Genomic DNA, 42,715 nt, shown 5'->3' with positions numbered 1-42,715 from the left:
TCTGCACACCGGTCTTCGAACAGCCGCCGCCCAGTTTGCAGTCCGCCGCACTGGTACGGCCGTCCGAGCCCATGACCAGGATGTTGATCGGGGTACGGCCGAACGCGTCAGCCTTCTCGGTGCCCCCCTTGCCGTCCAGCGAGAGGCTCTGGATGTTGCCGTTCAGGTGCTCGTAGAACCACCAGCCCGCACCGGCCGTGATCACGATGATGACCGACAGGGTGATCCCGATGGCCTTGAACACCTTCCGGGCCCGGCCCGCCTGACGGGCCCGCCGCCCCGACCGGCTGCCGCCGCGGGCGCGGGACGCCGCCCGGCTCGCGGCCCTGCCGCCCGCAGGACGTGTTCCGTCGAGCCCGGCCTTACGCTGTCCTGACACCTGGCGCGTGCGGCTGCGCGTGGCCTGCCCGCCCGGGCCGTCCCACGGGTCGCCCATTTCCACTCCCATGAACGGTCGGGCCTGCCGGGCGGGCCGTCGTGCTACGGCCGGCGTCAGCGGCGGTGTACGGGCAGGCGAAGCAGCAGGTACCACGCCTCGATTGCGTAGTTGCGCAATCTAGCAAACCCAGAGCCCGGGCAGCACCGCCCATGCCGCAATTCACAGGTGGGGGGATTTCATGGAGCCGGTCACGCGAGGGTGAAGTAGGCCAGGCTGCCCAGTCCCGCGACGGAGCAGTAGATGGCGAACGGGATCAGGGTCCGGTTCTCGAAGTACTTCACGAGGAAACGTGTGGCCAGGTAGGCCGCCACGAACGCGGCCACGCTGCCGGCCAGCAGCGGACCGCGCAGGCCGTCGCCCTGGGAGCCGAGCAGCGGCGGCAGCTTGAGCAGGGCGGCGCCGCCGATCACCGGCGTGGCGAGCAGGAAGGCGAAGCGGGCGGAGTCCTCGTGGTTGAGGCCCTTGAAGATGCCCGCGCTGATGGTCGAGCCGGAGCGGCTGATGCCGGGGAAGAGCGCGAGGATCTGGGCCGCGCCGATCGTCAGCGCGTCCCGCATGGTCATCCGGGTGATCCGCTGGTCCGACAGTTCGTCCGGGCTCAGCTGCTCCTCCTGCGCCGTGAGGGAGGCGCCGGCGCGCCTGCGGCCCGAGCCGCCGCGCTTGAGCTGCTCGGTGACGAACAGCACGATGCCGTTGAGGGCCAGGAAGATCGCCGTCGGGACGGGTTTGCCGAGGGTGGTGCGGAACACCTTGTCGAGCGCCACGCCGGCCACGGCGACCGGGATGCTGGCGGTGACGATCAGCCAGGCGAGCCGCTGGTCCACGGTCTCGATCCGCCGCTGGGTGATCGATGTGAACAGTCCGCGGATGATCCGCACCCAGTCCCGCCAGAAGAAGACGACGAGCGCCACCGCGGTGGCCAGATGGAGACCCACCAGCTCGTTGAGGTAGAGAGACCCGTCGGCGGAGACATCGAGGTCGTGTTTCCAGTGCCCGCCCAGGAGGGCGGGTATCAGGATGCTGTGCCCGAGGCTGGAGACCGGGAACAGCTCGGTCACGCCTTGCAGCAGGCCGACGCCCACGGCTTCGGGGTAGGTCAGGACGGACATGGTTGGCCTTTGGCTCGAACTGCACGCGGGGCCGGGCTCCGGACAACACTTGCAGTGGCTCCGGCCAACCAAAACCTATTACACGCGTGTAAAAGTCAGGTCAAGCGGCGCGATGTGTTCACTTTGCCAACGCCCACTGTTCATGTCACGGCCCCGGGGAGCCGGAGTCCGGAATGCCTTCGGTGCTCACCGGGTGGCGGGGTGGGCCGTGAGCAACGGCTGGAGTGCGCCTCCGGTGCGCAGGCGGGCGACCAGGGGGCGGAGCAGACCGCGCAGGATCAGGCCGGCGGCCAGGGCGACGGGTGCGGCGATGAGGATGGCGCCGAGGACGTCGTGCGGGTAGTGATCGCCGACGTAGACACGGGTGAAGCCCTCCAGGAGCGTACAGACCGCGGCGATCGCGGCGAGCCGGCGGTCGAGGAGGAAGAGGGCCGCGGCGGTGGCGGCCGCGGTGGTGGTGTGGCCGCTGGGGAACGCGTAATCGGTGGGCGCCGGACAGCTGTTGACGTAGAAGTCGTGCGGCAGGGCGCGACACGGACGGGGCTCCGCGACGAGCTTCTTGACGACCTCGGTGACGGCGAAGGCCGTCACGACCGCCACCGGGGCGGCCAGGGCCGTGGCCATGGCCGAGTCGTCGCGGCGGCGGGCCCGCCACCAGCCGATCAGCATCAGGACGGCGAAGACGCCGAGGCCGAGGTTGGTCGTCAGCGCGATCGGGGCGTTGAGCCAGGGGGTGTCCCGGGCGAAGTCGGTGACCGATGTGAAGAGCGAGCCGTCGATGCGGGAGCCGTCGAGGGCGAGGTACGCCGTGGCGTGAGGGGTCATCAGGCGGGGGCTTTCGGGCAGGCGGATACCGCGATAACACCGAGATGCGGAATGGTGAACAACACCTTAACATCTACACGCGCGTAAAATCTCGGGGTGTACGCAGGATCTCGATGCAGCCCCTGAGCAGGGCATATGCCAGTCAGCCGGCGTGCGCCCTCGGGCGGCGGCGCTCACCGTCGGACGGCGGTGCTCACCGGACGCCGATCGTCTCCAGCAGCTGGTGGAGGTCGTGGGCGGCCTCGGCGCTGGACCAGACGGCGGTGACGAGGACCGCGAGGGTGGCCGCGATCAGCAGGGGACGGCGTCCGAGGGGCGGGGCGAGCAGGGCCGCCACCCGGCGGGGCACGGGACCTGCGGTGGCGAGCGGATTGCGGCGGCGGCCCAGGATGCCCAGGGCCGCGCCGGGAAGGCGGGAGCGGACCGGGGTGGCGTGGGCGGCGACGGCGGCCTTGCCGACCGTCCGCGCGACGCGCACGCGATCGCCGGTGACGGTGGCCGCGTACTCGTCGGCCCAGCGCTCGGTCGTGTAGCCGACGGCGGCGGCCAGCGGGCGCAGCAGCGGGTTGGCGGCGGCGCCGAGCTGAGCGAGGGCGACGAACGCGTAGTGGTGCGCGGTCAGATGGGCACGCTCATGGGCGAGCAGGATGCCGTGCTCGCCCTCGTCCAGGGTGTGCAGCATCCCGGTGGAGACCACGACCCGGCCCGGCACCCCCGGCAGTGCGAACGCGTCCGGCGCCGGATCCTCGACCACCACCACCCCGTCCCGCGTCGGCATACAGGCCGCGTCCAGCGCGGCGGCGGCAAGAGCCCGGGCCCGGCGCCAGAGCATCCGCGCGGCCATGACCAGGGCGCCGCCGAGCAGCAGCCCCGCGAGGACGGCGACGGAGAGTTCGGTGGGGTCCTCGCGCCGCGCGGTGCCGACCGACCAGTGTCCGAGCCCGGCGAGCTGCGGTACGCGGGTCACGCCGGTGGTGGCCAGCACACCCAGCGAGATGACGCCGGCCACCGCCAGGACCAGTGAGGAGAGGGTGAGCAGCCAGGTCGCCAGGCGCGGTTCGCAACGCTCCGACAACTGCCGGGCGCCCAGCGGAGCCAGCAGCGGCAGCAGCAGCGGGAGGTAGACGAGGATGCGCATCCGGGCCTCTTCGAAGGTGCTAGGGCCTGTCCGGCGGATCAGGTCGGCTCCAGGCAACGGTGTTCTGTCAGTACAGGTGAGCGGAGCATGGTGTGTCCAGCTGCGAGGCGGCGGAGGGCGGCGACGACGGGGAGCCGGCAACCGACGGCGACGCCGCCTGGGGTGCGCCCGTGCCCTTGAGAATGTGGCGTGCTCCGCGATTCCGCTCTGGCGGACGACGGCTCAGCGGGCGGCGTCGGAGTCGGGGCCGAGGAGCTGCCGCAGCAGCTCGGCGTCGGAGTCGGAGAGGCCGTCGGCGAAGCGGGCGAGCACGGCCTGCCGGTCGGACCGCTCCTCCAGGACGGTGCGCATCCGGCGGGCGGCGAACCCGGCCTCGTCGGTGGCGGGGGCGTAGGCGTAGGCCCGCCCTCGCCGGGTGCGGGTGAGCAGCTGCTTGCTGTGCATGCGGGTGAGGATCGTCACCACGCTGCTGTAGGTCAGCTCGCCGTCGAACCGATCCGTGACCTCACCCGGGGTCAGCGCGCCCTCGGCCTGCTGCAGCAGGGCGAGGATCTCGGCCTCCCGCGCGCCGTTCGGCAACTTGGAGCCCCGCTCGTGTGTGTCGCCGTCCATGGAGTTCGTCGCTTCCTCGTCCGTCTCTTGCCGCCACGCAACTTTTACGGCGGTGTAAAGGCTGCTGAGGTCGAGTCTGCCATGCGGGACGGATTCCCAGGAGGTACGTGCCGAGCCCTGACGGTGCGGAGCCCGCGGCTGGGTTCAGTGCGTGTTCGGTCCGAACCGCGCCGTGATCCACGCGGCGCCGCGCTCGGCCAGTGCCCGCCTGCGTCCCCACCGTGAGCGCCGTACGCCGACGGACGAGGACCGCGGCTCGGGCGGCACGGCCGCCACATCGGCGAGCCGGCCGGCGGCACGCGCCAGTTCCGTCTGCAGCCGTCTGCGCCGCTCGGGTGAACGGGCCCTCAATAACGCCGAATAAAGCCCTTCGACCTCGGCCACGGCAGCGCCCAGCCGCAGGTTCGCAGCACGCGTACGCCGAAAGTCCCCGCCCGGCATGAACGCCCTTCCTTCCCCCGATACCGGGGGCCGGTCCCCACGGAACTTCGATTATTGCGCAAGGCGGCAAGTCAGATACTCAGCCTGCGCCGACGGCCTTCCCCGCCTTGGCCCAGTTCGCGTGCAGCTGGTCCAGGTACGACCGGGCCTGGGCGCCCGGGGCCGCGCCGCGGGCGAAGGCGAGCATGTTGCCCGGCCCGGCGTTGTACCCCAGAGCCAGCAGGTCGTTCCTCGGGTAGGGAGCGGGCCACTGGGACGGCAGCCGGGCCGCCAGGTCGTGCAGGTACCAGGCTTCGGCTTCGACGGCGAGGTCACGGTCGTCGGGCAACTCCTCCCAACGGCGGCCGGCGAAGTCCCGGCCCTGCTTGACCTCGTCGAAGGTGGCGCGGTGCATGTTCGCGATGCCGAAGGCCGCGTCCGGCTTGTACTTCTGCCACGCCCGCTCGAAGGACGGGTCATGTGGTTTGTACGCCTCGTTGTAGAGGACCGCCATCAGCAGCTGGGCGCTGACGCTGGCCTGGCGGGCCCGGGCGCGGACCTGGGTGGCGTAGTCGGCGGGGTCGTACGACGAGGAAGCGGCCGTCGGCGACGGGGACGACGGGGCGGAGGAGCCGGCCGACGGGCTCGGCGGGGAGGCCGACGCCTTCCCATGGGGTGGCGGATCGTCCTGCGGGGTGTCGGCCGCGCGCACGATGACGTACACGACCAGGGCGAAGACCAGCACGGCCAGCCACCGCCGGCGTTTCGGTGCCCGGGTCTGCGCCATGTCGCTCCTCTCGCCCGTCGGCCGACAACCTTGTACCGCGTGGGGATTAAGACGGGCGTGAGGCGGTCCGGTTGCGGGCCGCCACGAGTGCCGCCGCGTAGAAGACCAGGACGGCGGTGAGCAGCAGGTAGTACACGGCAGGCAGGGCGGTCAGGCCGAGCACCGGGCCCAGGGGCGAGAGGGGAAGCGCCAGGCCGATGACGGCCAGCGCCAGCGCGGCCCAGGCGACCGGGCCCGGCCTGCGGAACTCGGCCGCACCGCGGCCGACGCGCAGCAGCACCATCACCAGGGCCTGGGTGATCAGGTTCTCCGTGAACCACCCGGAGTGGAAGACCGCCTGGTTCACCCCTCTGCCCGGCCCGTGCATCGCGAGCGCGAGGACGCCGAAGGTGGCGAGGTCGGCGACGGCGTTGAGCACTCCGAAGCCGGTGATGAAGCGCAGCAGGTCGCGTGGGTCCAGCACGGTCGGCCGGCGCAGCGTGCCGGGGCCGGGGCGGTCGTGGGCGAAGGTGAGCTGGGCCGCGTCGAAGCACAGGTTCTGCAGCAGGACCTGGGCCGGAAGCATCGGCAGGAAGGGCAGCAGCAGACCGGCGGAGAGCATCGCCAGGACGTTGCCCAGGTTGGACGACAGCGTGATGCGCAGATAGGTGACGATGTTGCCGCCCGCGTGCCGGCCCGCGGCGACGGCGTGCGCGATCGCGGTGAGGTCCTTCTCCGCCAGCACCACGTCGGCGCCTTCCCGGGCCACGTCGGCGGCGTCCCGGGGGGCGATGCCGACGTCGGCGGCGCGCAGCGCGGGCAGGTCGTTGACCCCGTCGCCGAGGAAGCCCACGGTGTGCCCGCCGGTGCGCAGGGCCTCGGTGATCCGGGCCTTGTGCTCCGGGGCGCAGCGCGCGAAGACGGTCGTACGGCCGGCGGCCTCGGTGAGTTCGGCGTCCGTGAGGAGGTCGATGTCGTCGCCGGTGAGAAGGGCGTCCGCGGCGACCGGAATGCCCAGGTCGAGGCAGGCGCGGACCGCGGTGCCCGGATGGTCGCCGGTGAGGACCTTGACGGTGACACCCCGGTCGGTGAGGACCGTCAGGGCGTCGGCGGCGGTGGGCGCGAGCGCGTCCCGCAGGGTGATCAGGCCCCGGAAGGCCAGGTCCCGGGCGTCGGCCGGCTGATAGTCGCGCCCGCGTGAGTGACGCTCCGCGGTGGCGACCGCCAGGACCCGCACGCCGCCGTCGGCCTGCCGGCCGGCGAGGGCGCGCAGCCGTTCCCGTTCGTCGTCCGCGAGTGCGCAGCGCTCCAGGACGGCCTGGACGTCTCCCTTGACGACCAGGGTGTGGGTGCCGAGCCGGCCGGGGGTGCGCACGACCGCCACGGCGAGCCGGCGGTCCGGGGCGAAGGGCACGGCCGCGACCCCGTCGTACGCCGTGAGCGTGTCCTCGTCGACCGCGTCCAGGATCGCCTCGTCGAGGGCGTCGGGTTCCGGCAGGTCGGCGAGCTGGAGGGTCCACCAGGCGTTGACGGCGGCCCAGTGCAGGACCTCGGGGTCGTCCGCGCCGTCCGGGCCGAGGGCGCGGTCGGCGACGGGGCGGTCCTGGGTGAGGGTGCCGGTCTTGTCCAGGCACAGTATGTCGACGGCACCGACGTCGTGCAGGGCCGGCAGGCGCTTGACGATCACGCCGTGCGTGCGGGCCAGCAGTGAGGCGCCGCGGGCCAGACAGAGCGTGACGAGGACCGGCAGCATCTCCGGGGTCAGCCCGACGGCCACCGCCACGGCGAACGGCAGCGTTTCCAGGCCGCGGTCGCGCAGCGTCGCGTTCGCCATCAGGACCAGCGGCGGAGTCAGCAGCATGAACCGGATCAGGATCCAGGAGACGCCGTGCACGGAACGGTCGAAGGCACTCGCCTCCGGCCGGCCGGCCCGGCCCTCGTGGGCCGCGGCGAACCGGGTGTGCGCACCGGTCGCGGTGACGACCGCGGTGGCGCTGCCGGAGGCCACACTGCTGCCCTGGAAGCAGAGCTGCGGCTGATCGAACAGCCCGCCGCCGGACGCGCGAGGCAGGTCGTCGGCCGACTTGGCGACGGGTGCGGATTCCCCGGTCAGCGCGGCCTGGTGCACGGTCAGGCCGCTCACCCGCAGCAGCCGTACGTCCGCCGGGACCAGGTCGCCCGGCCCCAGCCGGATCACATCGCCGGGGACCAGCTCGGCCACGGGGAGCTCGCGGGACGCCGGTGCGGCCTCCTCGTCGGCCCGCCGGAGCACGGTGGCGGTGGTGGCGACCAGCGCGCGCAGCGCGGCCGTGGACCGGTCGGCCCGGTGCTCCCCGGAGGCCCGCAGGACGCAGCTCACCACGACGAGCAGCAGGATCACCGAGGCGGTGCTCCACGCGAGGACGGCTGCCGAGACCAGCCCGAGACACGCCAGCACCGCCGTGAACGGGTCCCGCAGGCTGCGCAGGAGCAGCCGTGGCCAGGAGGCCGCGCGCCAGGCGGGGCCGATGTTCTCCCCCAGCCGGGCCAGCCGCTCCTCGGCCTGCGCCTCGGTCAGCCCGCGCGGCCCGCTGTCCAGCCGGCGCAACGTCTCCAGCACGGTCGGGGCGGACCGTCCTCGGGGTGCGTGTACGGCCGGCGGGCCAGGCGTCCCGGCGTCCTGTCCCGAGGCCGCGGTGGACTCAGCCACCGGTCCCGCGCAGCTCGCGCACCGGCGCGAGGACGTGCTGCGACCGTGCCGTCAACTGTCCGACCATCACCCGCACCACGGTGACGACGTCCGGGTCGTCCACGTAGTAGACCTGCCGTCGGCCCTCGCGGCGGCAGTTCACGAGCCCGGCCAGCTTCAGCTTCGCCAGATGCTGGCTGACCGCGGGCAGCGCTCCGCCGACGCGGGCGGCGAGATGCGTGACGTCGCTCTCGCCCTGTGACAGCGCCCACATCAGGTGCAGCCGGGCGGCGGAGGCGAGCAGACCGAACGCGGCGGCCGCCTCGGCGAGAACCTCGGCGGACGGATCCTCGAAACCACCGACGCTCCCCGTCACTGTCCTCTCCCGTCCAGCCCTCTACACAGCCGACACCGATGTGCCGACCCAGTGTAGGCGGCCCGATGCCGGGCGTCCCGGTCACAGCGGCCCGGCCCGGGACGATCCGTGGCGCTGTGCCCCGGCTCCCGCTGTGGCCGCTGGTCCCGGCCCGGCCGGCGCGTGAGCCATGAAATATCGATGAAATCCGGTTGACGGGGCCCTACTTGGCGCTGTGACCGCCTTGCGGCGCGTGGCTGTGGAGCACCAGCCTGAGGGGCGGGGTGGTGCACCAGCGGGGTGACGGGGGTGGGGCGGGGTGTCGTCCGGATTGCGGGTCTTCGCTCGGCTGGTCATGGTGTGCGCGGTCGTCACGGGCTACGTCGCGCTGCAGCTTGCGGTCGGCGTGGGCCTGGATCTGCGGGCCCGGGACCGCTTCCGTGACGCCCCCGCGCGGGCCGCCGCCTTCGTCACCGCGCTGGACCGCTACGCCGCCGGGGACGCGTCCGCGCGCGCCGGGATCCGGGAGGGGGAGGCGTGGTTCGAGGACAACGCCCCGTCGGGACAGAGCCGGTCCGCGGTCGTCGCCGCCGCCCGTGAAGCCCGCGAGGGCGGAAGCTCCCTGGCCCGGGAGCGTGTCGCCGGGCTCGCGGCGCGGGTGGAGAAGGACCAGGCGGTTCTTGAGCGGGACCTCGGCTCGTCCGGCATGGTCGCGCTGTGGTGGGCGGTGGCCGCCGGGGTGCTCGCCGTACCGGCGCTGTGGCTACGGTGCCGCCGCCGTGCGGGAGCTGCCGGCGTCGTCGGCCTGGTCAGCCGGTTCGCCCCGCGTCAGCCGTGGTGGCGCAGGCCGTTGTTCCTGGCGGCCAGCGGCCTCGGATACGGGCTGTTCGCGATCGGTTTCCTCGCCGTCAGCACGGCGGAGCGGCAAGGCTACAAGCAGCCGGTGGTGGCGCAGATCCTCCTCCTGCCGTGCGGGCTGGCCGCGCTGGGGGCAGGCCTGCTGATCCTGCGCCGCTCCCGGCCGCGGTCGGTACGCAGCGCGGCCCAGGCGCTGCTGGCCGACGGCCGTACCCCCGTGCTCTACCTGCGCAGTTTCGCCGACGACGCCACCACCGCGCAGATCGACGACGGGATGCCGGTCAACGTCCATTCGCGGGAGGAGCAACTCGCGGCGGCGCTGGGCGCCGTCGGCCCGGTGATCGCGGTGGGCATGCCCGAGGAGCCGCTGCCGCGGCTGGGGGCGGCGCGGTTCTATCTGCCGCGTGACGACTGGCAGCCCGTGGTCCTGAGGCTGATGGAGCTGTCCCGGCTCATCGTGCTGCGCCTGGGCCTGGGCGACGGGCTGTGGTGGGAGGTCGAGCAGGCCCGCGCCACCCAGCCCGCGCGGAAGCTCGTCCTGATGGTGCCGGGTGGGCTGCCGGGCGTGGCCGAACGGCTGGACGAGCATCTGCCGACCCCCGCTCGGCTGGACAAGGCGGTCGCGGGCGACTCCTCGGTCTCTGCGATCTCCGCCGTGATCACCTTCGACCCCGAGTGGACGCCTCACGTACACGCGGTGGGCGCCACGACACGGCGGCGCCTGTTCGCGCGCCTCGCGGCCTTCGCCGAACGGACGGGTGTGGCGGGAACGGCCATGTACACGCCCGCGTACCGAGAGATCCGTGCCATGAAAGCCGCTCTGGCGGCGGTGGGGCTCCGCAAACGGACGATGACCCCGCGCGCCAACTTCGCGCTGGGGGCGTCGCTGTGGAAGGGCATGCTGCTGGTCACAGTCCTGGGCCTGCTGGGCTGGCTCGTGTTCCGCACCCTGCGCCTGCTCGAACTCTGGTAGCGCCAAGGAGGAATCATGGAAGGTTCACAGCAGGGCACGTCGACGGGTGCGAGCCCGGTCGGCACGGAGCCGTACCGGCCGGTGACCGGTGCGGCCACGGCCGCGACCGCGCTGATCTCACTGGTGGTGGTCCGTGAGGTACTGGTCTCGGTGGGCAACTGGCGCGACTACGTCGTCGTCCACGACTTTCTGGCCGGGAAGGCGACACTCGCGGACGTCCAGGCCGCCGACTCGGATGCCCTGACGAAGGTGCTGGGGACCTGGCTGGGGCTCCTGGTGTGGATCGTGGCAGGCGTGGCGTTCCTCGTCTGGCTGTGGCGGGCGCGGATCAACGCCGAGCTGATCGGCGGTGCCGCCGCGCATCGCCGGTCCCGGGGCTGGGTGGTCGGCGCCTGGCTGTCCCCCGTGGCCAACCTGTGGTTTCCGTACCAGGTCATGTCGGACATCTGGCAGGCCAGCGCTCCCCGTCGGCCCGCCCCCGGCGCCCTGGTCAAGACCTGGTGGGTGCTGTTGGTGGCCGGGACGTACCTCGTGAGGCCGATCCAGTGGCGTATGGCCTCGCAGGAGGCCTCCGAGCAGGACGTGCTGGCCAACGCGAACATGTCCACCCTGCTCGCGGTGCTCTACCTGGTGGCCGGTGTCCTGATCATCCTCATCATGAGGCGCGTCACCGAATGGCAGACCGGCAGGCCTGTCCGGAACGCGGGGTGAGGGCTGCTATTTCCTCAGCGCCGAGGAACAGCGCTCCAGGAACGCGCGGAACGTGGCGCGCTCCTCGGCCTGGAACGCGGCCGCCAGCGATTCCTCCACGACCGACACCGCGTCGTCCGCCTTGTTGAGCAGATTGCGGCCCGTGCGGGTGAGCCGGGCCTCCAGGATGTGCTGGTGGACGGGGTGGGGCTTGCGTTCCACGAGGCCCCGGCCCTCAAGGGTGCCGAGCACCGAGGAGATGGTCTGCGGGGTGACCAGACATCGGCGCGCAAGGGCGGCGCCGGAGAGTCCGGGGGCCTCATGGATGGCGAGCATGACCGTGTGCTGGGCTGTGCTGAGGTTGAAGGGCCTGAGGGCTGTGTGCTTGGCGGCGTTCACTTCCTGCTCGGCACGCTTCAGGATGTGGCCCAGCCTCTCGTCGCTCGGCAGCTTCATGCTGGGCACACCCCTCAGGCCTCTTATGGTCATCAGCATACATCAGGCCAACACAGGTCATATGCTGCTCACCTTGCGGATGTTATCAGACGTCCTGATTCGGGACGGAGAAAGCTCCAGGCGTACCGAAGCCGTTGTCGGCCGCGTTGGTGTTCGTGATGAAGAAGCCCGGGCCCTTGATGTGGTCCTTGGCGACCAGCGCGAGGAAGTCCTGCGCCGGGCCGTCGTCCTTGTGAGCGTTGAACGCGTCCAGGTCCTTGAAGGTCTCCAGGAACACGAAGCGGGTCGGGTCGGCCGGGTCGGGCATGCAGTGGAACCCGAGCGTGCCCGGCTCGCGGGTCAGTGACCCGTACCCGTCGGCCTGGCTGATCCTGAGGAACTCGTCGCGGTACTGCGGCTGCACGTTGTCGAACTCCGCGACGACGGTGAGCACGGAACCGCTGTCGCCGTGCGACGGGGCCGTCCTGCCGTCCGCGCTCAGCGGCTTCACGGAGGTGTTCCTGATGGTGTAGTCGGGGCCCGTGACGCCGTTGCCGGCCGCCGTCCGCAGGAAGCGGCGGTGGAAGACGCCGTGCTCGTGCGCCTCGTAGGCGCCCTTGTTGACGAACGTGCCGGCTATCACGATCCGCGCGTCGTTCTTCGGGTCCGGGACGATGTGGACCGCGAGCGTGCCCGGCTCCTTGTCCAGGGAGTCGTACGCCTCCTTCTGCGCGGCCGCGATGACCTGGGTGCGGGCGGCTGCCGGGATGTTCTCGTACGAGGCGATCGCGGTGTACGAGACGCCGCTGTCACCGCGGTTGTCGGCCGTCGCCGCGGCGGTGTCCGCCATCGCGGCGGGCGCCGACATCAGCAGGGCCGCCCCGAGGGCGAGCGGGAACAGCGTCGTGCGGAGCTTCATCTTCGTTTCTCCTGTGGTGAGTTGCGGGTGCTGGTTGTGTGGGGGGAGGTCATGGGCAGGGCGTCAGACCTGTTCCGTCGGCATGATCACGATCTGGGGCAGGTTGACGTGCCGCGGCTGGGCCACCGTGAAGCCGATGACCTCGGCGACGTCCCGGTCGGACAGCACGTCGATCGACTTGATGAGGCCGGTCAGCCATTCCTGGGCCGAGGGGTCGTCGAGGTGGTCCATCAGCTCGGTGTCCACGACGCCCGGTTCGAGGGAGGTGACGCGGACGCGCCGCGGACCGAACTCGGTGCGCAGATTGCGCGACAGATGGCTGACCGCCGCCTTCGTGGCGCAGTACAGCGCGAAATTGGGCGCCGTGATCTGCGCCGCGATCGAGGAGATGTTCACGATGTCGGCGGTGCGCCCGGCGGCCGCGGCCTCGGTGAGCTGCGGCCCGAAGACATGGAGGGTGCGCACCAGGCCGGTGAGATTGGTGTCGATCATGCGCTCCCACTCGTGGGTGCGCCCCTGCTCGAACGGCGCCGTGAGCATCGCCCCGGCCCCGGTGACGACCAGGTCCACGGTGCCGAGCGCCTCGCGCACCGTCGCCGCCGCGGTGCTCAGCGCGTCGGCGTCCGTGACGTCGGCGGCGACGGCGAGCGCGACCCCGCCGGCCGCGGTGATCCCGGCGGCCAGCGCGTCGAGGCGCTCGCGGCGGCGGGCGAGCAGGGCGACCTTCGCACCGCGCGCGGCGAGCAGCCGGGCGGTGGCGGCGCCGATGCCGCTGGCCGCCCCGGTCACCACGGCGACGCGTCCGATGAGGTTCTGGGGCTCTTCGGACATGGGGGTGTCCCTTCTTCCGGTTCAGATGGGGTGAAATGGCGGGAATGGGGTGAACAGTGCGAAGTGAAGGAGGGCCGTCAGGCGCTCGCGCCCGTGAGTTCCGCGCCGCTCGTGCGCGCCCGCGCCGCTGTGGCGGCCCACCGCAGCACCGTGGTGCCGACGCTCATACCGCCGCCGAACGCCGTCAGTACGACGGTCTCGCCCTCGCGCAGCTTGCCCGCGCGGTTCGCGTGGTCGAGGGTGATCGGCACCGAGGCTGCACCGGTGTTGCCGTGCCGCTGGAGCGCCAGGTGCAGCTCGGCGTTGACCAGCCCGAGGTCGGGCCACAGGTCGGCGAGCATGACGCCGTTCGCCTGATGGGGGACCAGATGCCGGACGGAGGCCAGCGGCGTGCCGGAACGGTAGAGCAACGTGGCGATGATGCCCGGGAGTTCGTCGTGCACGAACTGGCGCACTCCGCGCCCGTTCATGGTGAAGAAGTGGCCTCCGGCGCGCAGCGTCTCGTACGAGGCCGGGTGCCGGCTGCCGCCCGCCGGGACCTTGATGAGGTCGTGGGCGTCGCCGCGCGTGGTGAGCTGGGTGTCGATGAGGCCCAGGGCGGGGGCCACCGGGCCGAGGACGACGGCCCCCGCGCCGTCGCCGAACAGGATGCAGGTCCTGCGGTCCGTGTAGTCGAGGATCCGTGAGTAGATGTCCGCGCCGATGATCAGGGCGTACGGGGCTATCTCGTTCGTGCCCCGGCGCAGCAGGCCCTCGCCGACGCTCAGCGCGAACGTGAAGCCCGCGCAGACGGCGTTGACGTCGAAGGCCGCCGCGTTCCGGGCGCCGAGCAGGTCCTGGACGATGCTCGCGGTGGCCGGCTGCGGATGGTCGGGTGTCGACGTGGCGACCACGACGTACGCCACCTGCTCGGGCTGGATGCCCGCCTGGGCGAGCGCTTGCGCCCCGGCCCGCGCCGCCAGGTCGGACGTGGCCTCCGAGCCGGCCGCCCGGCGGCGCTCACGCACCCCGGTCTTGTCGGTGATCCACTGGGCGGTCACCCCGGCCGGGCCCGCGATCTCCTCGTTGGTGACGACGGCCTCGGGCAGATAGGAGCCGGTGCCGACGATGCCGATACTCATCGTTCTGATTCCCCCTTGGTGTTCATGTCGGTGCTCAGGCGTCCACCGGGTCCGGCACCGGCAGGTGCCGCCAGCCCCGGCTGCGCGCGTGCGCGGTCAGTACCGGGTCGTCGCCCACGACGACCGGGTGCCCGACGGCGCTCAGCAGCGCGAGGTCGCTCGCGTGGTCCCCGTACGCGCTCGACGCCGCCAGGTCGACGCCGCACAGGGCCGCCGTATGGCGGGCGACCCGGCCCTTGACCCCGCCGATGACGGGGACGGTGACCTCACCGGTGAGGACGCCGTCGACGGCCACCGGCCGGGTGCACACCGTCCAGTGGGGGTGCAACTGCGCGGCGAGGGGCGCCAGTGGCGCGAAGAACGAGCCCGATACGAGGACCACGAAGTCCCCGGCCGCGCGCCGCTCGGCGAGTTCCGTCAGGGTCGGCTCGATGAACAGGCCCCGCTCGACCTCGTGCGCGAACCACGCCTCGCCCGCCGCCGTCAGCGCCTCGACGGGCTCGCCCGCGAGCAGCCGGTAGAAGCGCCGGTTGATCTCCTGGCGCGGCACGCCGGAGGCCGCGGCCGCCCGCAGCTCGTCCGTGAGGCGTTCGTACGTGCCGTCCGGGCGCCCGCGCCTGCGCAGATGGAACTCCAGGAAGCTGAACATCGACTTCCGGCGGATCAGCGTCTCGTCGACGTCGAAGAACGCCGCGCGCACCGCGCCAGAGGCGGCGCCTAGTCGGTGCGGGTGGCCAGCGTGATGGAGCACGTCGCCAACTCCTTCTCCTCCTGCCACGCGGTGACCGTCACCGGCAGCTCCGTGTGCGGGCGCCCGCTCTCCTCCGGCAGCTCCAGCGGGCCCCCTTGGGTGTAGAAGGTCTCCGCGTGCTGGCGCACCCCGGCGTCGGGAGCGCCCACCTTGGCGGCGAGCGACGTGGGCGGCTCCAGCTCGCCGAAGCGGGTGAAGACGACGTAGATGTCGCTGGGGAACGCCTTCGCCGGGGACAGGCCCCGCGCCTCCAGGGCGGCGAACAGGGCGAGCTGGCGCGCTGCCTCGGTGAGGACCATGCCGGGCAGGTGGTCCTGCGCGTGGTCGAACAGGCTGGGGTGCGCGGGCGGGACGTGCAGCGCGGCGTACGCGTCGCCGTTGTCGCCGGTGGCGTCGGTGAGGATCACGTTGCCGGGCAGGGCGCGGCCCACGAGGTGCGGGGCGACGAGGTTGCGGGTGGGTTCGGCGGGCAGCTCGGCGCTGGACGGCAGGGGCTTGCCGTCGCGGTTTGCGGCGCGCAGCTCGGCGTACGACCGGGCGTTGCGGAACCGCAGGCCGACGCCGGTCCAGCCGACGACCGTGCCGTCCACCGACAGTTCGAGCGCGCTGTCGAGGCCGCTGACGCGGCCGTCGCGCACCCGCCGGTCGGTCACGGTGACCTTCATGGTCAGGCGCAGCGGCTGGCTGCCGACGGTGAGCAGCTCGGGCCGGATCAGGCTGATCCGCAGGAAGGTGAGGACGAACTTGTCGCCCAGCGGTACGTCGAAGAAGGCGTGTGCCCCCGCCAGACAGGCCTGCCGGCTGGTCTCCAGGAGCAGCAGCGGGTCGTACATCGCGGGCCGCAGCAGGTGGTCGCCGTAATAGGAGTGCGAGCGGGGCAGCATGGCGGCGACGGCGTAGCCGTCGTCACCGTCGGTGTGCAGGTCGGTGAGGAAGACCTCGCCGAGCGAGTCGCGGTGCACGAGCGTGCGGTTCACCGTGCAGCAGAAGGTCAGTTGTCTGGGCTCGGTAGCGGTCATGGATGAACTCCTTGGGTTGCCGCCGGGTCACCGGGCGGGGGGAAGAGACCGGGGGCCCGACGGCGGTCGGTGGGGTTCGGTTGCGAGACGCGGGGCGTGGCGCCCCGAAAGGGGCGCGGGGAACTGCGCGACCAGCCACAACGGGCCCGCGGTCGAAGCACCGCCCCCCCTCAGCGGAGCGCTACGCCGGGTAGACGTCCCCCGGCAGCTTCCGGTCGGCGCCGACCGTGGCGATGTGCCAGTAGGGGTACGGCGCCCGCACGGCGCTCACCTTGTCGAGGGTCTCGACCTCGGCCTCCGTGAGTGTCCAGGTCATCGCCGCGAGGTTGTCCTCAAGCTGGTACGGCTTGGTGGCGCCGATCACCGCGGAGGTGATGCCCGGCTTGGCGAGCACCCAGTTCAGGGCGACCTGCGCGACGGAGGCGCCGCGCGCGTCGGCGATCTGCCGCATCGCGTCGACGATGTCGTACGCCTGCTCCTCGTCGGTGAGCGGCGCGGACTCGGCGGGCGTCGCCTCGGACAGGCGGCTGCCGGCCGGGCGGCCCTCGCCGCGCTTGTACTTGCCCGTCAGGAAGCCGCCCGCGAGGGGGCTCCACGCGGTGATGCCGACCTTCTGGTCGACCGCCAACGGCACGATCTCATGCTCCAGTTCGCGCGCGGCCAGGTTGTAGTAGCCCTGGTAGCAGACGAACTTCGCGAGATTGCGGCGGTCGGAGACCGACAGGGCCTTCATCAGCTGCCAGGCGGCGAAGTTGGAGACCCCGATGTAGCGGATCTTGCCGGCGCGGATCAGGTCGTCGAGCACCCGCAGTGTCTCGTCGAGCGAGGTGCGCGGGTCGAAACCGTGGATGTGGTACAGGTCGATGTAGTCGGTGCGCAGCCGGCGCAGGCTGGCGTCGACGGCCTCGTACAGGTGGTGGCGGGTGGCGCCGAGGTCGTTCGGGCCGTCGCCGTCGACGCGCCAGCGGCCCTTGGTGCCGATGACGACCCTGTCGCGGACCTTGTTCAGGGTCTGCCCGAAGAACTCCTCGCCGGTGCCGTTCTTGTACACGTCGGCGGTGTCGAAGAAGTTGACGCCCGCGTCCAGGGCCATGTCCATGAGGCGGAGGACGTTCTGGTCGTCGACGGTGCCGAACTCCGACCAGTTGCGGTCGGGAGCGCCGAGGAAGGAGGCGCCGCCGCCGAAGGTCATGGCGCCGAAGCAGATCTCGGAGACGGCGAGCCCGGTGTCGCCGAGGTAGCGGTACCGCATGGTGGATCGATCTCCTTGCCGGATGGGTGAGTTGGGGTTACGGGAAACGGGGCTGCGAGGGAGCGGTGCCGCTCACAGGCCGGCTACGGCCGCGACGCTGAAGGGCAGCTCGGGGGTGCCCGGCGCGTAGGGGCCGCCCTTGTCGAACTGCGAGCGTGTGACGAGGATCCGGCCCTCGTAGGCGATGACCGAGGTGGGGATCTGGAGGTCGGCCGACTCGATGTTCTTCTCGACGTGCGCGGTCAGGTCTCCGCGGCCGAGGGAGAGCCTGGTGACGGCGTTCGCCTTGTTGCGGGCCGCGTACAGCGTGCGGCCGCGGCGGAACAGTCCGTCGCCGCTGACGAGCCGGGGACCGTCGTAGGCGATCTCGCGGACCTCGCCGTCGGTGGTGTCCACGCGGAACAGCCGGCCCGAGGTGAAGTTGACGGCGACGAGGTAACGGCCGTCGCTGACGATGCCGTTGAGGTTCGGGGAGTCGTGCTGGGTGTACGCGGCCGGGGTGCCGTTCAGGTCGCGCCCGATCGGCAGCCGGGACTTTGCCCGCTCGGCGCCCGGCTTGTCGGCGTAGGCGGCGATGTCGGCCTGCGAGACCTGGTAGATCACGGGATTGCCCGAGTCGGTCAGGTATCCGGTGCCGTCGGCGGTGAAGGCGATGTCGTTGACCATGGCCTTCTCGAAGGGGGCCGCGAAGTGCGCGAGGCGCTGCCTGCTGGTGAGGCTGTAGACGTTCAGGCCCGAGAAGTCGGCCACCCACAGCTGGTCGCCCCAGATCTTGGCGCCGGTGGCGGCGGTACGGCCGTCGGTGCCCGCGGGCAGGAAGACCTCGGCGGTGCGGCTGCCCGCGGGGATGCGCTGGACGGCGCCGTCGCCGAAGCCCGTGACGTAGATGTCGCCGGTGGCGGGGTCCGCGACGAGGCTCTCCGGGTAGAGCTTGTCGCCCTTCAGGGCGGCCACCACCGTGGTGGGCGTCGTGTGGGCGCGGTGGTGCCGGGTGCCGGCGTGGTGGGCGCGGTGCACGGCGTCCGCCTGGGAGACGGCGGCGGCCTGCCCCGCGAAGGTGAAGCCGCCCGCGGCGACGGCGGCCGCGCCGAGCAGCGCGAGTGCGGTGGTCCTGCTGGCTCTCATGGTCCTTGTCCTTGTGGTCCTTGTGGTCCTTGTGGTCCTTGTGGTCCTGGGGTTCTTGTGGTTCTTGTGCGTGGGCGGGGCCGCCGGGGTGCGGCCGTCAGTAGCGGGGGCCCTCGGCGGTGCGGCCCAGGGCGGTGAGGCGGGTGATCTCGTCGGCGGTCAGCTCGACGCCGTCCGCGCGGACGTTCTCCTCCAGGTGGGCGAGGCGCTTGGTGCCGGGGATGGGCACGATGTCCGGGGCCTGCGCGAGGACCCAGGCGAGGGCGACCTGTGCCGGGGTGGCCCGGTGGGCGGCGGCGATGTCGGCGACGCCCTGCGCGATGTGCTGGTTGGCGGTGATCGCCGCGTCCTGGAAGCGCGGGTTGCCCCGCCGCCAGTCCCCGTCCTCCAGCCGGTGGCCCGGCTTGACGGCGCCGGTGAGGAAGGCGCGCCCCAGCGGCCCGTACGCGATGAACGCGGCGCCGTGCGCGGCGCACCACGGTACGACCGCCTCCAGCTGGTCCTGGCTCCACAGCGACAACTCACTCTGCACAGTGGCGACTTCGTGGACGGCGTGGGCGGCGTCCAGCTCGGCGACGGTGGCCTCGGACATCCCGATCCTGCGGACCTTGCCGGCCCGGACCAGCTCGGCCATGGCTCCCCAGGTCTCCTCGACGGGCACCTGGGGGTCGACGCGGTGCAGCTGGTAGAGGTCGATCTCGTCGACGCCGAGGCGGGCGAGCGAGCCGTCGGCGGCGGCGCGGATGTGCTCGGGGCGGCCGTCGGGCACGATGTCGCCGTCGCGGACGACGAGGCCGCACTTGCCGGCGAGGACCACGTCGTCGCGCAGGCCCGTGAGGGCCTTGCCGACCAGTTCCTCGTTGGTGTGCGGGCCGTAGACGTCGGCGGTGTCGACGAGCGTGACGCCGAGGTCGACGGCCCGCCGGATCACTTGCGCGGACTCGGCGTCGTCGCGGCGGCCCGGGGTGTAGGCGAAGCTCATGCCCATGCAGCCGAGGCCGATACGGCCGACGTTCCAGCCGGTCGTGCCGAGGGGACGGGTCTTCACGAAGTGCTGCCTTTCTGTTGGTCGTCGGCGCGCTGGTGGTCGAGGTCCCTCTCGCGGATGACGAAGAAGGTGACGGCGGCGCCGGTCAGGGCCAGGGCGGCCAGCAGGACGAAGGCCAGGTGCAGGGCGGACGTCAGGCCGTCGGTGACCACGCCGCGCACCGCGTGGCTGGTGGCGGGCAGCCGCCCCTGGACGGCGTCGCCCGCGAGGGCGGCCGCGCTGCGGCCGGCGCCGGGGACCCGGCCGGCGATCTTGGACGCGGTCACGCTGGTGAGGAAGCCGCCCGCGGCGGCGATGGCGATGGACTCGCCGGTGATCCGCATCGTGTTGAAGATGCCCGAGGCCATGCCGGACCGCTCGGGCGGCACCACGGACACCGCCGCGTTGTCCATGATCCCGAAGGCGCTGCCCACGCCGGTCCCGAACACCAGGAGCGGGCCGATGAGCTGGGCACCGCTGTCGGGCCGCAGGACGAGCAGCCACAGTGAGCCGACCGTGATGAGTACCGACGACAGGGCGAGCAGCACGCGCAGCGGCATCCGGTCGGCGATCCGGCTGAGGGCGAGCGGAAGCACGAGGACGGGCAGGGTCAGCGGCATCAGGAGCGCGCCCGACGCGGTGGCGCTGTGGCTGCCGACGCCCTGGAAGTACTGCGGCAGGTAGATCAGGAGCACCACGAACCCGAAGGTGATGGTGAAGGGCTGGCAGACCACGACGATGAATGTGGGCCGCCGGAACAGCGTGAGGTCGAACATCGGCCGTGCGACTCGGAGTTCGGCCACCACGAACAGGGCCATGAACGCGGCGGCGAGCACGAGCGAGGTGATGACCTCGGCGGACGTCCAGCCGTGCGCGGGACCCTCGACGAACACCAGGGCCACGCAGAACAGGCTCGCGCTGAAGGTGAGCAGGCCCGCCCAGTCCACGCGTCCCGCGCCGGGGTCGCGCGACTCGGCGATGTTCGGGATCAGGAACAGCACCACGGCGCCGAGCACGACGTTCATCCAGAACACGCCGCGCCAGCCGGTGGCGTTCACCAGGGCGCCCGCGACCAGCGGCCCGAGCGCCAGTCCGAAGCCGAACGACGCCCCGAGCACGCCGAAGGCGCGCGCCCTGGCCCGGCCGGTGAACGCGGCCCCGAAGACCGCGGCGCCCGATGTGAGGATGCCCGAGGCCCCGATGCCCTGGACGGCGCGGGCGACGTCGATGACGACGATGTCGTCCGCGAGCGCGGACAGCGCCGACATCGCCATGAACGTGATGACTCCCCACAGCAGGACCCTGCGGCGCCCGAACCGGTCGGCCAGCCCTCCGGCGGCCAGCAGGCACGCCGCGAAAGTGACTCCGTAGGCGTTCTGCACCCACTGCGCGGCGCCGTTCCCGGCGTGCACGGCGGTGGCCAGCCGCGGCAGTGCCACGGCCGGGCCCGTGGTGCTGAGCGGCAGCAGGACGCTGGCCAGCGCCACGGCGACGAGAGTCGGCCCCGCCTTGCCGGCACGTTTCCTCGGCCGTACGGCGGTCTCTTGCGCCTGTGCGACGGCGCTCACCCCGCACCCCCTTGTTCGATTGATGACCGATCTCTTGACGTTGAGGACCATAAGGTCTCTGATGGTTGGCGTCAAGCACTCACTGGAGGAGGTGCAGATGACTGTTTCTCATCAGAAGTCTGATAGTCCGGCTGACGGTCCCGCCGATGGTCCGGCCGGCGGGCCGGCACGCCTGCCCGCGACGGCGGGTGACTGTGACGTCCTCGTCGTCGGCGGCGGCCCCACCGGCATGCTCGCGGCGACCGAGCTGCTCCGTCGCGGGGTCCGCGTGCGCATCGTGGAACGCGCCCCGGACACCGCGTCGTTCCCCAAGGCGCTGCTGCTCTGGCCGCGCACCCTCGACCTGTTCGACGACCTGGGCCTCCTGGCGGCCACGCGCGAGGCCGCCGTGCCGATCAGGGGGTTCAGCTACTTCTCCGAGCGCCGGCCGCTCGCCGCGTTCGACTTCGCCGAGGACCTCACGCCGCTGTGCCTGCCGCAGAACGAGACCGAGCGGATCCTGCGCACGGGTCTGCACGCGGCGGGCGGCAAGGTCGAGCACGGCGTCCGGCTGCTCGCCCTCGAAGGCGTCGACTTCTCCGGGCGCATCGACGGCGCCGCACCGACCACCGCCGTCCTGGAGCACGCGGACGGCCGACTGGAGCGATTCCGCGCGCCGTTCGTCATCGGCGCCGACGGCGCCGGCAGCACGGTCCGGGCGCAGCTCGGCACCGGCTTCACCGGCAGCACCTACGAGACCGCGTTCGCCCTGGTCGACGCGCCCGTCGAGGGACGTCTTCCGGCCGACCGGGCGCTGTACTACCAGTCCGCGAAGGGCGCCCTGGTGATCGTCGCGCTGCCCGACGGGATCTTCCGGTTCTTCTCGTCGCTACCGCCCGGCCAGGAGGTGTCGGTGCCGCTGATGCAGGACATCGTCGACCGGCGCGGCCCGCGCGGGGTGCGCATCGCGGAGCCCGTCGTGTGGCGGTCCGTCTTCCGCGTGCACGCCCGGCACGCCGCGGACTTCTCGCTCGGGCGCGTCTTCCTGGTGGGCGACGCCGCGCATGTGCACAGCCCGGCGGGCGGCCAGGGCCTCAACACCGGACTGCAGGACGCGCACAACCTGGCCTGGAAGATCGCCGGTTACCTCAGGGGCGAGCTGAGCGCCGACGTCGTCGCCGGGTACGCGGGCGAACGGCAGGCCATCGCCCGCAGGGTGGTCCGCGACACCGACGTGCAGACCCGCGCCTGGATGGCCGACGGCGCGCTGCGCACCCGGCTGCGGGACGCCGCGTTCCGGATCGGCGACCGCTCGGGCCTGGTGGAGCGGCTGTACGGTCCGGTCATGGCGGGCCGCCGGCTCGCCTACCCGGCCGTGCGCCCCAGCCAGGTGCCGGCCCGCCTCACCTCGTGCCGCTGCACGGGGAAGGTCCCCGGCCGGGTGGGCGTGGGCGCCGTGTTCCCGCGCGCCGTCGCCGTGCCGTACGGGCTCGCGGGACCGGGCACGGACCCGTCCCGGTGGCATCTCGTCGGCTCCGACCGGGGTGCCGCGAGCGCCGAACTCCTGGTCCAGAGCGGGCACATCGCGGACGGCTTCCCCCAGCTGCGGCACCTCGCCGTGCCGCACCGGGCACTGTCCGCCCACGGCCTGTGCGGCAGGGCCGGCTACTTCCTGGTGCGGCCCGACGGGCACATCCAGGCGCACGGCCACGCCGGGGACCTGGAGCGCCTGGAGGACGAGCTCGCGCATCTCTTCGGGGCGCGGCGCCCGGCCGCCGGGCATGCCGCAACCGAGGTGTAAGACATCGAACATTGCTAAGTTGTCCAAGCACCAGCAAGACCCTGAGGAATAACCAGATCTCTGAGATGTTGCCAAGTCTTCGAGGCATCAATTTCCTGATTCGTCAGTTCCGTTGGAGGACACGCATCATGAGCAACGCAGGCGAAGTGACGGTCGTAGGCCGCGCGGTGGCCAGGCCCGGCCACCGCGACCAGGTGGCGAAGCTGCTGCGGTCGGTCGTCGCGCCCACCCACGAGGAGGCGGGCAGCATCCACTACTCGATGCACCAGGGCATCGACGACCCGGACCTGTTCGTCGCCATCGAGCGCTGGACGAGCGCCGAGGCCCTCGAACAGCACCTGGCCACCGAGCACATCAAGCAGCTCGCCGAGCGGATCGGCGACCTGCTCGCGGAGCCGCTCGACATCCGCGTCTACGCCCAGCTCAGCGAGGGCACATCGACGAAGGGCGTGCTGTGAACTCGACGACTGTCGCGGTACTCGGCACGGGAATCATGGGCACGGGGATGGCGCACAGCCTTCGGCGTGCCGGACTGGACGTGAGGGCGTGGAACCGCACCCGCGTCAAGGCCGAACCGCTCGCGGCGCACGGCGTCACCGTCACGGACACCGCGGCCGACGCGGTGCGCGGCGCCGGTGTCGTCATCACGATGCTCACCGACGGGCCCGCCGTCCTCGACACGATCGGCGCGGCGCAGGCGGGACTTGAGGACGGTCAGGTCTGGCTGCAGACCTCCACCGTCGGTCTCGCCGCCGCCCCGGAGATCACCCGTTTCGCCACGGGGCACGGCCTCGACCTGGTCGACGCGCCCGTGCTCGGCACCCGGCAGCCCGCCGAGGCCGGTCAGCTCCTGGTGTTCGCGGCGGGCTCGGACAAGGCCCGCGCGCAGGCGGCACCCGCCCTCGATGCCATCGCCGCGCGCACGATCTGGCTCGACGACAACGCGGGCCGGGCCACCGCCACCCGGCTCAAGCTGGTCGTCAACTCCTGGGTGCTCGCCACCGTCACCGGCGCCGCGGAGGCCCTCGCGCTCGCCGAGGCGCTCGGCCTGGAGAAGCGGGTCTTCACCGAGACCATCGCGGGCGGCGGCCTGGACAGCGGCTATCTGCAGGGCAAGTCGGCGGCGATCCTCAGCGGCGACTACACGCCCAGCTTCGGACTCGCCACGGCCGCCAAGGACGCCCGCCTGATCCTCGACGACGCGGCCGCCGCCGGGGTGCGCCTCGACATGGCCGAGGCCGTCGCGGCCCGCTTCGCGCGCGCCGTCGAACAGGGGCACGGCGACAAGGACCTGGCGGCGACGTACCTGGTGAGTTTCCCGCAGAACCAGCCCGGGTGACGCCGGCCCGGGTGACGGCCGGCCGCGAGACGGCCGGCTCCGCCACCGGACGACCAGCTCAGCCAGAGAAGACACCCGAACAGAAGGACTCACATCTTTCATGCGTGCCATCGTGAACACCCCCGCCACCGGCAACGTCGCCTTCCGTGACGTGCCCGCGCCCGTCGCCGCCGCCGGCGAGGTCCTCATCGACGTCAGGGCCGTCTCGGTCAACCGGGGCGAGATACTCAACCTGCCCGGGAACGACGAGGGCTGGCGTCCCGGCTGGGACGTCGCCGGAGTGGTCGCCGAGACCGCCGAAGGCTTCACCAAGGGTCAGCGCGTCGTGGCCCTGTCGCTCGCCGACGGCAGCTGGGCCGAGCAGATCGCCGTACCCGCCGAGGCCGTCGCCGTACTGCCCGACGCGGTGAGCTTCGCCCAGGCCGCCACGCTCCCGGTCGCCGCCCTGACCGCGCTGCGCCTGGTCCGCGAGGCGGGCAGCCTGCTCGGCCGCACGGTCCTGGTGACCGGCGCGGCCGGCGGCGTCGGCCGGTTCCTGGTGCAGCTGGCCAGGGCGGCGGGCGCCGAGGTGACCGCCGTCGCCCGGAACGCCGAGCGCGCCAAGGGGCTCGACCGGCTCGGCGCCGCGTCCGTCGTCACCGACGTCGCCACCGCCGACGGCCCCTTCGACGTCGTCTACGAGGCGGCGGGCGGCGAGACGCTGTCGCGGGCCCTCGGCCTGGTCGGCCCCGGCGGCACCGTCTACACCTACGGCAACTCGTCCGGCGAGCCCACTCCGGTCAGCTTCTTCCAGTTCTTCGGCGGACACGAGCAGGCCGTCCTGCGCCACTTCGTGTTCGTCACCGGCGCGCCCGTCGGCGCGGACCTCGCCGCGCTCGCCCGGCTCGTCGCCGACGGCCGGCTCACGGTCGAGATCTCGTACGAGAAGGACTGGGAGCACGTCAACGAGGCACTGACCGCCGTGCGCGACCGCGAGGTGTCCGGCAAGGCCGTCCTCACCATCGGCATCGGCTGAACCCGGCCCGCCCACAGTCCCTTCGGGACGCTCGGGCCCCGCACCGAGGGGGAGCCGCCGCCACGGCTCCCCCTCGGCGCGTCGGAGCGTCCCCACCGGCACGCGAGTGCGCGAGCCCACCTTGAAACTCCGAACTCCCCCAATCCGTACGCAGAATCCGTACCTCGCCCTGGAAAGGCCCCAGCCATGACCACAGAGACCGCCCGCCCGGCCGGCCCGGACGCCGTGACCGAGTCCCTCGCCCTCGACCCCGTCTTCGCCCTGCACCGCGGCGGCAAGCTCGCCGTGCGGGCCACCGTGCCGGTCCGCGACAAGGACGACCTGTCCCTGGCGTACACACCGGGTGTCGCGCGCGTGTGCACGGCGATCGCCGAGGAGCCGGAACTGGCACGGGAGTTCACATGGACGTCGAACACCGTGGCCGTCGTCACCGACGGCACGGCGGTACTCGGGCTCGGGGACATCGGCCCGCGGGCCTCGCTGCCCGTCATGGAGGGCAAGGCCATCCTGTTCAAGCAGTTCGGCGGCGTGGACGCGGTACCGATCGCGCTGGACTGCACGGACGTGGACGAGATCGTCGAGACGGTGGTGCGGCTCGCGCCGTCGTTCGGCGGGGTGAACCTGGAGGACATCGCGGCGCCCCGCTGCTTCGAGATCGAGCGCCGGCTCCAGGAGCGGCTCGACATCCCCGTCTTCCACGACGACCAGCACGGCACCGCCGTCGTGACGCTCGCCGCGCTGTGGAACGCCGCGCGGCTGACCTGCCGGACGCCGGGCGAGCTGCGCGCGGTGATCTCGGGCGCCGGCGCGGCCGGTGTCGCCATCGCGAAGATCCTGGTGGGCGCCGGAATCGGGGACGTGGCCGTGGCGGACCGCAGGGGCGTCGTGAGCCGTGACCGTGCCGATCTGACGCCGGTCAAGCGGGAGCTGGCCGAGAGCACCAACAAGGCGGGCCTGAGCGGCTCGCTGGAGAGCGCGCTCGCGGGCGCGGACGTGTTCATCGGCGTCTCCGGCGGGACGGTCCCGGAGGCGGCCGTCGCGTCGATGGCCGAGGGCGCGTTCGTCTTCGCCATGGCCAACCCGGACCCCGAGGTGCACCCGGACGTCGCCCACAGGTACGCCGCGGTCGTCGCGACGGGACGCTCCGACTTCCCCAACCAGATCAACAACGTGCTGGCCTTCCCCGGCATCTTCGCCGGCGCCCTCCAGGTGCACGCCGCACGCATCACCGAGGGCATGAAGATCGCGGCGGCCCGCGCCCTCGCCGAGGTGATCGCGGGCGAGCTGCGCCCCGACCACGTCATCCCGTCGCCGTTCGACGGGCGCGTGGCCCCCGCCGTGACCGCGGCGGTCGCCGCCGCGGCCCGCGCCGAGGGAGTGGCACGCCGCTGAACGTACGGCGTGGAGTGCTCCCACCGCCCGAGCCGTAGCGCACCGCACGTGGCCCCCGTCACCGCGAACGGGGGCCATCGGCATGTAGATTCTGAAATACGGAAGAGGTTTTCCGGCATATGGTAGATGGGGTTCGAGCCACCGGTACGGCAGACACCAGTACGGCAGACGCCTCGGTGGCCGCACGACGACCACGTGCTCAACGATCACAACCGCATGAAGCAGGAAATGGGGGCATGCCGGGTGAATCGCGAATCAGTCATACAGGCGCCGGCACCGGACGGACGGCAGCTGCGCCAGGCCCTTGACCACGCGCGCACGTTCCAGATGCTGCGCGACAAGTACGAGAAGCTCCAGGACGTGCCCAGCCCCGACCTGGCCGACATTCCCCTGCTGTCCCGCGAGGAGTTCCGCGCGGCCATCTGGGACCGCGCCAAGGACGGCTTCCTGCAGGAGGGCAACAACTCCCTGTACGTGGGCGGCGGACGCCTCGACAACCCGACGGCGACGCTCGTCCCGCACGGCCTGTTCGCCGCCGACATCCTCGCCGAGTGGCGGCCCCTCGCCGCCGACGACGTCCTCATCAACCTGTGCATGGGCAGCAAGCTCTGCCCCGCGTACGACCTGAGCAACGCGCTCGCGACGCTGTCCGGCGCGTCCGTGATCCCCTTCCAGGGCGTACGGGAACAGGACTTCGCCCGCTGGATCGGGCTCTTCGAGAAGTGCCGGGGCACCGCGATCGTCGCGGACTGGGCGATGATCCGCTCGCTGCTGCAGTACTGCGCGGGCGCCGGCCGCACCCTGCCCTGGGTGCGCACCGTCATCTGCACGGACTCCACGCCGGAGCGCGGCGCCACCGACCTCGTGCGGCGCCTGCTGCCCGACGCCGGGGTGTGGTGCCTCTACGCCTCGATCGAGGCCTGGGTGATCGGCCACAGCGGCCCCGCGTGCGACCACGAGACCTTCCACCCGCTGCCGTTCCAGCATGTGGAGCTGCACGAGGGCGAGATCGTGGTGTCCACCCTCCACGAGCAGCTGGTCGCCCCGGTGCTCCGGTACCGCACCGGCGTGCACGGCGAGTTCACGCGGTGCGCGTGCGGCGAGCCCCGCCCGGCCCTGCGCCTGCGTGACTACGCGGGGGACATCATCGCCTTCCAGAGCTTCCAGCTCTCACGGTCCGAACTCTCCGCCCTGGTCAGGGGGTTGCCCGAGGTCGACGACGTCGAGGTGAAACTCCTCGACCGGGGCAGCCCGACCGAGCGCCTGCGCCTGGAGATCCGGGTGGGCGCGGGCACCGTCACCGACCAGTACCTGGTGGACTGGGTGCGCGAGTGCGTGATCCAGCAGCACCTGTCCATCGGGCAGGCGGCGGCGCGGGCCCCCGAGTCCTTCGAGGTGGTCGTCGTATCTCCCGGCGCGTAGCGGCCCGCGCACGACGGAAAAGGCCTGTTGACCTTCGGGAAGGTCAACAGGCCGATACGGGCGCCCGGTTCAGCGCGCCCGGCTCAGTACACCGTGTAGTCGTACGGCGAAGACTTCCGCGTCGCCCGCCGGTACCCGGACGAGGAACCGGGCCACAGCCAGCCCTCGGCCGCCGTCGCCCGCGCCGCCTCGATGGCCGAGCCGGCCCGCGCCTCCACCCGCCGCAGACACGCCAGCACATGCTCCACCTGCTGCTCGATCATGAAGACGTTCGAGCCGTGGACCACCCCCGTACCCGGGCCGAACAGCAGGAACAGGTTGGGGAAGCCGGGCACCGCGATGCCCAGGTGGGTCCGGGGGCCCGCCGCCCACGCCTCCTCCAGCCGCACGCCATGGCGACCGCTGATCCGCAGCCGGGCCAGCGCCGCGCCCGGACGGTAGCCGGTGGCGAGGACCAGCGTGTCCACCCGGTGTGCCGCCCCCGACGCGTCCACCACCGTGTGCCCGCGCACCTCGCGGACCGGGTCCGTGACGACGCGCACCCGCGGGGAGACGAGGGCAGGGAGGTAGGTGCTCGACAGCGGCACCCGGCCGGCGCCGGCCAGCGGGGTGCCGGGGGTGAGCCGCGCCCTCAGTGCGGCGTCCGGGACCTGGCGGCGCAGCTGACGGCGGGCGAGCCGCGCCGTGACCGGGTGGACGAGCGCCTGGGCCTCCAGGGCCCCGTAGGCGAGCCGGCGAACGGCCGTGAGGGCCACCGGTGTGCGGGCCAGGGCCCGGCGCAGCACCGGCGGAACCCGCGCGTCGGGGCGCGGCAGCACCCACGTCGGCGTGCGCTGGAACACCGTGAGCCGCGCCACCCGGCCCGCGATCGCGGGGACGAGCTGCACCGCGCTCGCCCCCGTCCCGATCACCGCCACACGGTCCCCCGTGGGGTCGTACGACTCGTCCCACGTGGCCGTGTGCAGGGTCCGGCCCCGGAAGGCCGCGAGCCCTTCGAGGTCCGGACGGGCGGGCTCGTTCAGCGCGCCCACGCCGCACACCACCACCCGGGGGCGCAGGCGTTCGCCCCGCGTGGTCGTCACCAGCCAGCGGCGCGCCGCGTCGTCGTACGCGAGCGACTCGACGTCCCGCCCGAAGCGCAGGTGCCGCTCCAAGCCGTACGACCTCGCGGTGCGGCGCAGATAGGCATGGATCTCCTGGCGTTCGGCGTACACCCGCGACCAGTGCGGGTTCGGCGCGAAGGAGTACGCGTACAGGTACGACGGCACATCGCAGGCGCAGCCCGGGTAGCGGTTCTCGCGCCAGGTACCGCCCAGGTCGGCCGCCCGCTCCAGGATCACGAAGTCGTGACGGCCCGCCTGCTTGAGCCGGATGCCCATGGCGAGGCCGGCGAACCCGGCGCCGATGACGACGACGCCGGGCTCCGCGCAGGACCCGTACACCTCCTGAGCCGTGCGCCCCGTGCTGTCCGCCATCGCTCAGACCAGCCCCCCGTCGACCGACACGGTCTGCCCGTTGATCCAGCCGCCCGCGTCGCTGAGCAGGAAGCCGACCACCGACGCGATGTCCTCGGGGCTGCCGATGCGGCCCATCGGGGTGCGCGCCGCGAGGGCGGCGACGGCCTCCGGCGCACGCGAGGACAGGAACAGGCCGGTGGCGGTCGGGCCGGGCGCCACCGTGTTCGCGGTGATCTCCCGGCCCGCGAGCTCCCTGGCGAGCAGCGACGTCATGACCTCGCCCCATGCCTTGGACGCGTTGTAGACCGCCTGGCCGGGCACCGACAGTGCGACGGCGGCGCTGGAGAACGTCACGATGCGGCCGCCCCGGCGCACCCGGGCCGCCGCCTCGCGCAGCAGGTGGAACGTGCCCCGGACGTTGACGTCGAGGACCCGCTCGAACGCCTCGTCCTCGGTCCGCTCGACGGGCACGCCCGGCGACGCCTGCACCGCCGCGCACGCCACCAGCGCGTCCACACCGCCGTACGCGCCCTCGGCCCGGTCGAAGAGCCGGCGCACATCCGGCGCGCAGGCGACGTCCGCGCGCACCGCCATGACACGGGGCGGCCCTTCGCCGGAGGCCGAGGGGCGGTTCCGCTCAAGGACGGCCTGCGCGGACGAGACGTCCTGGAGATAGCCGAAGACCACGCGGTAGCCGGCGCCGACGAGTTCACGGACGACGGCCGCGCCGATGCCCCCGGAACCGCCGGTCACGACGGCGACGCGGCCGGCGGCCGCCGAGTCGTGGTGGGACATGGGCGACATGGGCGACGTGAGTGCCATGGGTGCCATGGGTGCCCTCACACTCCTTCCCGTACGCGCGTGAACAGCCCTTCCCTGGGTGGCAGGCGGACCGTGTCGCCGACCACCAGCTCACCGCCCTCACCGCGCAGGAACAGCGGGATCGGCAGGGGCTCGCTCCCGTCGCCGCGCGGCTGCCACGCCGCGAGCGTCGGCACGATGGCGTCGTCGTCGCGCCCCTCGAAGTAGCAGATCAGGTTGACCGGCCAGCGGGTGTTGTCGAACAGATAGCCGTCCATCCGGGTCGGCCGCTGGCTGATGCGCAGGGCGCGTTCACGCGGCGGGCCGATCCGGTGCCAGTCCGGGTGCAGGTGTACGGAGCCGAGGACGTCGAGGCCGTCCGCCTCCGCCCCCCTGGTGATCCGCAGCAAGTCCCGCGAATCGCACCAGAATCCACGGCGCTCATTCGCGTACGCCGCACCGAAGCACGGAACGATCGTATCCGCGAACTCGTCGACGGCGACCGGCGACGAGGCGCGCACGTTCTTGCCGAACTCGACACGGCTGACATGGCTCACACCGTTCACCGTGTGCCCGACCAGAACCGCGAAGCAGCCCGGCGGCCGCTCGGGTGTGCAGCAGCGGTACTCCTTCTCCGCCGCCCGCAGAAAAGGGACGAGCGTCCCGTGGTCGATCGACACCACGCTCCGGAATGCCCCACGCCGGTGGTCGCGGTTGTTTCGGAATCCATCGCTCCGCGCGGGCCGCGACGGTCCGGCCGGGTGCGTCCCGGCGGCCGTACTCAGCAGAGTCTCCATGACTTTCTCCCCCGTTGGTTCCCCGTTGGTTATGCCGAATTCAGCGGACCGCCGAGAACGCTGCCCGGCAGGCCCGCCACGCACCCTCGCTCAGGAGCGGGCGCGCCCGGCGGAAGACTTCGGCGTAGTAGGCTCCGTGCTCGGCGATGAATTCGGCGCTTTCCAGGGCCTGATCCACCTCGTTCGCGGCGGTGATCGCCATGAACCGGCGAAGCAGCTCGCGTTCCGGAGTCAGTACGTCCCCCGTGAAACGGTCCCGGTACTGGCCCTCGGATTCCATCAGCCGTGCATAGGTGTATTCACGGTCGCAGGCACCGTAGAAATAGACGAGATCCGCTGCTTCCGCGCCGACGGCCTCGACCGCACGCCGGCGCTCGTCGAGCGGAAGGATGGTGTAGAAGCCGCCGTCGGGCAGCGGCGCCGGGCCGAAGAGCCCGTGCAGCAGGCCCGCCGTGCAGGTCACCTCGGGCTCGCCCCATTCCCGCAGCAGGGCCTGGACGCGGAGCAGATGGGTGAGCATCGTGCCCCCGTGCCCCGGGTGCGCGATCTCCTGGGCCCCCAGGGACTTCAGCAGACCTATTCCGGAATCTGTGCTCATTCTTTTCTCCCCCAGAGACACCGGCACATTCATATGGATCCTCGCCGAGCGAAACCGGGGTGTCCAATATGTTGTCCAGATAGCAGCGATCGCGCGGCACGGCCACCAGCACGCAGCGAAACTCCGTGATCGTACCGGTTTGAACCCTTCTGCCGGGTTCGCGGATTCACCTCAACTCCGGTATTCCGTACAGCGGAAAACCGCGGGTATCGCGAAGTTTTTCACCCGCTTGCGACACCTGACCAGGACCCGTCTGGAATGCTCGGTACTCATGGAACTACGACAGCTGCGCTATGTGGTCAAAGTCGCGGAGGAGCAGAATTTCAGCCGGGCTGCCGAGAGGTGTTTCGTCGCCCAGTCGGCACTCAGCCACCAGATCCGCAGGCTTGAGGACGAACTGGGCGTCACCCTGTTCCGCCGCACCAGCCGGCACGTGAGCCTCACCTCGGCCGGTGAGGCATTCGTTCCACTTGCCCGCAAGGCACTGCACGCCGTGGAACGGGCCGCGACCAAGGCGGCGTCTTTCGCAACCGTCGTCGACGGAAAACTCGCGATCGGCTGCATTCCCTCGCCACCGCACATCGACCTGCCGCAGCTCATCGCCGACTATCACCGGCGTTATCCCGAGGTGGAGATCCACCTCCACGAAGAACTCGGCACACCCCTCCAGCGCCTCGTCCAGCGCGGGGACCTGGACGCCGTCGTCGTCGGTATGCCCACCGACAAGGAGCTGCGCGGCGTGAGCCGGCTCCAGCTGCACCGCGACACGATCGTCGCCGTCGTCCCGGCCGGCCACCCGCTCGCAAGGCGCAGCGTGATCCGCTTCCAGGACATCGCCCACGAGACCTTCATCGACGGCGTGGCCGGCGCGGGCCTGCGCGAGTTCGTGGACCGCGCCTTCGAGCCGTACGCACCCGAGCGGCGCAGCCAGTTCCAGGTGACCGGACCGCACAACGTGCTCAAACTCGCCGCACAGGGACTCGGCATCGCGCTGCTGCCGCGCGGCATGGTGTCCGCCGACCCCGAAGTCCTCACCCACTGCCGCTTGCTGGAGATCGAGGACGCACCGTCGTTCAGCTCCTCGCTCCTGTACAACCCGGACCGGCTGACCGCCGCGGCGCGGGCGTTCGTCGACCTCGTCACCGCGCACCACGGCCCCGCCGGCCCGCCCACGGACCGAGACGGACACCCCGGGCGGACAGCCCCCTTCCCGCCGTCGGCCTGACCAGCCGCATGCGCACACCCGCTCCCGGCCTCCGCGCGGGCGCACGGAGGCCGAACGGGCCCGGGACGCAGGGCGGCTACTGGTCGTCCTGGTCCGAGGCGTCCGCGGCGTCCTCTTCGGCCTGTTTCGCCCGGACTTCCGGGTCCAGGGCCGAGGTGCCGCTGCCGTCCACCGAGCTGAGCCGGCCGCCCGACTCGGGCACCTCTGTCGCCGCGGGCGGCTCGACCAGCCAGTCCGGGTTGGCCTGCTTGTCCCACCACTTCCAGGCCGCGAAGGCACCACCGCCCAGCACGGTCAGCAGCGCCAGCGCCTTCACCGCGCGACCGGCCCGGCACCGACGCGCGTTCCTGCGGGCCAGCTTCTGGATCTCCTCCGCCGAGACCTGACCACGCAGCGCGGCCAGCGCGGCGGCACCCCGCGCGGCGGCCTCGTCACGGACCGGACCGGCCGCCGCCACGGCCTGCTCGATCCTCGGACGTGAGTACTCGGCCGCCTGCCGGGCGGCCCTGCGGGCACGGACGGCGGCCTCCTGCGCCGCCACGTCCATCCTCGGCGGCACATGCGCACGCGCCTGCTCCAGTCGCGGGGCGAGCCGGGCGTCGTACTGCACACGGGCTTGTTCGGCGGCCTGCGACATCACGGGCGCCAGCCGTACGCGTGCCTCCTGCGCGTAGATCGCGGCACGCTCCTTGGCCGTGTCGGCGTAAGGCGCCACCACTTCCGCGGCGTGCAGCACGCTGTCCTTCGCCGAGCCGGTCGCGGCGCGCACGCTGTCGATGCGGGTCACGGGTTCCTCCTCCTCGGTGGCGTACGGTATTTCGACTTTCCACCCTTTTACGGATCATGCCTGCCAACGTTCCACGCGGCATGCGAGGGCGGGCATATGGGTGCCGACCGCTTCCTTCAGCTCGATTCCGGATGAATACCGGACAACCCGAGCCTGTCGTCGACACTGCCACGAAACCCCGCCGAGCGCTGCCTTCCGGGCGGAACTCATGGCCGCCAGGCGACGTACCTCCCCGGCCGTGCGAGGATCGGGGAGTCACAGAAGACAACGGAAGGCACATCGTGGCTGAGCAGCTTTACGCCACCCTGAAGACCAACCACGGCGACATCGTGGTCCAGCTTTTCCCGAACCACGCGCCGGAAACGGTCAGGAACTTCGTCGAGCTGGCCAGGGGCGAGCGCGAGTGGACGAACCCCGAGACGGGTGAGAAGACCAACGCGCCGCTCTACGACGGCACGGTCTTCCACCGCGTCATCAGCGGCTTCATGATCCAGGGCGGCGACCCGCTGGGCAACGGCACCGGCGGCCCCGGCTACCAGTTCAAGGACGAGTTCCACCCGGACCTGGGCTTCAACAAGCCGTACCTGCTGGCCATGGCCAACGCCGGCCCGGGCACCAACGGCTCCCAGTTCTTCATCACCGTCTCCCCGACGACCTGGCTGACCCGCAAGCACACCATCTTCGGCGAGGTCACCGACCCGGCCAGCCAGAAGGTCGTCGACGCCATCGCCGGCACGCAGACCAACCCCCGCAACGACCGTCCGGTCAAGGACGTCGTCATCGAGTCGGTCGTCGTCGAGACGCGCGAGAGCTGAGCCCACCCCGCAGGGAACCAAACGCCCCGCTCGTCCGTACCAAGGATGAGCGGGGCGGGGCATTGCCAGGGGCAGGGCCCACGACGAGCAAGGGGAACAGATGGACGAGGCCGCAGCCGCCGCACACGACGCCCACCGCGCGCCCGTGTGCTACCGGCACCCGGACCGCGAGACCGGTGTGCGCTGCACCCGCTGTGAGCGCCCCATCTGCCCCGAGTGCATGGTCAGCGCCTCGGTCGGCTTCCAGTGCCCCGCATGCGTGCGCGGCGGCAGCGGCACCGGACACGCCCCCGCCGCGTCCCAGCCACGCACCCTCGCCGGCGGCACACTCACAGCCGACCCCCGGCTGCTCACCAAGATCCTGATCGGCGTCAACCTCGCCGTCTTCCTGGCACAGCTCTCCGTGGGCGACACCCTCACCAATCAGTACGAGCTGATCGGCCGGGCCCAGTACACCCTGTTCGGCCCGATCGAGGGCGTCGCCGAGGGGCAGTACTACCGCCTGCTCACCTCGATGTTCCTGCACTCGCCGAGCAGCTTCACCCACATCCTCTTCAACATGCTCAGCCTGTGGTGGATCGGCGGCCCCCTGGAAGCGGCCCTCGGCCGCGCCCGCTATCTCGCGCTGTACTTCGCCTCCGGCCTGGCCGGCAGCGCGCTCACCTATCTGCTCGCCGAGCCCAACGCACCCTCGCTCGGCGCCTCCGGAGCGATCTTCGGCCTCTTCGGCGCGACCGGCGTACTGATGCGCCGGCTGAACTACGACCTGCGCCCGCTCATCGGCCTGCTGGTGATCAACCTGATCATCACCTTCTACCCGGGCTTCAACATCGCCTGGCAGGCCCATATCGGCGGTCTCGTCGCCGGTGTCGCCGTCGGCTACGCGATGGTCCACGCCCCGCGCGAGCGGCGCACGCTGGTCCAGTACGGCACCTGTGCGCTCGTACTCGTCGTCGTGGTGGTGCTCACGCTGGTCAGGACCGCTCAGCTCACCTGACCCGCAGCTGATACCGAACCGTTGTCCACAGCCTGTGTCGGATCTTGTGCATGCCGTGCGGGCACAGCTGTGCCCCCTGTCGCTCGGATGTGTTTCCGCTGGTCAGACAGGGGGCGAACAGGTGTATGAGGGCCGGTAGGCCAGTCACACCGGCGTCAACCCTCGATGGGTTATCCACAGATCGTCTTTCTTTTCCCCATGTGGAAAAAGCTGTGGATAACTCAGTGGATAACTCTGGGCAGAGCTACTTCCACTGCGTGGAGACACCGAAGCCGGCGGCGATGAAGCCGAAGCCGACCACGATGTTCCAGTTGTCCAGGGCGTCGATGGGCAGCGAGCCGTCCGTCACATAGAAGACGACGATCCAGGCGAGGCCGATGATGAACATGGCCAGCATGACGGGCGCGACCCAGGCACGGCTGTTCAGCTTGATCGCCTGCGTCTGCTTGGCGGGCGGCGGCGTGTAGTCGGCCTTCTTGCGGATACGTGACTTCGGCACGAGGGTCTCTCCTGTCGATGCGCTGCGTGGCCGCGCAGGTAACTGGTCGGGCTCCGGGGGAGCGTACTGGCGCCCAAGATGACGACTCTGTGTGTTCCCCCGGGCGTCCGTTAGCGTAGTGCTTCCGTGGCGCTGAAGGAGATAAGGGTCCGTTGAGCAATTCTGCCGACTCCCCCGGGACGCAATCAACGGGCTCCGGCCCGGGCCGCCGGCCGCGTTTCCGCCCTGTGCGGATGCTCACGGCGGCCGTCTTCGCGCTCGCGGGGCTCCTCTTCATCACCAGCTTCAACACGGCCAAGGGCACGGACATCCGCCAGGACGGCTCCCTGCTGAAGCTGTCCGACCTGATCCAGCAGCGCAGCCGCAAGAACAAGGAGCTGGACGAGTCCAACGCGGCCCTGCGCGGGAGCGTGGAGTCCCTCGCCGAGAGCGACGACGGGAGCACCAAGGCGCAGGACCGGAAACTCACCGGCCTGGAGCAGAGCGCGGGCACCCAGGAGCTGACCGGCCACGGCCTCACCGTCACCCTGAACGACGCCCCGCCCAACGCCACCGCCAAGCTCCCCGGCTATCCCGAGCCGCAGCCCGACTACCTGGTCATCCACCAGCAGGATCTGCAGGCCGTGGTGAACGCCCTGTGGCAGGGCGGCGCCCAGGGCATCAAGGTCATGGACCAGCGGCTGATCTCCACCAGCGCGGTGCGGTGTGTCGGCAACACACTCATCCTCCAGGGCCGGGTCTACTCACCGCCGTACAAGATCACGGCGATCGGGGATCCGGACAAGCTGCAGCAGTCGCTCGCGGCGAGCAAGGCGATCCAGACCTACATGGTGTACGTCAATGTCTACGGTCTGGGCTGGAAAGTCACCGACGACGGGACGGTGACTCTTCCCGGCTACTCGGGCACAGTGGATCTGCACTACGCGAAGCCCGTGCAGTAGCCATCCGTCAGCCGTCCGTCAGCCGTCCGTAACCGGAGGCGCCGGTGCGCGTGATCGTCCGGACCGTCAGCGAGCTGTGCATCACCGTCGGCACTTTGATCGTGCTCTTTGTCGCCTATGTGCTGTTCTGGACGGGTGTGCGGGCCGACGGTGCCATGAACGACCAGATCGACCAGCTGCACCGGCAGTGGTCGAAGGGGAGCATGCGGCAGGCGGCCGCCGCGGGTGACTCTTCGGGCGGGCAGGCGGCCGCCGTGCAGAGACCGGCGCCGTACCGCTACGGCAGGGCCTTCGCGATCATGTACATCCCGCGGCTCGGTTTCACGTGGAACAAGCCGGTGCTGGAGGGCACCGGCCGGGACGTGCTGGCGAAGGGCCTCGCCCACTACGCGGGCACCGCGCAGCTCGGCCAGGAGGGGAACTTCTCGGTGGCCGGTCACCGGCGCACCTACGGCGATCCGTTCAAGGACTTCCCCGAGCTGCGTCCCGGGGACGCCGTCGTCCTCACGGACGGGACGACCTGGTTCACGTATCGGATCGACAAAGGGCCTTACAAAACCGTGCCGACGGACGTTGAGGTGATCGACCCTGTGCCACGTAAGTCGGGGTATACGCGTCCGGGCCGGTATCTGACGCTCACCACGTGCGATCCGGAATGGGGGCACAGTCACCGGCTGATCGTCTGGGCGCACCTGGACTCCACCCAGTCTGTGGACGCAGGCGAACCGAGGGCGCTGCGCCGTTAGTCTGGTGGCGAACGGCGTGAGTCTGGTGCCGTGGGGAGACGGAAGGAACGGCATGTACGGCTTTATCTGGCGGCATCTGCCGGGGAACGTGTGGGTCAAGGCCCTCATCTCGCTGCTGCTGATCCTGGCCGTGATCTACGTCCTCTTCCAGTACGTCTTCCCGTGGGCCGAACCGCTGCTGCCCTTCAACGATGTGACGGTGGACAACCAGTGAGTGCGCGGATTCTCGTCGTCGACAACTACGACAGCTTCGTCTTCAACCTCGTCCAGTACCTGTACCAGCTGGGCGCCGAGTGCGAGGTGCTGCGCAACGACGAGGTGTCGACGGCGCATGCCCAGGACGGCTTCGACGGTGTGCTGCTCTCGCCCGGGCCGGGGACGCCGGAGGAGGCGGGTGTGTGCGTGGACATGGTCCGCCACTGCGCCGCGACCGGGGTGCCGGTCTTCGGTGTCTGCCTCGGTATGCAGTCGATGCAGGTGGCGTACGGCGGTGTGGTGGACCGGGCGCCGGAGCTGTTGCACGGCAAGACCTCGCTGGTGGAGCACGAGGGCAAGGGTGTTTTCGCCGGGCTGCCCTCGCCCTTCACGGCGACCCGCTACCACTCCCTGGCCGCCGAGCCGGCGACGGTCCCGGCCGAGCTGGAGGTGACCGCCCGCACTCACGACGGCATCATCATGGGCCTGCGTCACCGGGAACTCCCGGTCGAGGGTGTGCAGTTCCACCCGGAGTCGGTGCTGACCGAGCACGGTCACCGGATGCTGGCCAACTGGCTGGTGGAGTGCGGGGACCAGGGTGCCGTGGCGAGGTCGGCGGGGCTCGCCCCGGTGGTGGGCAGGGCCACGGCGTGACCGCGCTGCGCCCGGAGCGCGAGACCGATGCCTCGTACGGGGATCAGTCGTACGAGGCTTCCGGTGCGCTTGGGGACTGGGACGCGGCGGGAGCCGCACACCCGGGGTCGTACGAGGAGTCGTACGACGATCCGTACGAGGGCGATCCGTACGAGGGTGACCTGTACCGGCCGTCCCTGGACGACGAGACGGTGGCGCTGCGGATGCCCGGTTCGGCGCCGGGCCCGGAGAGCGAGCCCATACGCGCCGCTGCGGCCTCTTCCGCCTCCTTGGGCACTGGACCCGCGACCGGGGGCCGTGCCGCCCGCAGAAAGGCCGCCAGGCGGCGCGGTGGGCGCCATGGCGGCGGTGGCCGGGAGGCGGCGCCCGCCGAGACATCGTCGGTGGACGCGGAGACCGGCCGGCCGCTGTCCCGGGTGGAGGCGCGGCGGCAGGCGCGGTTGCGCAAGCCGAGTCCGGCCGTCCTCGCGAGCCGGGTGATCGGCGAGGTGTTCATCACCACCGGTGTGCTGATGCTGCTGTTCGTCACCTATCAGCTGTGGTGGACCAATGTCCGTGCCCAGGCGCAGGCGGGCAGCGAGGCGCACCAGTTGCAGGACGACTGGGCGAGCGGCAAGCGGGCCCCGGGTGTCTTCGCGCCGGGGCAGGGCTTCGCCATACTGCACATTCCCAAGCTGGACGTGGTCGCGCCGATCGCGGAGGGCGTCAGTACCGAGAAGGTGCTCAACAAGGGCATGGTCGGGCACTACGGCGAGGCTCCGCTGAAGACGGCGATGCCCGACGCGAAGACCGGCAACTTCGGTCTGGCCGCGCACCGTAACACGCATGGTGAACCGTTCCGGTACATCAACAAGCTCAAGCCCGGTGACGCGGTCGTGGTCGAGATGCAGGACGAGTACTTCGTGTACAAGGTGACCAGCACGCTGCCGATGACCTCGCCGTCCAATACGAGTGTGCTGGATCCGGTTCCGCCGGGTTCGGGATTCACCCAACCAGGCCGCTACATCACCCTCACTACGTGTACGCCTGAGTTCACCAGCAAATACCGGTTGGTGGTCTGGGGCAAGATGGTTGAGGAACGCCCGCGCAGCAAGGGCAAGCCGGACGCGCTCATCGAGTAGGGCTCAGCGAGTAGGGGCAAAGGAAACTGTGGCAGCGACCACCGACGACACCGCAGAACACACGGACGCGTCCGACCCGAGTCCCGCCCCGCCCGGCCGGCGTCCAGGGCGGATCGCGAGGACGGTCAGCGTCATCGGTGAACTCCTCATCACGGCGGGTCTGTTGCTCGCCCTCTTCGTCGTCTACTCACTCTGGTGGACGAACGTGATAGCGGATCGCAAGGCGGACAGGCAGGCCGACAAGGTCCGCCAGCACTGGGCTCGGACGACGGACTCCGGTCCGGGCGCGCTGGACACCAAGGACGGCATCGGCTTCCTGCATGTGCCGTCGATGAAGAACGGTGTGGTCCTGGTGGAGAAGGGCACGGGCACGGACGTCCTCAACGACGGTGTGGCCGGCTACTACCTGGACCCGGTCAAGGCCACGCTTCCCACCACCGGCAAGACCGGCAACTTCGCCCTGGCCGCGCACCGCGACGGTCACGGAGCCAAGTTCCACAACATCGACAAGGTGAAGAAGGGCGACCCGATCGTCTTCGAGACACGCGACGACTGGTACGTCTACAAGGTCTTCTCGATCCTTCCGGAGACCTCGAAGTACAACGTCAAGGTCCTCTCGGCGATCCCGAAGGAGTCCGGCAAGAACAAGCCCGGCCACTACATCACCCTGACGACCTGCACGCCTGTCTACACCTCGGAGTACCGGTATGTGGTGTGGGGTGAGCTGGTGCGGGTGGAGAAGGTGAACAGCAAGCGGACGCCTCCGGCGGAACTGCGGGGCTAGGATGACGGAGGCCCGAAGCCGCAACTTCGTCTTGCGACTTCGGGCCTTTCCTTCCCGTCCTTCTCGTCCTTCCCGTGTCGTTTACCTCAGGTTGGCGATGGCTTGTGCCTCGACGCTGAAATTGCAGGTAGCGACGGACAGAGCGAGGTCCGTACGGTCCACGGCGCGTGCCGCACCGGCGAACTTCTGCATGTCGGCGCGGGGGACGGTCGAGCGGCCGGCGCGGTTCTTGCACTGCACGGCCAGGGTGCGTCCGTCGGCGGTCCGTCCGGTGATGTCGATGCCGCGGTCGCTGTGAACCTGCCGTACGACGACTTCGGTGCACCCGTCCCGACGGAGCAGGTCGGCCACATGGCGTTCGAGTGCCTGCCATGTCATGTTGCTGAGCGACGCCCTGACCGAGTCGATCGGGGCATACCTTCCAGGGCGGTGAGGCGCCTGTGGTGCCGGCACAGCCTTTGCTCGACGTTCTCGATGTCCTGGCGCAGTGCGATGAGTTCGCGGCGGTGTTCGCCGGAGGAGGCGATCAGGGCGTTGAACATCGGGACGACCGTCTTGCCGAGGATGTGGGTGATGCGCTGGTCGATGCGGTCGTCGAGGAAGACGGTGTCCGGTTGTGCTGGGCTTTCCATGGGCTGGGTCCGTGCCAGGTACTCCGTGTCAAGCAGGTACGTGCGTACTTGGCGTGCAATCTCGCTGTCGCGGAGAAGCATGGCAACGTTGAGGACGGCTCGACGGGAGTAGAGAGTCAGGCTCGATCGAGGCTGTGGATAACTTCCCGGATAGCGTGACAAGATGTCACGCTTAAATTCTGCGAGGTCACGGCCCTGGAGCGTGACCATGCCGTTGCAGGCGAGCTCCTCGCGGTGCCGTGCCTTGAGCTGCCGGATCGTCTCTACAGTGACGCCGAAGTACGCCGCCACCATCGCCGTCGTCACATGCATCTCGTCCGGTAACAGCGACAGCGCCTTCACTCGATCCAGCACGTCCGTGCGGTCCAGCACGCTGCCGCGCAGTGTCTTCGACTCCAGCAGTACCGATTCGTTGATCATGTTTTGCCCCTTCGGCTCGGTTGTGGCCATGTGGCCGGGGCAGAGATCCGATTCCCCGCCCCGTCCGATCAACGAGCCGTGTCATATGAAGACACGATCGGTAGGGGTACTGCAGTGCGATCAATGCGGCTGAACCCATGAGTGGGCCCCTGCCAGGACTGCCTGGCAGGGGCCCACTCGTCTTGTTCTGTGCGGGGTGTCAGCCGTTGTTGCCGCCGAGGAAACCGCCGCCGTTGCCGTTGCCGCCACCGCCGATGTCCAGGGTGGTCAGGGCGATCTGGGTGGTGCTCGGGTCGGCCTGGGTTCCCGCTGCCGGGGTCTGCTGGATGACCCGCGCCTTCTCGTCGTTCGGTCCGGTGATCGTGATCTGCGTGTAGCCGCTCTGCTGCAGGATCTGCTCGGCCTGCTTCAGGGTCTGGCCCGTGACGTTCGGCACCTGGCCCTGTGTCTGGCCGCCGCCCTGGAACTTGCCGACGTTGATCGCGACCGACGTGTTCTTGGCCACCTGCTGGCCCGCTGCCGGGTTGGTCGACAGGACCTTGCCGTCCTGGGCCTGGTTGTTGGTGGGGGTCTCGGTGCAGTCGCCCGGAGCCAGGCCCAGGTTCTGCAGCTCGGACTTCGCGTCGTCGCAGGACTTGCCGACGAGGTCACCGGGGATCGTCACCTTGTCCGCGGCCTTGGCGACCGTGAGGGTGATCGTGGTGCCCTTCTGCTTGCTGGAGCCGCCCTCGGGGTCCTGGGAGATGACCACGCCCGGCGGTTGGGTCGACTCCTGGGTCTGCTTCTCGACCTTGAAGCCCTTGTCCGTCAGCTGGGACTGGGCCTGGTCGAACTGGAGCCCGCGGACGTCCGGCACGTCCACGTTCGGCGCGCCCGTCGAGACGACCAGGTTGATCGTGTCGCCCTTCTTCACCTTCGACCCGGCCGTGGGGTCCTGGGAGCAGACGTTGCCCTTGGGCTGGTTGTCACAGGGCTTGCGGGTGGGGGCGCCGAGTTTCAGGTCCGCGTTCACGGCCATCTTCTGGGCGTCGCCGTAGGTCTGGCCGACGAAGTTGGGAGCGTCGAACGGTTTGTCCGCGGTGTTGCCCCCGCTCGCCACCCACTTGCCGATCAGGATCGCGCCGATCAGGACCAGGATGCCCGCGACCACCAGCAGGATCGTGGAGGTGTGGGACTTCTTCTGCTGCCGGCCGCGGCGGCCGGGGCCGTCGTCGTAGCCGTAGCCGCCGTCGTCCGGGTTCATCGGCGGGAGCATCGTGGTCGCTCCGCCGCCCGCGTCCGGGCGCAGGGCCGTCGTCGGCTGGTCGTCGGGGTAGCCGCCGTAGCCCACCGCGCCGAGCGCGGCCGTCGCTCCGACCGGCTGGCCGTCGAGGCAGGCCTCGATGTCGGCGCGCATC

At 71.1% G+C, this 42,715-nt stretch carries 44 protein-coding genes and 1 pseudogene; 17 read left to right on the top strand and 28 right to left on the bottom strand.

The window, feature by feature from the left end; translation table 11 throughout:
* From AV521_RS51940 to AV521_RS43965, 9 genes and pseudogenes are all read right to left on the bottom strand, one after another.
* Nucleotides 1-436 (bottom strand): annotated as a pseudogene (locus AV521_RS51940) (LytR family transcriptional regulator); the annotation flags it as partial.
* Nucleotides 437-627: 191 nt separating this feature from the next.
* A complete protein-coding gene (locus AV521_RS44000) occupies nt 628-1,548 on the bottom strand; it encodes an undecaprenyl-diphosphate phosphatase (protein ID WP_076097522.1) in 921 nt (306 codons plus the stop codon).
* A 186-nt stretch (nt 1,549-1,734) separates the two neighbouring features.
* A complete protein-coding gene (locus AV521_RS43995; protein ID WP_076097519.1) occupies nt 1,735-2,373 on the bottom strand; it encodes a phosphatase PAP2 family protein in 639 nt (212 codons plus the stop codon).
* Between the two features lie 193 nt (nt 2,374-2,566).
* Nucleotides 2,567-3,511, bottom strand: a complete 945-nt coding sequence (locus AV521_RS43990; RefSeq protein WP_076097517.1) for a M56 family metallopeptidase — start codon at nt 3,509-3,511, stop codon at nt 2,567-2,569.
* A gap of 222 nt (nt 3,512-3,733) precedes the next feature.
* Nucleotides 3,734-4,123, bottom strand: coding sequence for a BlaI/MecI/CopY family transcriptional regulator (locus AV521_RS43985; protein ID WP_076097515.1), 390 nt, complete (start codon nt 4,121-4,123; stop codon nt 3,734-3,736).
* Nucleotides 4,124-4,267: 144 nt separating this feature from the next.
* Complete coding sequence (locus AV521_RS43980) at nt 4,268-4,564, bottom strand: hypothetical protein (RefSeq protein WP_076097513.1); 297 nt, start codon at nt 4,562-4,564, stop codon at nt 4,268-4,270.
* Between the two features lie 79 nt (nt 4,565-4,643).
* Nucleotides 4,644-5,330 (bottom strand): hypothetical protein, encoded by a 687-nt coding sequence (locus tag AV521_RS43975; RefSeq protein WP_076097511.1) that lies wholly within the window; start codon nt 5,328-5,330, stop codon nt 4,644-4,646.
* Between the two features lie 46 nt (nt 5,331-5,376).
* Nucleotides 5,377-7,998, bottom strand: a complete 2,622-nt coding sequence (gene mgtA, locus AV521_RS43970) for a magnesium-translocating P-type ATPase (RefSeq protein ID WP_076097509.1) — start codon at nt 7,996-7,998, stop codon at nt 5,377-5,379.
* Entirely contained in the window at nt 7,991-8,353 is a 363-nt protein-coding gene (locus AV521_RS43965; protein WP_076097506.1) for a metalloregulator ArsR/SmtB family transcription factor, read from the bottom strand. Before AV521_RS43965 ends, mgtA begins: the two co-directional genes overlap by 8 nt.
* 298 nt (nt 8,354-8,651) lie before the next feature.
* Here AV521_RS43965 and AV521_RS43960 point away from each other — a divergent pair, with 298 nt between their 5' ends.
* Nucleotides 8,652-10,163, top strand: a complete 1,512-nt coding sequence (locus AV521_RS43960) for a transferase (RefSeq protein ID WP_076097504.1) — start codon at nt 8,652-8,654, stop codon at nt 10,161-10,163.
* 15 nt (nt 10,164-10,178) lie between these two features.
* Complete coding sequence (locus AV521_RS43955) at nt 10,179-10,874, top strand: DUF4328 domain-containing protein (RefSeq protein ID WP_256725969.1); 696 nt, start codon at nt 10,179-10,181, stop codon at nt 10,872-10,874.
* Nucleotides 10,875-10,880: 6 nt separating this feature from the next.
* Here AV521_RS43955 and AV521_RS43950 read toward each other — a convergent pair whose 3' ends face one another.
* The 10 genes from AV521_RS43950 to AV521_RS43905 form a co-directional block, all read right to left on the bottom strand.
* The gene (locus AV521_RS43950) at nt 10,881-11,309 is read right to left on the bottom strand and encodes a MarR family winged helix-turn-helix transcriptional regulator (protein ID WP_076097502.1); all 429 of its coding nucleotides are present in this window, start codon (nt 11,307-11,309) and stop codon (nt 10,881-10,883) included.
* A gap of 85 nt (nt 11,310-11,394) precedes the next feature.
* Nucleotides 11,395-12,207 carry an antibiotic biosynthesis monooxygenase gene (locus AV521_RS43945; protein ID WP_076097500.1) on the bottom strand — a complete coding sequence of 271 codons (813 nt, stop codon included), beginning with the start codon at nt 12,205-12,207 and terminating at the stop codon, nt 11,395-11,397.
* A gap of 63 nt (nt 12,208-12,270) precedes the next feature.
* On the bottom strand, nt 12,271-13,038 hold the full coding sequence (locus tag AV521_RS43940) for an SDR family oxidoreductase (RefSeq protein WP_076097497.1): 768 nt from the start codon (nt 13,036-13,038) through the stop codon (nt 12,271-12,273).
* 77 nt (nt 13,039-13,115) lie between these two features.
* A complete protein-coding gene (locus AV521_RS43935; protein ID WP_076097495.1) occupies nt 13,116-14,159 on the bottom strand; it encodes a 3-oxoacyl-ACP synthase III family protein in 1,044 nt (347 codons plus the stop codon).
* A gap of 34 nt (nt 14,160-14,193) precedes the next feature.
* The gene (locus AV521_RS43930; RefSeq protein ID WP_143658752.1) at nt 14,194-14,910 is read right to left on the bottom strand and encodes an HAD family phosphatase; all 717 of its coding nucleotides are present in this window, start codon (nt 14,908-14,910) and stop codon (nt 14,194-14,196) included.
* Nucleotides 14,877-15,929, bottom strand: a complete 1,053-nt coding sequence (locus AV521_RS43925; protein ID WP_076097490.1) for a ScbA/BarX family gamma-butyrolactone biosynthesis protein — start codon at nt 15,927-15,929, stop codon at nt 14,877-14,879. Before AV521_RS43925 ends, AV521_RS43930 begins: the two co-directional genes overlap by 34 nt.
* A 181-nt stretch (nt 15,930-16,110) precedes the next feature.
* Nucleotides 16,111-17,181, bottom strand: coding sequence for an aldo/keto reductase (locus tag AV521_RS43920; RefSeq protein ID WP_076097487.1), 1,071 nt, complete (start codon nt 17,179-17,181; stop codon nt 16,111-16,113).
* A gap of 72 nt (nt 17,182-17,253) precedes the next feature.
* Complete coding sequence (locus AV521_RS43915; protein ID WP_076097485.1) at nt 17,254-18,306, bottom strand: hypothetical protein; 1,053 nt, start codon at nt 18,304-18,306, stop codon at nt 17,254-17,256.
* A 97-nt stretch (nt 18,307-18,403) separates the two neighbouring features.
* Nucleotides 18,404-19,354: an aldo/keto reductase gene (locus AV521_RS43910; RefSeq protein WP_076097483.1), complete on the bottom strand. Its 951-nt coding sequence runs from the start codon at nt 19,352-19,354 to the stop codon at nt 18,404-18,406.
* Nucleotides 19,351-20,901: an MFS transporter gene (locus AV521_RS43905; RefSeq protein WP_256725968.1), complete on the bottom strand. Its 1,551-nt coding sequence runs from the start codon at nt 20,899-20,901 to the stop codon at nt 19,351-19,353. The genes AV521_RS43910 and AV521_RS43905 overlap by 4 nt, the downstream gene beginning before the upstream one ends.
* Nucleotides 20,902-20,998: 97 nt before the next feature.
* Here AV521_RS43905 and AV521_RS43900 point away from each other — a divergent pair, with 97 nt between their 5' ends.
* From AV521_RS43900 to AV521_RS48950, 6 genes are all read left to right on the top strand, one after another.
* Nucleotides 20,999-22,681, top strand: coding sequence for an FAD-dependent monooxygenase (locus tag AV521_RS43900; RefSeq protein WP_079249722.1), 1,683 nt, complete (start codon nt 20,999-21,001; stop codon nt 22,679-22,681).
* A 128-nt stretch (nt 22,682-22,809) separates the two neighbouring features.
* Nucleotides 22,810-23,139: a putative quinol monooxygenase gene (locus tag AV521_RS43895; protein WP_076097481.1), complete on the top strand. Its 330-nt coding sequence runs from the start codon at nt 22,810-22,812 to the stop codon at nt 23,137-23,139.
* Nucleotides 23,136-24,020 (top strand): NAD(P)-dependent oxidoreductase, encoded by an 885-nt coding sequence (locus tag AV521_RS43890; protein WP_079249718.1) that lies wholly within the window; start codon nt 23,136-23,138, stop codon nt 24,018-24,020. Before AV521_RS43895 ends, AV521_RS43890 begins: the two co-directional genes overlap by 4 nt.
* A 100-nt stretch (nt 24,021-24,120) precedes the next feature.
* The gene (locus tag AV521_RS43885) at nt 24,121-25,035 is read left to right on the top strand and encodes a zinc-binding dehydrogenase (protein ID WP_076097478.1); all 915 of its coding nucleotides are present in this window, start codon (nt 24,121-24,123) and stop codon (nt 25,033-25,035) included.
* A 186-nt stretch (nt 25,036-25,221) separates the two neighbouring features.
* On the top strand, nt 25,222-26,427 hold the full coding sequence (locus AV521_RS43880) for an NADP-dependent malic enzyme (RefSeq protein ID WP_076097476.1): 1,206 nt from the start codon (nt 25,222-25,224) through the stop codon (nt 26,425-26,427).
* A 243-nt stretch (nt 26,428-26,670) separates the two neighbouring features.
* Nucleotides 26,671-27,849 carry a hypothetical protein gene (locus AV521_RS48950; RefSeq protein ID WP_076097473.1) on the top strand — a complete coding sequence of 393 codons (1,179 nt, stop codon included), beginning with the start codon at nt 26,671-26,673 and terminating at the stop codon, nt 27,847-27,849.
* Nucleotides 27,850-27,932: 83 nt separating this feature from the next.
* Here the strand turns inward: AV521_RS48950 and AV521_RS43870 are convergent, their stop codons facing one another.
* The 4 genes from AV521_RS43870 to AV521_RS43855 all read right to left on the bottom strand — a co-directional run bounded on the left by AV521_RS43870 (nt 27,933) and on the right by AV521_RS43855 (nt 31,502).
* Nucleotides 27,933-29,324 carry an NAD(P)/FAD-dependent oxidoreductase gene (locus AV521_RS43870; RefSeq protein ID WP_076097471.1) on the bottom strand — a complete coding sequence of 464 codons (1,392 nt, stop codon included), beginning with the start codon at nt 29,322-29,324 and terminating at the stop codon, nt 27,933-27,935.
* A gap of 3 nt (nt 29,325-29,327) precedes the next feature.
* Nucleotides 29,328-30,137, bottom strand: coding sequence for an SDR family oxidoreductase (locus AV521_RS43865; protein WP_256725967.1), 810 nt, complete (start codon nt 30,135-30,137; stop codon nt 29,328-29,330).
* An 8-nt stretch (nt 30,138-30,145) separates the two neighbouring features.
* Nucleotides 30,146-30,790 (bottom strand): hypothetical protein, encoded by a 645-nt coding sequence (locus AV521_RS43860; protein ID WP_179023853.1) that lies wholly within the window; start codon nt 30,788-30,790, stop codon nt 30,146-30,148.
* Nucleotides 30,791-30,944: 154 nt separating this feature from the next.
* Nucleotides 30,945-31,502, bottom strand: coding sequence for a DUF6817 domain-containing protein (locus AV521_RS43855; RefSeq protein WP_076097465.1), 558 nt, complete (start codon nt 31,500-31,502; stop codon nt 30,945-30,947).
* Between the two features lie 271 nt (nt 31,503-31,773).
* On the opposite strand from AV521_RS43855, the gene AV521_RS43850 reads away from it, so the two are divergent.
* Entirely contained in the window at nt 31,774-32,727 is a 954-nt protein-coding gene (locus AV521_RS43850; RefSeq protein WP_076097463.1) for a LysR family transcriptional regulator, read from the top strand.
* Nucleotides 32,728-32,803: 76 nt separating this feature from the next.
* On the opposite strand, the gene AV521_RS43845 is transcribed toward AV521_RS43850, so the two are convergent.
* Nucleotides 32,804-33,514 (bottom strand): DUF5324 family protein, encoded by a 711-nt coding sequence (locus tag AV521_RS43845; RefSeq protein ID WP_076097461.1) that lies wholly within the window; start codon nt 33,512-33,514, stop codon nt 32,804-32,806.
* A gap of 281 nt (nt 33,515-33,795) precedes the next feature.
* Here AV521_RS43845 and AV521_RS43840 point away from each other — a divergent pair, with 281 nt between their 5' ends.
* On the top strand, nt 33,796-34,329 hold the full coding sequence (locus AV521_RS43840) for a peptidylprolyl isomerase (protein ID WP_076097459.1): 534 nt from the start codon (nt 33,796-33,798) through the stop codon (nt 34,327-34,329).
* A 100-nt stretch (nt 34,330-34,429) separates the two neighbouring features.
* A complete protein-coding gene (locus AV521_RS43835; protein WP_076097456.1) occupies nt 34,430-35,326 on the top strand; it encodes a rhomboid family intramembrane serine protease in 897 nt (298 codons plus the stop codon).
* A 244-nt stretch (nt 35,327-35,570) separates the two neighbouring features.
* Here AV521_RS43835 and crgA read toward each other — a convergent pair whose 3' ends face one another.
* A complete protein-coding gene (gene crgA, locus AV521_RS43830) occupies nt 35,571-35,825 on the bottom strand; it encodes a cell division protein CrgA (RefSeq protein WP_076097454.1) in 255 nt (84 codons plus the stop codon).
* A 152-nt stretch (nt 35,826-35,977) separates the two neighbouring features.
* Here crgA and AV521_RS43825 point away from each other — a divergent pair, with 152 nt between their 5' ends.
* The 6 genes from AV521_RS43825 to AV521_RS43805 are packed head-to-tail and all read left to right on the top strand — an operon-like array spanning nt 35,978 to nt 40,266.
* Complete coding sequence (locus AV521_RS43825) at nt 35,978-36,766, top strand: DUF881 domain-containing protein (protein ID WP_076097452.1); 789 nt, start codon at nt 35,978-35,980, stop codon at nt 36,764-36,766.
* 44 nt (nt 36,767-36,810) lie between these two features.
* Nucleotides 36,811-37,512 (top strand): class E sortase, encoded by a 702-nt coding sequence (locus AV521_RS43820; protein ID WP_076097450.1) that lies wholly within the window; start codon nt 36,811-36,813, stop codon nt 37,510-37,512.
* Nucleotides 37,513-37,564: 52 nt separating this feature from the next.
* Nucleotides 37,565-37,726, top strand: a complete 162-nt coding sequence (locus AV521_RS48395) for a hypothetical protein (protein ID WP_179023851.1) — start codon at nt 37,565-37,567, stop codon at nt 37,724-37,726.
* Nucleotides 37,723-38,361, top strand: coding sequence for an aminodeoxychorismate/anthranilate synthase component II (locus AV521_RS43815; protein WP_023548428.1), 639 nt, complete (start codon nt 37,723-37,725; stop codon nt 38,359-38,361). Before AV521_RS48395 ends, AV521_RS43815 begins: the two co-directional genes overlap by 4 nt.
* Complete coding sequence (locus AV521_RS43810) at nt 38,358-39,482, top strand: class E sortase (RefSeq protein ID WP_076097448.1); 1,125 nt, start codon at nt 38,358-38,360, stop codon at nt 39,480-39,482. The genes AV521_RS43815 and AV521_RS43810 overlap by 4 nt, the downstream gene beginning before the upstream one ends.
* A gap of 28 nt (nt 39,483-39,510) precedes the next feature.
* Nucleotides 39,511-40,266: a class E sortase gene (locus AV521_RS43805; protein WP_076097446.1), complete on the top strand. Its 756-nt coding sequence runs from the start codon at nt 39,511-39,513 to the stop codon at nt 40,264-40,266.
* Nucleotides 40,267-40,347: 81 nt separating this feature from the next.
* Here the strand turns inward: AV521_RS43805 and AV521_RS51935 are convergent, their stop codons facing one another.
* From AV521_RS51935 to AV521_RS43795, 3 genes are all read right to left on the bottom strand, one after another.
* Nucleotides 40,348-40,644 carry a restriction endonuclease gene (locus AV521_RS51935; RefSeq protein ID WP_256725966.1) on the bottom strand — a complete coding sequence of 99 codons (297 nt, stop codon included), beginning with the start codon at nt 40,642-40,644 and terminating at the stop codon, nt 40,348-40,350.
* On the bottom strand, nt 40,641-41,318 hold the full coding sequence (locus AV521_RS43800; protein WP_256725965.1) for a restriction endonuclease: 678 nt from the start codon (nt 41,316-41,318) through the stop codon (nt 40,641-40,643). The genes AV521_RS51935 and AV521_RS43800 overlap by 4 nt, the downstream gene beginning before the upstream one ends.
* A gap of 199 nt (nt 41,319-41,517) precedes the next feature.
* Nucleotides 41,518-42,715: Stk1 family PASTA domain-containing Ser/Thr kinase (locus AV521_RS43795; protein WP_076097443.1), on the bottom strand; the 1,198-nt coding region annotated here is incomplete at its 5' end.

Source organism: Streptomyces sp. IMTB 2501 (assembly GCF_001953885.1).
Taxonomy (GTDB): domain Bacteria; phylum Actinomycetota; class Actinomycetes; order Streptomycetales; family Streptomycetaceae; genus Streptomyces.
The sequence above is the reverse complement of the archived record's forward strand: the minus strand, read 5'-3'. Positions and strand labels throughout refer to the sequence as shown.

Coding starts and splice junctions, on each gene's coding strand:
- AV521_RS43995 (WP_076097519.1), bottom strand. CDS start 2,373: ATGACCCCTCACGCCACGGCGTACCTCGCCCTCGACGGCTCCCGCATC.
- AV521_RS43800 (WP_256725965.1), bottom strand. CDS start 41,318: ATGATCAACGAATCGGTACTGCTGGAGTCGAAGACACTGCGCGGCAGC.
- AV521_RS43880 (WP_076097476.1), top strand. CDS start 25,222: ATGACCACAGAGACCGCCCGCCCGGCCGGCCCGGACGCCGTGACCGAG.
- AV521_RS43990 (WP_076097517.1), bottom strand. CDS start 3,511: ATGCGCATCCTCGTCTACCTCCCGCTGCTGCTGCCGCTGCTGGCTCCG.
- AV521_RS43850 (WP_076097463.1), top strand. CDS start 31,774: ATGGAACTACGACAGCTGCGCTATGTGGTCAAAGTCGCGGAGGAGCAG.
- AV521_RS43870 (WP_076097471.1), bottom strand. CDS start 29,324: ATGGCGGACAGCACGGGGCGCACGGCTCAGGAGGTGTACGGGTCCTGC.
- AV521_RS43980 (WP_076097513.1), bottom strand. CDS start 4,564: ATGCCGGGCGGGGACTTTCGGCGTACGCGTGCTGCGAACCTGCGGCTG.
- AV521_RS43950 (WP_076097502.1), bottom strand. CDS start 11,309: ATGAAGCTGCCGAGCGACGAGAGGCTGGGCCACATCCTGAAGCGTGCC.
- AV521_RS48395 (WP_179023851.1), top strand. CDS start 37,565: ATGTACGGCTTTATCTGGCGGCATCTGCCGGGGAACGTGTGGGTCAAG.
- AV521_RS43895 (WP_076097481.1), top strand. CDS start 22,810: ATGAGCAACGCAGGCGAAGTGACGGTCGTAGGCCGCGCGGTGGCCAGG.
- AV521_RS43915 (WP_076097485.1), bottom strand. CDS start 18,306: ATGAGAGCCAGCAGGACCACCGCACTCGCGCTGCTCGGCGCGGCCGCC.
- AV521_RS43955 (WP_256725969.1), top strand. CDS start 10,179: ATGGAAGGTTCACAGCAGGGCACGTCGACGGGTGCGAGCCCGGTCGGC.
- AV521_RS43940 (WP_076097497.1), bottom strand. CDS start 13,038: ATGTCCGAAGAGCCCCAGAACCTCATCGGACGCGTCGCCGTGGTGACC.
- AV521_RS51935 (WP_256725966.1), bottom strand. CDS start 40,644: ATGACATGGCAGGCACTCGAACGCCATGTGGCCGACCTGCTCCGTCGG.
- AV521_RS43985 (WP_076097515.1), bottom strand. CDS start 4,123: ATGGACGGCGACACACACGAGCGGGGCTCCAAGTTGCCGAACGGCGCG.
- AV521_RS43865 (WP_256725967.1), bottom strand. CDS start 30,137: ATGGCACCCATGGCACTCACGTCGCCCATGTCGCCCATGTCCCACCAC.
- AV521_RS43945 (WP_076097500.1), bottom strand. CDS start 12,207: ATGAAGCTCCGCACGACGCTGTTCCCGCTCGCCCTCGGGGCGGCCCTG.
- AV521_RS43925 (WP_076097490.1), bottom strand. CDS start 15,929: ATGACCGCTACCGAGCCCAGACAACTGACCTTCTGCTGCACGGTGAAC.
- AV521_RS43855 (WP_076097465.1), bottom strand. CDS start 31,502: ATGAGCACAGATTCCGGAATAGGTCTGCTGAAGTCCCTGGGGGCCCAG.
- AV521_RS43920 (WP_076097487.1), bottom strand. CDS start 17,181: ATGCGGTACCGCTACCTCGGCGACACCGGGCTCGCCGTCTCCGAGATC.
- AV521_RS44000 (WP_076097522.1), bottom strand. CDS start 1,548: ATGTCCGTCCTGACCTACCCCGAAGCCGTGGGCGTCGGCCTGCTGCAA.
- AV521_RS43975 (WP_076097511.1), bottom strand. CDS start 5,330: ATGGCGCAGACCCGGGCACCGAAACGCCGGCGGTGGCTGGCCGTGCTG.
- AV521_RS43935 (WP_076097495.1), bottom strand. CDS start 14,159: ATGAGTATCGGCATCGTCGGCACCGGCTCCTATCTGCCCGAGGCCGTC.
- AV521_RS43835 (WP_076097456.1), top strand. CDS start 34,430: ATGGACGAGGCCGCAGCCGCCGCACACGACGCCCACCGCGCGCCCGTG.
- AV521_RS43900 (WP_079249722.1), top strand. CDS start 20,999: ATGACTGTTTCTCATCAGAAGTCTGATAGTCCGGCTGACGGTCCCGCC.
- AV521_RS43885 (WP_076097478.1), top strand. CDS start 24,121: ATGCGTGCCATCGTGAACACCCCCGCCACCGGCAACGTCGCCTTCCGT.